Consider the following 43,411-nt stretch of genomic DNA (forward strand, 5'->3'; position numbering starts at 1 on the left):
TTTGAGAAACATTGTAAAATGCAGGCTCATCGCCTTAAAACCGATGTTGCGTAGCAATAAAAAAGCACCAGATTTTTCTGGTGCTAATAATTAAACTATTTTAGGACATTTTCAAAAACAGTTGACACAAGTATTTCATATTTATAGCCATAGCCATATGTGATTGTCAATATATGTTCTTAAAATATATTTCAATACAAGTTGCATTTTAAGGGGCATTTTTTATTTTGGAGCTAAAAATAGCAGATAAACATTACAAAGAATATTTATTAGCCAACTCACAGAGAAAAATATGCACAGAGAAGCTATTAATTTTTCCATATTTCTAACTTTAAAGAGTTTTAATGCTAAAAACATTAATAACACAATTATTGTTCCTACAACACCTATTCCTAAAAAAAAGTTTGAGAGTACATTTATTATATCAGACATAGACATACTATTTCTCCTATGAATTTTTAATTATAAGGTAATTAATGTAATCATTATTTAATAAAATATAATTAATTTTAAATAAAAATAACATATAAATAAATTATATAACATAGAATTATATTATGGTATATAATTTTTAAAATTGTGAAGTAAATAGTAAAAAAACAGGCTATGCTTAAGATAGATAATTAACATCTATAAGGGTAGCCTGTTTTTTATAACTGAAAATTTTCATAATTTTTAAAATATGTGATTAATTATAAGAGATATTTTAAATTTAAATAATATATTATCATATTATAGTTATATAGTTAATATATACATATTTAAGGATTATTTATCTTTATCGCCAATTCCTCTTGTAGGAACAGTAGAAGTTATAAATCCAACATAAATTGATACTATGGCAGGTGCAATTACATTTAGCTGACCTATGAAGCGAGTTTTATAAAAAATAAGAGCTGTAACACCTGTTATAATGACTGTACCTAAAAAGATATATATTATAAATTTTGCGAAGGAACTAAGAAACTTTTCATATATTCTATGTCTTGTAGGGCCACTTATTACTGATTTAAAAAGATAATAAGAAACAAATATAATAACTATATCTACAACTCCAGATATTAAAAAATTTTTCATCATTAAAACCTCCTAAAAATATTCAATGATAGTTTTACCCTATTTTAGGATTTTATCCGATGTATACCTTAACTAATGTTATAGTAGTATACTTTGTGAAAGGGATTTATAAAGAACGAAAGATTTCAGTTATTTGTTTTTTATAGAGTATAAAGTAAGGATTGTTGCTATCGTAGACATGAGATTTTTAGATGATAGTATCATAGTGTATTAAGATTAGAATTTATTGACAATAATTATTAAGGGAAGTATAATTAGAACGAATCTTAATAATGCAAATGATATGCATTATTATTCACGTTTATATGAGGAGGGCCTATGAAAGATATAATTGAAATAAGTGAAGTAAGTGTATATTATGACAAATTTTGTGCTTTAAATAATATAAATTTAAAAGTAAGTGAAAAGGAATTTTTAGCTATTTTAGGGCCAAATGGAGGAGGAAAGAGTACCTTATTAAAACTTATCTTAGGATTCAAGGATGCTAAAGTTGGAAAGATAAAAGTATTAAATGACAAGCCTAAAGATGCTAGAAAAAGTATAGGATATGTTCCTCAATCATCAAAATTTGATAAAGAATTTCCTATTAATGTTGAGGATGTAGTTTTAATGGGCAAATTAAATAATAAGGTTAGTCCTTTTTTAAAGTTTACTAATAAAGATAGAGAAGAAGCTTATGAGGTTATGAAAAAGCTTGGTATATACAGGTTAAAAGATAGGCAGATAGGACAGTTATCAGGAGGACAGCTTCAAAGGGTATTAATTGCTAGAGCACTTGTATTACAACCTAAAATTTTACTTTTAGATGAGCCTACAGCAAGTCTAGATGCTCAAGCTAAGCTTGATATATATAATTTGTTAAGAGAGCTTAATCAAAATATAACTATAGTATTAGTTACACATGATATAGAGATAATTTCTAATTATGCTACAAATATAGTTTGTATAAATAAGGAATTGTATTATTATGGTAAGGCTAAAAAAGGTATTGAAATTAATATGAATTTTTTTCAGAATCCTACGAATTTTATAGATCATATCAATACCGAACAATATTCTAATACATTATATGGAGGAATCTAATGATTAATGCATTTATACAATATGCCTTTATACGACATGCTGTATTTGGAATTATTCTTGCAAGCATAGTGTGTGGAATAATTGGTACGATTATAATAGAAAAAAAATTAGTAATGATGAGTGGTGGAATAGCTCATACTGCTTTTGGCGGGATAGGTATGGGGTATTTTTTAGGGATAGAACCTATCATAGGAGCACTTATTTTTTCTGTTTTATCCTCACTTGGAATTGCAAAAATAAATAGAGGAAGTAATACTAATTCAGATACACTAACAGCGATGTTTTGGTCCCTTGGAATGGCTCTCGGAATATTATTTATAGCTTTTACACCAGGGTATCCTCCTGATATGACATCTTATTTATTTGGAGATGTTTTAAAGGTTTCAAAGTTGGATATAAGAGTTATGATTGTGATTAATATATTAGTAGTGTCTACAATCACAATGTTTTTTAATTATTTCAAATTTTACTTATTTGATGAGGAATTTACCAGTATTTTAGGAATTAATACTATTTTTTTGGAGCATGTATTATATATTCTCATCGCTTGCACAATAGTGGTTTTAATAAGGGTTGTAGGAATAATATTAGTAATAGCATTACTTACTGTTCCACCAGCTATTGCAAAACAATTTACTTATGATCTAAAGAGAATTATGATTATATCTATAATTTTAGGGGCTGTATTTGGGTTAATAGGATTAGTATTTTCTTATTATTTTAATATAGCTTCAGGAGCATCTATAATTATTTTTGCTGTAGGAAGTTATATGATTATTTATCTTATAAATCATGTTTTGAAAAAATGTCATAGCTGAATAATATTACGATATAATGAATAAGGTTCAGAAAGAGGTTTCTTAAAATATATGTATGTATCTATTACACCTTCGGTATGCATAGACATGTTTGTGAAGAGTATGAAGAGTAAATTTTTAAAATTTACTAAAACTAAAAGCTAAAACCTTAACGAAAATAGATTTTTCGTTAAGGTTTTATTTTTTACCTAATTTAAGGATTTTCTAATCCAAGAAAGGAAATTACTATATTGTGGTTATTGACAACTCTAATGAAAGATAGGGTATCTTTTATTCTGCTAGGAACATTTCGCCTACTTTGTAGACATCTCCAGCACCTACAGTCATTAGTAAATCGCCTTCTTTTAATTCATTTTTTAAGAATGTAGTTATGTCTTGGAAACTGTGTAGGTTTTTACAGTCAACACCATTTTCTCTAATTTTATTTCCAAGCTTATCCGAACTTACTATGCCAGTATCTTTTTCTCTTGCTGCATATATATCTGCTAGAACTACTGTGTCTACATTAAAAAAAGATTGAGCAAAATCATCAAATAAACTTATTGTTCTAGAATAAGTATGAGGTTGAAACACGCAAAAAATTCTATTATGAGGAAAGTTCTTAGCAGCACTAAGAGCAGCTTTTATTTCAGTAGGATGATGAGCATAGTCATCAATTACTGTTACCCCATTTAATTTACCTTTAATTTCAAAACGTCTATGAGTGCCAAAAAAAGTAGAAAGACCATTTATAATAGAATCTTTATCTATATTCAATCCTAAAGCAGCACTTATGCTAGCTAGAGAGTTAAGTATATTATGTTCACCAGGAACATTTAAAGTTATCTCAAATAATTTTTCGTCTCTATTGTATACATCAAAAGAAGGAAGACCTTTTGAGTTATATGATATGTTTTTAGCACAAACATCTCCTGAGTTTATACCAAAGGTAATTATGTTGCAGTTAGCTTCTTTACATACTTTTTCAGCTCTAGCATCGTCTGAATTTATTACAAGATATCCATCTTTAGGAATAAGTTTTGCAAATTTAATAAAGGTATTTTCGATATCATTAATATCTTTATAAAAGTCTAAATGATCTGCTTCGATATTAAGGATTATTCCTACATATGGATAGAATTTTAAGAAAGAAGCTTTATATTCACATGCTTCTGTAATGAAATAATCACTATTTCCCACTCTAACATTGCCATCTATTATATCTAGATTTCCTCCAACAAGTATTGTAGGATCTAAATTTGCACTTAATGTTATATGAGAAACCATAGAAGTAGTTGTAGTTTTACCATGAGTACCTGATATTGCTATATTATATTTATGACCTTTCATTATTTTACCGAGGAATTCTGCCCTGTCGTAAAGAGGTATGTTTAATTGTTTAGCTTTAATTATTTCAGGATTATCCTCAGAAATAGCAGCAGTATATACAACTAAGTCAACATCTACAATGTTTTCACTGCTGTGGCCTATATATACTTTAGCACCTTCCTTTCTAAGTTTAAGGGTAAGATCTGATTCACTTCTATCAGAACCAGAAACTTTGTATCCATTACTTAATAATATTTCAGCAAGGCCGCTCATGCTTACGCCACCTATACCTATAAAATGTATTTTTTTGTGTGTATCTTTTAGAAAATTAAATGACATATAATCAACTCCTTAAAAAACAATACCTATTAAATCATTATATACAAAAATTTAAAAAAGCAATACATAATTATAGATAATAAATTTAAAATTTACGAAAATAACCCAAAATAAATTCCAAATCAAATATATTTAAAGAAAATATTTATTTTATATAATATATATGATAATTACAAAAATGAATTAATAATTTAAAATATAAACTTAGAGCTACGAATATAAATGTAAATAAGTATAAAATATTATTGATAATAAAATGATTTTGGAATAAAATATGAATAATAAGAAGAAATTTTAAAAGAAAATTCGTAAAATTAAGAATAGGAGATAGATATGCAAAAGTTTAATAGAAATCAAAGAATTACATCAATAACAAAGATATTAATAGAAAATCCTAACAAAATTATAAATTTAAATAGATTTACACAATTATTTAATGCTGCTAAATCTACTATAAGTGAGGATATAGTAGTTATTAGGGAAACTTTTAATAGACTTTCTTTTGGAAATATAGAGACTATACCAGGAGCTGCTGGCGGTATTAAATATACTTGTGGGATATCTAAAGAAAAAACTTTAGAATTTGCAGAAGAATTATGTATAATTTTACAAGATAAGCAAAGAATAGTACCAGGAGAGTTTATGTACATAAGTGATATAATGTTTAATCCACAAATAATACAAAAAGCTGCTGTAATATTAGCGTCTAAATTTAATAAAGATAATGTAGATTATGTTGTAACTGTAGAAACAAAGGGAATACCTTTGGCTTATGAAGTAGCTAAAATGTTAGGGGTTAATTTAGTTATTGTAAGAAGAGATAACAAAGTTACAGAAGGACCTACAGTAGCTATAAATTATGTTTCGGGGTCTAATAAAAGAATTCAAACAATGTCGCTTTCTAAGAGATCAATAAAAAAAGGAAGCAGATGTATTTTTATAGATGATTTTATGAAGGCAGGAGGCACTGCTCTTGGTATAATAAATTTATTAAAAGAATTTGAAAGTGAATTAATAGGGATCGGTGTATTAATTGATAATATAGGCACTGAAAAGAAGTTGGTTAGGGATTATATGTCTATTATTAAATTTAATGGAATAGATGAAGAAGATAATCCAATATTATATCCAGATAAAAGTTTTAAAAAATAAAATTTTCTAAAAATTTATTCTCATTTTAGAAGGAAAAAAATAAATCATGGAGAATAGTATATGTAAAGCATCTTTGGAGGTGGAATTCTATGCAAATTACTGATGTAAGAATTAGGAAAATTTCTGCGGAAGGGAAGATGAAAGCTATTGTATCTGTGACTTTTGATAATGAATTCGTTGTTCATGATATAAAAGTTATAGAAGGTCAAAATGGTCTTTTCATAGCAATGCCTAGTAGAAAAACTCCTGCTGGAGAGTTTAAAGATATAGCTCATCCAATCAATACTGATACTAGACAAAAAATTCAAAAGGCTATATTGGATGAATACGAAATCGTTAAAAATGAAACAGATACTGAGAATGGTGAAGAAATAGCGTTTGAAAGTGAAGAATAGAAAGGGGTATATACCCCTTTTTATTTATTTTTGTAAAAATATCATAAATTATATATTGTATAAACTGTATTATATGGTTGAAAAAATCTATTATATAAAATATAATATAATAGGCGTGAACATTAAAAGTTATCACGTATATCTTAAAAAGATAATTAATACCATGTAAAGAGGTGTTAGATTTGTACAAATGTTCTGTTATACTTGCTGCAGGAAAAGGTAAAAGAATGAAAACAAAGTTACCGAAGGTGTTACATAAAGTTTGTGGCAAAGAATTGGTTAATCATGTTATAGATACTTTAAAAAATTGCGACATAAAAGATATAAATGTAGTTATTGGAAACGGAGCTGAAGAAGTAAAAAGAGCTACAGAAAATAGAAACGTTTATTATTCATTACAGACAGAACAGTTAGGAACAGGGCATGCTCTCATTTGTTCTAAGGATTTTTTTAAGGACAAGAAGGGAATTTTAACTGTTTTTACTGGAGATGCTCCTCTTATAACAGAGGAAAGTGTTAAAAAACTTATGGAGTTTCATGTGAAAGGAAACTATAAAGCAACTATACTTACTTCTTTAGTAGAAGACGCTACTGGATATGGAAGAATAATAAGAAGTGATAGTGGAGAAGTAGAAAAGATAGTTGAACATAAAGATTGTAGTGAAGAAGAATTAAAGGTTAATGAAATAAATTCAGGAATGTACTGTTTTGACATAGAAGAACTTGTTGCTAATCTAGATAAGTTAAATAATAATAATTGTCAAGGAGAATATTATTTAACTGATGTTATAGAAATATTAAAGAATGAAAATCACAAAGTTGGAGCTATAGATATTAATGCTGATGAAATTAAGGGTGTTAACTCAAGAATTCAATTAGCTGAAGCCGAAGAAATAATGAGAAATAGGATAAATAAGAAGCACATGGAAAATGGTGTTACAATTATAGATCCTAAGACCACATACATAGGAAATGAAGTAGAAATAGGGGAAGATACAATAATATATCCTGGAAATGTAATTGAAGGGAAAACAATTATAAAGGGAGATTGTATTCTTTATCCTAATTCAAGAATAAAAGATAGTATAATTGAAGTTGGAGTTACAATTCAAAGTTCGGTTATATTAGAAAGCTGTATTGGAGAAAATACTACCGTTGGTCCATTTGCTTATGTTAGGCCAGAAAGCCAAATTGGTAAAAACGTAAGGATTGGAGATTTCGTTGAAATTAAAAAATCTAAGATAGACGATAACACAAAAGTATCTCACCTAACATATATAGGAGATGCAGAAGTGGGAAGTGGATGCAATTTTGGATGTGGAACTGTAGTTGTTAACTATGATGGCAAACATAAGAATAAGACTATAATAGGAGATAATTCTTTTATAGGATGCAATGTTAACTTAGTTTCACCAGTAGAGGTTGAAGATAATACTTATATAGCAGCTGGTTCAACCATAACTAAAAAAGTTCCTAGTGGAGCTTTAGCTGTTGCTAGAGCAAAGCAAGTTAATAAAGAAGGTTGGATGGAAAAAAGCGGACTAAAAAAGTAAAAAGTATAAAAAGTGATAAAATTTCAAGGAGGTTTACATATGATAACCCATGGTAAAAATATAAAGATATTTACAGGTAATGCAAATCCAACTTTAGCTAAAGATATTGCTGAAAACCTAGGTATTTATGTAGGAGATTCTCAAGTAGGAAAATTTAGCGATGGAGAGATAAGCGTAAATACTAATGAGACTGTTAGAGGAGCTGACGTTTTTGTTATTCAATCAACAAATGCACCAGTAAATGATAACTTGATGGAGCTATTAATAATGATAGATTCTTTCAAAAGAGCTTCTGCAGGTAGGATAACAGCAGTATTACCTTACTACGGATATGCAAGACAAGATAGAAAAGCAAAGGCTAGAGATCCAATTACAGCTAAACTTGTTGCGGACTTAATAACTACAGCTGGTGCTGATAGAGTACTTACTATGGATTTACATGCAGCGCAAATTCAAGGGTATTTTAATATACCAGTAGATAACTTAAGAGGAGCTCCAATACTTGCTAAATATTTTATAGAAGAAGGATTTAAAGATCAAAGTGATGTAGTTGTTGTATCACCAGACCTTGGTAGTGTTACTAGAGCTAGAGATTTTGCAGACAGATTAAATTGTCCTATAGCAATAATTGATAAGAGAAGACCAAAGGCTAACGTTTGTGAAGTAATGAACATCATTGGAGATATAAAAGATAAGAAGGTTATATTAATAGATGATATGATAGATACTGCAGGTACAATAACTAATGGTGCAAATGCGTTAATTGAAAGAGGAGCAAAAGAAGTTTATGCTTGCTGTTCACATGCTGTTTTATCAGGTCCTGCATTTGAAAGAATAGAAAGTAGTGCAATAAAGAAATTAGTTGTTTTAAATAGTATAGCATTACCAGAAGATAAAAAGTCAGATAAATACGAAGTTTTATCAGTAGCTCCTATATTTGCAGAAGCTATTAAGAGAATTTACGAAGATGTTTCTATAAGCAAGCTTTTCGTATAATAAAAAATGTTGTGATCCAATATTATTTTAGGTATTATGCAAAAGGTACTAGGGAAGCTAGACTTTCTTTCTGATATTAGAAAAGCTTTGAATTAAATAAAAGAATAAGACCATAATGAAAAATTAATTTTTCATTATGGTCTTTGTTGTTTCCTTAAGCTATTATGTCATAATATTATTAAATTGTAACTTTTATTTAAATTTATTGTTTTAAAGGTTTAAAATATTATCAAATATGATAGAGTATTATTAGATAATTGTGCATATGATAATATAACAAAAATACACTTATAAATAGTATATTAGTATTATAGATGAGAAAACTAATTTTGTGTAAGTTATATTTTAATATTGTATAAATTTAGGGGGTAAGGTTATGGATGGAATGTTAGGTAAAATATTGATCGTAGATGATGATGAGAATATATGCGAAGTAATAAAGATGTATTTAGAAAACTCAGGATATTCTACCAAGGTATGCTATGATGGAAAAGAGGCACAAGAAGCGTTTGTGCAGTATATGCCAGATTTGGTGCTACTTGATATTATGCTTCCACATGTAGATGGTATTGATGTTTTAAAATGGATAAGAAAAGAATATGAGACACCTGTAATAATGCTTACGGCTAAAGGGGAAACTTTTGATAAAGTTTTAGCATTAGAACTAGGAGCAGATGATTATATAGTAAAACCATTTGAGCCAAAAGAGTTAATAGCTAGGGTCAAAGCTGTGCTTAGAAGGTATAATGTTGAAAATGAAAATAAGGAGATACTTAAATTTTCAGATCTTGTTATCGATATAAATTCATATAGCGTTACTTATCAAGGCAATGAGATTAAAATGCCTCCTAAGGAGTTTGAATTAGTATATTATCTTGCAAATAATAAAAATAGGGTTTTTACAAGAGAACAGTTACTTTGTGAAGTATGGGGATATGATTATCCGGGAGATTCAAGGACAGTAGATGTGCATATTAAAAGATTAAGAGAAAAGTTGCAGGGTGGGGCTAATTGGCAGATAGAAACAGTCTGGGGTGTTGGATATAAGTTTGAGGTGAAGTAAATGAAGAAAAAAAGCTTATTTTCTAAAATGGTTGCCACTTATACCATTATCATTACTATAAGCTTTGTTATTTTAGCTGCTTTTTTGTCTTTCTGGTTTCAGGGATATTATTTCGAAGAGAGAGAAAAGCAGCTTTCTAGTGAGGCTCAATTAGTTGCAAACTCAGCAGTTCAGTATTTATATGGTGAGATATCTTTAAGTGAAATAAATGATGTTTTAATACATACTTCAAAATATACCTCTTCTGACATAATGCTTTCGGATAACTATGGGTACGTATATGCAGCATCGAGTCCAAAGCACAAGAAAATTATAGGTACTCAGTTGTTAACTGAGGATTTAAAAGAGTTAAGGATGGGAAAGGCAATTAAAAAAAAGGATATATTTAATAATATATTTAGCGTTCCTGTACATATTTATGAGGTTCCTGTATTTTATCGAGGTATATTTCAAGGAACGGTTTTTATTAGCACTAACATGAATGAAATAAAAGAACCTTTAAATAGGGTTTATGTGATAATTTGGATATCTGCTATTTTAGCCATAGTACTATCAAGTATTGTTATTTATTATTTTTCGCAAAAGATAATAGTAAGTCCTTTAGCTAAGATTAATAATGTAGCAGATAAGATTTCTAAAGGTGAAGTAGGTAAACGTGTAGATATAAACTCAAATGATGAGATAGGAGAGCTTGCAAATTCTTTTAATTCTATGGCGGATTCTTTAGAACAGGTAGAAGAGAATAGAAGGACATTTATTTCTAATGTTTCTCATGAACTTAGATCTCCAATAACGTCTATTAAAGGATTTATAGGAGGTATTCTAGATGGGATTATACCAAAGGAAAAAGAAAAATATTATTTATCAGTAACGTATGAAGAAATTCAAAGGTTAACAAGATTAATAAACGATCTTCTAGATTTATCTGCAATAGAAGCGGGAAAATTTACTTTAAATCTTCAAAAATACGATATTAATGAAATTGTTCGTCTTTCTATAATTAAGTTTGAAGCTATAATAAAATCAAAGAAATTAAATGTAAATATATGGTTGGATGATGATGATGTATTTGTTTTAGTTGATAGAGATAAGATTATCCAGGTGCTAACTAATCTTATTGATAACGCAATTAAATATGTCAGTGATGGTGGAAATATTGAGATAACAACTAAAGCAAAAGGACAAAAAGTTTTTGTATCGATATATAATGATGGAGCATCTATTCCACAAGATGAAGTTAATCAAATATGGGAAAGATTTTATAAGAGTGATAAATCTAGAACATCTAAGATTAGTACAGGACTTGGACTTTCAATTGTAAGGCGAATTATAGTTCAGCATGGAGAAGAAGTATGGGTAGAAAATGTTGATAAAAAGGGAGTGAAATTTATTTTCACTTTAAAAGTAGCTGAAAAATAATGTTATTAAAAATATTATAGTTTATTAACAAATATGTAAAAAAAATTTATTATAATTAGTTTAGCAGGAGGTGAGATATTTGTTTGGAAATAATGAAAATGTAAAAGATGTAGCATGGGAAAATGTTGAGAACAATAAAGGTGGAACAATAAACTTTAGAAGGAAAAAAAATAAGATGAGAATGGTTTTAAAAGCAGTCTCTGTTATATTAATAGCAGCTGTATCAGGTGCTGTTACATCTTTATATATTGTGAATAAAAGATATCCTCAAATGCCTGATGTTACTCAAACTAAAAATTTGAGTGATAAAAAAATTGCAGCAAGCGCTAACGAAGAACATACCAATAATGTAATTACAAAAGTAGCTGATTCAGTTGGACCTGCTGTTGTTGGAATAAGCGGTAACATTCAAAACTCACCTAAATCTGTAAATAAAAGCATGGGATCTGGTGTAATATTTGATGCAAATGGATATATAGTTACAAGCTACAACAATATCCAAGGAGCTGGTGAAATAAATGTTAAACTAGCTAATTATGGGAAAGAGCTAAAGGCTCAGATTGTAGGAGGAGATGTTACATCAGACTTAGCTGTAATAAAAATAAATGCTAAAAATTTACCTGTTATAAAATTCGGAGATTCTTCTAAAGTTAGAGTAGGAGATTTAGCTATTGCTATTGGAAATTCTGTGGATGAAGAGTTTACTGGCTATGTAACTGCAGGTATAATTAGCTCTCTAAATAGAAAGGTTAAGGGAGTTAACTCATACTATAGAATTCTTCAAACAGATGCTGATATAAATCCAGCTAATAGTGGTGGAGCATTATGCAATGAACAGGGAGAAGTTATAGGGATTAATAGTATAAAAATAGGGAAAAATAGGTCTAAAGAGATAGAAGGAGTAGGGTTTGCAGTACCTTCTAATGAAGCGAAGGAAATTTTAAATCAGATAGTTAAGTATGGAAGTTGTGTAAAACCTAGTATTGGAATACGTGGTAAACATGTGGTTTTAGACAATAAAAGCAATGTAAAAGGAATATATGTTCAAGAAGTGGCAAAGAAAAGCGGAGCAGAAGTTGCTGGTATAAGACCTACAGATATATTGTTAGAGATAGATAATCAAAAATTAAATGAATATAAAGATTTTACCCAAATTATAGAGAAACACAAAATAGGTGACAGTATTAAGTGTAAAGTTTGGAGAAGTGGCAATACTATGGATGTAAATGTAGTTATAGGAGACGATGCTAAGGAGAGATAGTTTAAATAAAAGAAACTAAACTCATGAGTTTTTGTCATGGGTTTAGTTTTATGTGCTTCTTTATTTAATTTTATTTTTAATGTATTATATAAAAGTGGTTAATGTTAATTGTGTGGAGGTAGACAAGATGTTTTTGGTGGTAGGACTTGGAAACCCTGGTAAAGAATATGAAAAGACTAGACATAATATAGGGTTTGACATGATAGATTTTATATCAGAAAAGTATAAGATTGAAGTGAATAGGAAAAAATTTAAAGGTATGTATGGAGATGGAAAGATAGTTAGTGAAAAGGTTATTTTACTTAAACCTGAAACATATATGAATTTAAGTGGAGAGTCTGTTAGAGAGGTAGCAGATTTTTATAAGATTCCCAATGAAAATATTATAATTTTATATGATGATATAAGTTTAGATGTAGGTAAAATTAGAATAAGACCAAAAGGAAGTGCTGGAGGACATAATGGAATAAAAAACATTATCGCTAATCTTAATAGCGATATTTTTCCAAGAATCAAAATAGGAGTAGGACAGCCTTCCTATGATGACTTAGTTTCTCATGTTTTAGGAAAATTTTGTAAGGAAGATAGAGAAAAAGTTGAGAAAATTTTTCATATAATTGCAAAAGCGATTGAAACTATTATTGAAAGTGGAGTTGCTGAATCTATGAATAAGTTTAATGGGGTTAAAGTAGAGTAATATGAGAGGTGTATACATATGAGACTAAAAGGGCTGATGCAGCCTTTATACGAGAGTAGTTCATTTAAAAGGATAATAGATAAGCTTGATGAAAATAAAGTTCCAATAGAAGTTTTAGGAGTTTCTGATTCAGCAAGAAGTTATTTTATAAATGGGTTATATGAAAATGAGAAAAAGTCCATTTTTATTTTTACCAATAGTGACGTGGACGCAAAGAATTTATATGAAGATATTTCTTTTTATACGCCTAATGTGTATTATTTTCCTATTAAAGAAGTAGTTTTCTATAACATATATGCTATTTCTGGTGATCTTAGGTGGGAAAGACTTAAAGTTATAAGAGAAATGCTAAAAAAAGATAGAAAGATAATTGTTACCTCAATGGAAGCTTTAGCATCAAATTATATTCCACCTGAAATGTATTTAAAATATACATTTAATTTTTCGGTGGGAGATAGTATTAATTTAGAGGCGTTGAGCGAGAAATTAGTTCTAAGTGGGTATGAAAGGGTTAGTATTGTAGAAGGCAAGGGAGAATTTTCTATAAGAGGTGGAATACTAGACATTTACTCTCCAATAGAAGCTATACCATATAGGATTGAGCTTTTTGGAGATGAAATAGATTCTATAAGAAGTTTTAATACTGATTCTCAAAGAAGTATAGAAAAGTTTGTAAATGTAGAAATTTTTCCTGCTAAAGAGATGGTATTTACTAAAGATAGTTTAGAAACGGGTTATAATGGAATTCAACAAGATTTAGAAAAAGCAAAAGCTATTCTTAAAGATAATCCGGAAAGTTTAGAAAGATTAGAAAGTACTACCTTGTCTAACCTAGAACTTTTGAAAGAAAATTGGAATTTTGAAAGTATAGATAGTTATTTGCCTTATTTTTATGATAAACCACATTCATTACTTCAGTATATGAAAGATGCATTAGTGGTGATTAATGATACTCAGAGATGTACAGGAAAACTTGAAAGTTTATATCTAGAGTTTGAAGAAGATTATAAAGAATTTCTTCAAAGGGGTAGTATAATTTCTAAACAGTTAGGATTACTTATAGATAAAAATAGGTTGTATGAAGAACTTTTAGCTAGAAAGATTCTTACTATAAATTTAATAGCTAAAGAGGAAAAAAAAGTTCAAGCGATTAGTCAAGAAAGCTTTTCTCAAGTAAGTTTAAGTGGCTATGGGGGTAAATTAGATCTTTTAATTGAGGATATTAAGGATAAAAAAACTAAGGGATATAAGACAGTCATATTAGCAGCAACAAGACCAAGGGGACAAAGATTGGTAGAAACCCTTCGAAATAGAGATATTGAGAGTGTATACAAAGATGTTATAGATGATATACAATATGGAGAAGTTGTAGTAACTTTTGGGAATCAAATTCAAGGCTTTGAATATCCTGAGTTCAAAATTTGCGTAATATCTGATAAAGAAGTATTTGGAAAATCTAAACAAAAGAGTAGTCGTGTTAATAAAAAAGGTGTTGGCAAGATAAAGAGTTTTACAGAGCTAAAACCTGGAGATTATGTTGTACATACTAATCATGGTATAGGTGTGTACAAAGGTATAAAACAACTAGAAGTTCAGGGACATAAGAAAGATTATTTAGAACTTAGTTATAATTCAGAAGATAAGTTATTTGTTCCTGTTGAGCAACTTGATTTAGTACAAAAATATATTGGAACTGAAGGAAAAGAGCCTAAGATAAATAAACTAGGTGGCAGTGAATGGGTAAAAGCTAAAAATAAAGTGAGAAAAGCAATAAATGAAGTAGCGGAGGATTTAGTTAAGCTATATGCTGTTAGATCTACATTAAAGGGACATAGATTTTCAAATGATACGGTATGGCAAAAACAATTTGAAGATGAGTTTCCATATCAAGAGACTCCTGATCAAATTACTGCGATTTCAGAGATAAAAAAAGATATGGAATCTATGAAAGTTATGGATAGATTGCTTTGTGGGGATGTTGGATATGGTAAAACAGAGGTTGCTATAAGAGCAGCTTTTAAAGTCGTAATGGATGGAAAGCAAGTAGCAATTTTGGTACCTACAACTATTCTAGCCGAACAACACTATAAGAATTTAGTTGAAAGGTTTTCAGACTTCCCTATAAAAATTGATATGGTAAGTAGATTTAGAACTCCAGCGGCACAAAAAGCTACTTTGAAGGAAGTAAAGGCAGGAAATATTGATATACTAATAGGTACTCATAGAATTCTTCAAAAAGATGTTCAGTTTAAAGATTTAGGGTTACTTGTAGTGGATGAAGAGCAACGTTTTGGAGTAACTCACAAGGAAAAGATAAAAAACATTAAAAAAAATGTAGATGTGTTAACTTTAACTGCCACCCCTATACCAAGGACGTTGCATATGTCTCTTACTGGTATAAGGGATATAAGTGTTATAGAAACACCACCTGAAGAAAGGTATCCTGTACAAACTTATGTAGTGGAATTTAATGATCAACTTATTTCTGATGCAATAATGAGGGAAGTAGATAGAGGAGGACAGGTTTACTTTGTATATAACAGGGTGGGATCAATAAAAGAGGCAGCTGCTTATATAAAAAAATTATTACCAGATATAAGAATAGGCATTGCTCATGGACAGATGCCTGAAAGAGAGCTAGAGAAAGTAATGCTTGATTTTATGAATAAAGAATATGATATGTTAGTTTGTACTACAATTATAGAAACAGGGCTTGATATACAAAATGCTAACACCATGATAATATATGATGCTGATAAGTTTGGGTTGTCTCAGTTATATCAACTTAGAGGAAGGGTTGGTAGAACCAATAGAATAGCTTATGCTTATTTAACATATAGAAAAGATAAAATGCTTACTGAAGTGGCTGAGAAAAGATTAAAAGCCATAAAAGATTTTACAGAATTGGGTTCAGGATTTAAAATAGCTATGAGAGATCTTGAAATAAGAGGCTCAGGTAATATTATTGGTTCCGCACAACATGGGCATATGGCTTCTGTTGGTTATGATTTATACTGTAGAATGCTTGAGGACACTATAAGGTTAGTTAAGGGAGAAATAGAAAATGAACCTTTTGAAACAGTAGTTGACATAAAGATAGATGCTTATATTCCAAAACAATACATTCAAGATGAAGTGCAGAAAATAGAAGTTTATAAGAAGATAGCTAGTATTGATTCAAAAGAAAGTATGATGGACATACAGGAAGAATTGGAAGATAGGTTCTCTGATATACCTTCGTCTCTTGAAAATCTTATTAACATAGCTTACCTAAAAAGTATGGCTAATAATGTTGGTATAGAAGAAATAAAAGAAAAAAGACAAGAAGTCTTAATTAAATTTGAAAGTAAGAAATGGATGACAGAAGCGTTGATTAAAGCAATAATGAAGAAATACAAAGGTAATATCATATTTAAATTTGGAGAGGACCCTGTTATAGGGTATAATTTAAAAAATGTAAAAAAAGAAGATTTGATTAATGAGCTCATAGAATTAGTTGAATATATCAAAGGTATAGTTGAAACAAAGTAGTTTTGTGATAAAATGGATTTATGGCAAAAAATACACGAAAAGAGAGGGATAATAAAGTGAAGAATATAAGAAAAATAGTTGCTTGTGCAGCCATATTGGTTTTTGCAGTATCAACAGTAGGATGTAAAATGATAGAAAAGACTCCAGAAGCTATAGCTAAAACTGTAGTTGCTAAAGTAGGTGATAAAAGCATAACAAGAGGAGAACTAGATAAAAATTACCAAACAGTGATGATGATTGAAGAGGCTAAGCAAAAATATGGAGAAAAATATTATGAAAATGATGAAGCAAAGGAACTATTAAAGCAACAAAAATCTCAAGTGTTAAACCAAATGGCAATGGAAGAAGCTGTACTACAAGAAGCTGAAAAAGCAAAAGCGGTACCTAAAGAAGAAGATTTGAACAAAGAGATTCAAAAGAAAATAGATGAATTTAAGAAGAGTCAAAATATTAAGGATGATAAAGCGTATGAAGAGTCATTGAAGCAAAATAAATTAACACCTGATGAGTTTAAGACTTTAATTAAAAAAAATATTATAATTGAAAAATACCATAATCAAATTGCAAAATCTATAAAAGTTGAAGATAAAGAAATGCAAGATTATTATAATAAATTAAAAGATAAGTATCCTGCTAAAGAAACTGAACCTACTAAAGTACATTTAGCACATATACTTGTTGAAACAGAAGAAAAAGCTAAAGAAGTTAAAGCAAAGTTAGATAAAGGTGAAGATTTTGCAAAGCTTGCCAAAGAGTATGGAACAGATGGTACTAAGGAAAATGGTGGAGATTTAGGTACTGTAGTAGTTCCAGAAGGAAAAATGGATGACGATTTCATGGCAGGTGCTATGAAACTTAAAGATGGTCAGATATCAGCTCCAGTTAAAACTCAATGGGGATATCATTTAATTAAAATGATAAAGAGAGAAGATAAACCTGCAAAAGCATTTGCTCAAGTAAAAGAACAAATAAGAAAAGACTTAACAGAAAAGAAAACAGAAGATGCATGGAATAAGAAATTAAAAGAAATAAAAGATAATGCAAAAATTAAAATATATGAAGATAAACTAGTTTAATTAAAAAATAGTTAAAAAGATGGTACTTGTCGTATCATCTTTTTTTTAGTATTAAAATTAAAGCTATACATTTGTGTATAAAATTTCATATTTCGATAGATACTAATATGGAAAAAAATATTTATTGTGATAAGGAGGTAAACTTGATGAAAGCAACAGGTATTGTTAGACGTATAGACGATTTAGGAAGAGTGGTAATACCTAAAGAAATTAGAAGAACTTTAAGGATTAGAGAGGGGGATCCTTTAGAAATATTTACTGATAGAGAAGGGGGTGTAATATTAAAAAAATATTCACCAATAGAAGAATTAAGCAATTTTTCAAAAGAATATGCTGAATCATTACAAACAACAATTGGACACATAGTACTTATTTGTGATAAAGATAATGTTTTATCTGTAAGTGGAACTTCTAAGAAAGAATATATGGATAAAAAAATAAGCCCGGAAGTTGAACAGATTATGGAAGAAAGAAAAGGAGCTAATCTTGGAGAAGGAGCAAATAAAATAATTCCTTTAATAGATGATGAAGAGGTAGAAGGAAAATACTCTGCACAGGTTATACATCCTATAATTGCCGAAGGAGATACAATAGGTGCTGTTATAATAGCTTCAAAAGAAGATAACGTTAAATTTGGAGAAGTTGAAGTTAAATTAGCAGAAACAGCAGCAGCATTTTTAGGAAAACAAATGGAATAATAAATGGCAGGAAGACTGCCATTTATTATTTAAGTAATAATATCTTCATTTTTAAAATATTTATATTTAAAGAGTAATAATGGAGGTATTATTTTGAAAAAACAATCACTATTAAGAGGAACATTTATCTTAGGTTTTGCAGGAATATTTTCTAGAGCATTAGGAATGTTTTTTAGAATTCCTTTAACAATTTTAATTGGGGATGAGGGGATAGGATATTATCAGATGGCATATCCACTATATATGCTTTTTATAGCAGGGGCATCGGGAGTGCCACTTGCTATGTCAAAAATGATATCTGAAAAAAACGCAAAAGGGGATGATGTGGGGGTAATCCAAATTCTAAAACAAGCACTTTTGCTAATGCTTATATTTGGAGTAACTATAAGTCTAATAATGTTTGCATTCTCTAATGTGTTTATTAAGTTTTTTAGATGGCACAAAAATTCATATTATTCTTTAATAGCTCTTGCTACTGCACCGGTTTTTATTGCTGTTATGAATGTATTTCGAGGTTTCTTCCAGGGACTTCAAAATATGACACCTACAGCTGTTTCTCAAATTTTAGAGCAAATTGCAAGAGTAGTTGTAGGAATTGGACTTGCTATAATGTTTCTTCCAAAAGGAATTCAATATGCTGCAGGAGGAGCTACATTAGGAGCAGCTGCAGGTGGAATTTTAGGAGCATTATATTTAATAAGTAAATATAAAAAAATAAGATTTAAGATGGGAATTAGTGATGTTAAATATAATCATGATATTATGGAAGATTTGATAAGACTTGCTGTTCCGATTTCTATAGGAGCTTGTGCAGGGACAATTATGAATGTAATAGATACAATTATTGTACCACAGAATCTTCTTAAAGCAGGATATACAGCAAGGGAATCGGCTATATTATATGGACAACTTACAGGCAAGGCTGCAGTTCTTGTAAATGTACCTTTGACACTATCAGCTGCATTATGTGCTGTAATTGTACCTATAATTTCTGAGGCTTATTTATTAAATGATAAGCATAAATTAAATAGAAATATTTTGTCTTCTATAAAAATATCTTTAGTAGTTGCATTACCTTCTTTGCTGGGATTATATTTTTTAGCATGGCCTATATTGAATCTTATATTTAGTGGACAGGTATCAGGACATGAAATATTAAAATATTCTTCACTATCAATCCCGTTTATTATATTGGCTCAGACAACAACTGTTATACTACAAGCAACTACATCAAAAAAACTTCCTGTTATTAATCTATTTATAGGATGTATAGTAAAAGTAATTGTAAGCAATATATTAATACCTATGCCTAATGTGAATATATATGGGGCCATTGCAGGTACTTTTTGTGCTTATGGTATAGCTACTATGTTAAATATTAGGCTTCTAAAAAAGAGTTTAAATATAAGGATGAATTTATACGAAAGTTTAATTAAACCTGCGTATGCTTCTATGATAATGATAGTGACAGTAGTTTTTATATACGTTAAAATATATAATTATACTTTAAATAATTCTATTTCTTGTTTAATAGCGGTACTTATAGGTATAATAATATATATGATTCTAGTTTTAGCATTTAAAGTAATGAATTTTAAAGAACTTGTAGGTAAAAGGGGTAGGAAATGATTACGAAAAGGAGAAAGTTTATATGATAAAGGTTGTTGGATTGGGGCCAGGAAGTGTAGAAGCGCTTACAATTGGGACTTTAGAGGCATTAAAGAATAGTAATAATGTGTATTTTAGAACAGATAAACATCCTAATATTGATCATTTGAAAAGAATCGGAATAGAGTTTAAATCTTATGATTATGTTTATGAAAAATCAAGCAACTTTGATGAGGTATATGAGTTTATTGCTAAAAATTTATTGGATAATTATAAAATGTGTGGTGAGCTTGTATATGCAGTGCCAGGAAATCCTTTTAAAGGAGAAAAGTCTGTTGAAATACTAGTAAAGCTTTGTGAAGAAGAAGGTATAGATGTAGATATTTTGCCGGCAGTTAGTTTTGTGGATGCTATGGTTGAAAGTTTAAAAGTAGACCCTTTTGATGGACTAAAGATAATAGATTCTTTTGATATTAAAAATCAAATTTTAGATAAAAGAGTTGGAATAATAGTAGCACAAGTTTATAATAGGTTTATAGCATCAGAGGTTAAGTTAGCTCTACTAGAATATTATAAAGATGAAACAGAAATATACTTTGTAAGAGCAGCAGGTATTAAAGAGGTTGAAAGTATTAGAAAAATAAAGATTTATGAACTTGATAGGCAAGAAGATATTGATCATCTAACCTCTCTATATATACCTAAAAATTCAGAAGCTACAAAAGATTTTTATGATTTATTGGATATAATGAATACTCTAAGAGGAGAAAATGGATGTCCATGGGATAAAGAACAAACTCATTCATCATTAAAAAAATGCTTAATAGAAGAATGTTATGAGGTCTTAGAGGCAATCGATGAAGAAGATGATGATAAAATAATAGAAGAACTAGGAGATGTACTTCTTCAGGTTGTATTTCATGCACAAATAGGAAAAGAAGATGGGTATTTTAATGTAAATGATGTCATACAAGGAATTTGTACTAAACTAATTCAAAGACATCCTCATGTGTTTGGAGAAATTATTGTTGGCAATTCTAGCGAAGTTTTGGTAAACTGGGATAAAATAAAGAAAATAGAAAAAGGGTTCGATAAATATACAGATGAGTTAAAACATGTACCTAAAAATTTGCCTGCTTTAATGAGAGCAGATAAGGTTCAAAAGAAAGCAGCTAAAGTTGGTTTCGATTGGAATGATGTTAAACCAGCAATGAATAAAGTAATTGAAGAATTAAATGAGATAAAACAGGTATATAAAACCCAAAACAAGGAAAAAATAACAGGTGAAATAGGAGATTTAATATTTAGTAGTGTAAATATAGCAAGATTGCTTGACATTGACCCTGAGCTTGCATTAAATTATACTATAGACAAATTTATTAATAGATTTGAATACATAGAAAAAAGTGCTTTAAAAGATGGGAAAAAATTAGAAGAAATGTCTTTGAATGAAATGGATAAATTGTGGGAAGAATCAAAGACAAAATAATTACTTAAGTTTTTAGTTAAAAGTTCTTATAAAAAAGGATTTTTAATTTAAATGAAGAATAAATTTTATATCATTATTTGATAATAATTTAAGGGAGGTAACAAAGGTGAATAAAGCAGAATTAATTGCAAGCATGGCAGAAAAAACTCAATTAACTAAAAAGGATGCAGAGGCAGCATTAAAGGCATTTATAGAAAGTGTTGAAGAAGCTTTAGGAAAAGGTGAAAAAGTTCAATTAATTGGATTTGGTACTTTTGAAACTCGTGAAAGAGCAGAAAGAAAAGGAAGAAACCCAAGAACTAAAGAAGAAATAGTTATACCAGCATCAACAGTTCCTGTATTTAAAGCTGGTAAAGAATTTAAAGACATAGTTAATAATAAATAACTTAAATGAAAAACCTGGGTGCAAATCTAGGTTTTTTATTTTTAGGAATATAAATAAATAGGAATTTGGAGGGTATTATGAGATTAGACAAGTATCTTAAAGTTTCAAGAATAATTAAAAGAAGAACTGTTGCAAAAGAAGCTTGTGAAAGTGGCAGAGTTTTTATTAATGATAAAGTAGCAAAACCAAGTACAGAAGTTAATGAAAATGATATAATAGAGGTTAAATTTGCTAATCGTTCATTAAAAGCAAAAATTATAAACATAGCTCATCATGTAGCTAAAGCTGATGCAAAAGAGATGTACGAAATAATATCTGGAGAACAAGATCAATAAATGGGACTTTTGCTACAAAAGAAGTTTAGAGATTCATTATAAAGATTATTTGTTATAATGATCCTCTCTTTTTATAGTGAATATTCATTAATATTTAGGCATATATATTTACATATAGGGAGGGGAGTTTATGGAGACAAAAAAAGAGAGTGGAAAAGGTAAAAAGAGTAATTTAACTCTTGAAAATAGAAAAAAAATGGTCTTATCAGGGGTATTAGAAGTAATATCTTTTGATGATAAATGTATAGCATTAGATACAACTCTTGGCACATTAACTGTTAGAGGACAAGAATTAAAAATGAATAAGCTAGATGTGCAAAATGGAGATATCATAATATTAGGTCAAATAAATTCCTGTGTATATACTACTACTGAAAGCAAAAAAGACAAAGAAAGTATAATTGCAAGGTTATTTAGGTAGAGTTATGATTATACCTATGAATGTACAAGTCAATATAATAATTAATAGTATACTTGCAGGAATATTGACGGGGGTATTGTTTGATATATATAGGATTATAAGAGGATTTGAAAATCCCAATGTAATTATAACTTTAATAGAAGATATATTATTTTGGATTTTAGCAGGTATATTAGTATTTATATTTCTACTTTACAATAGCTATATTTATATAGGACCATATTTGTTCTTATATATTGCACTAGGATTATATATATATTTAAAGCTTATAAGCAAATATTTTTTAAAAGCGCAATATAAACTTATATTGGTATCTTTGAAAACATGGAGAATTTTAAAGAATTTAATTCTTTACCCAATAGAGTTGGTAGTATATAAGATTATTCGTAAAAATAAATAAAAAATTGCTTGAATAAAACCTAAAACAAAACTAAAATATAGATATGAATTAAAAATAAACTTTTTGAGGTAATTTATTATGAGGAAAAAGTTTAAGTTTAAAAACATATTGATTTGTTGTATATTAATTTACATTGGCTACACATTAGTAAGTCAGCAAGTAACAATAAGAAATAAGAAAGTGCAATTGGAGAAACTTAATATTGAATTAAAAGAAGCAACAAAAGAAAATCAAAGCTTGTTAGATAAAACTAAAATGTCTAAGACTTACAGATATGTGGAGAAGCTAGCAAGGGAAAGGCTTGATTATATAAAACAAGGAGAAAATGCTGTTATGCAAAAAAAAGATTAGGCCTTGCTTATTTTTTACACTGCGATAAATAAATTAATTATATAAACATATTTAAGGAGGAAGTTTATTAACATGGCCTTACAGGTAGGAAGTATTTTAGAAGGGACAGTAGTAAATATCACTAAATTTGGAGCATTTATAGAAGTGGAGGGAAAGACAGGGTTAGTACACATATCTGAAGTTGCAGACACATATGTTAAAGATATAAGTCAGCATATTAAGGAAAAAGATAAGGTTAAGGTTAAAGTAATTTCTGTAGACGATAATGGAAGACTAAGTTTATCAATAAAACAAGCAATGATAAGGAAAAAGTCTTCAAAACCAGTAGAAATTGATTGGAGTAAAGAAAAGTCTAAAGTCAATAATGATAATTTTGAAGATGCAATTTCTAAGTTCCTAAAGGAAAGTGAAGAAAGATTTCAAGATTTAAAAAAACATCAAAATGTTAAAGGAAATAAATATTCTAAAAAAGGTTGATTAAATATATAAAAGGGCTATTTAAGGCCCTTTTTAAGTTTTTGAAAAAAGTTTAAAAAAACAGTTGACATCTATATGGCATTAATATATAATAGTCTATGTCGCTAAGGAAAACATCAAAGCGGCAAGCGAGAAGGCAAACAAGCCGGAGTGGCGAAATCGGCAGACGCACAGGACTTAAAATCCTGCGGAGCTAACACTCCGTACCGGTTCAAGTCCGGTCTCCGGCACCAATATCGCGGGATGGAGCAGTTGGTAGCTCGTCGGGCTCATAACCCGAAGGTCGTAGGTTCAAGTCCTGCTCCCGCAACCATTTAATGTGGCGGAATAGCTCAGCTGGCTAGAGCATTCGGTTCATACCCGAAGTGTCGTAGGTTCAAGTCCTATTTCCGCTACCATTGAAAAAATAAATAGTAATACGCCGGAGTGGCGAAATCGGCAGACGCACAGGACTTAAAATCCTGCGGAGCTAACACTCCGTACCGGTTCAAGTCCGGTCTCCGGCACCAAATATCGCGGGGTGGAGCAGTTGGTAGCTCGTCGGGCTCATAACCCGAAGGTCGCAGGTTCAAGTCCTGTCCCCGCAACCATTTATTTTTTGGAGCATGGCGGAATAGCTCAGCTGGCTAGAGCATTCGGTTCATACCCGAAGTGTCGTAGGTTCAAGTCCTATTTCCGCTACCAAAAGTCTACAAGGTAACTTGTAGACTTTTATTTTTTTGTTTTATCTCATACAAATTTCAAATTTGTGACACAAAAAAAAGAAAAAGTTCGTGAATGGTAAAATTATACAAAAACATAAAATTAAATGTCTTACGAAACATGAATGTTGGCTCCAATAAATTACATATTTTCCCAGTAAGTTTTGCTATAATAAGTACTATCATATAGAAAGAGTTTAGGGGGGAGCTGTAATGCAGTACGGAGCAGATATATTTCCTTACAAAAGGATAAGGAAAACTAATAAAGATAAAAAAAATTTAAAAAGTATTGAGCAGTATGGTATATTAAATAATTTTGCTTATTTTTTAATATGTTTATTAGTAAGTAGAGTAATTATGCTGAATTTAGAAAATTCAATGGCTCCTTTTGGAGTAGCATTTTTAATAGTTATTTCCCTATATAAAAAGGAGTTTTTTTTTATTTCTGTTTGTGGTACCATAGCTGGATACTTATCTATATATAATAAATTAAACAATTTACCTGGATATTTGATTATAGTTGGAACTATAGCTATTTCAGCCTATATGTTAGAAGAAAAGTCAAAGAACACAAAACTATTAGTTATATTTTGTACTATATTCATTGAGTTAATTGCAAGTGAATTTTGGATACGAAGTTTAACTTTTAAAGTTGCATTTTTATCTGCATTTCTTCAAATGATTTCCATTATCCCAGTATATTTTATTCTTGAACACTCTATAATATGCATAAATAAATTTAAGACAAAACATCTATTTAGTAGCGAAGAAGTTATAAGCATGTCCATTATATTTGCGTTAGTTATATCTGGAACATGGGGAATTACTATAGCCAAGATTTCTATAATGAATATTTTAGCTCTAGGATTTATATTAACACTTAGTTATATAAATGGAAGTACGGTGGGGGCTACAAGTGGAATTGCCATTGGAGCAATAACAGGAATGTGTTCTAATAATATACTTGTTTATGTAAGTGTTTATGGCTTGTGCGGATTTTTTTCAGGACTTTTTAAAGAAATAGGCAAATGGTTGACGGGAGTTACATATATAATAACATTCCTAATACTAATACTCTATTCTAATATAAAATCAGAATTTAATTTTATAGAGGTTATAATTGCTTCAGGTGCTTTTATTGCCATACCAAATGAAGTTTACAACAGGTTAAATTTAGAATTGGACTGGGAAAAAAAGCAAGAGTATTTGAATAAAAGTATAGCATCTAATATTAAAAGTTTAATTGTTGATAGGTTAGACAGTTTTTCCGAAGTTTTATATGGTATGTCAAATACTCTTGAGGAACTATCAGATAATGACAAATTATTAATGAAGAGTAAGAGTAGTGGATTAATTGAGAATCTTGCTGATAGAGTTTGTGGCAATTGTAGTATGAATACTACATGTTGGAAAAAAGAGATATATTGTACTTATGCTGCTTTTGGAGAACTTATACAGAATTGTCAAGAGCAAAGAAGAAAGATTATACCTAAAGAAATAGAAAGAAAATGTGTAAAGAGGACATTGCTTCTAAAAAACACTGAAGATATTGTTAATAATTATATGGTAAAGGAAATGTGGAGAGAAAGACAGAGTGAAGGTAGAAAAATTTTATCTGAACAAATAAACAGTATGGCTGATTCTTTTAAGGAGATAATGAAAGAGTTTAATTGTGATATTAAAATAAACACGGATATTGAGAAAAAGCTTAGAAAGGTTTTGGGAGATCAAAATATTAAATATGATGATATATTCTGTTTTGAAAATAAAAATAACAGATTGGTAATAAAGATGACTTTAAAAGCTTGTGGGGGTACTCAACTTTGTGTAAAGAAAATATTACCTTTTATAAACGAAGTTGTAGGTAAACTTATGTGTGTTAGCGATGAGGGATGTGTTATTAATCCAAAAACAAGTGAGTGTAATATTACTTTTGAAGAAACTCCTAAATATTATATCGCATCTTATGCCAACAAATTATGTAAAGAAGGAGAAAAATATAGTGGAGACAGTTATAGTTTTGGTAAGATTCTTCAGGGTAATTATATGTGTATTATAAGTGATGGAATGGGTTCGGGACCTGAAGCTGGAAGAGAAAGTAAGGCTGCTATTGATATGGTAGAAAAGTTTATTAATTCGGGAATAAGTAAAATTAAAGCCGTAGATGCAGTCAATACAATAATGACTTTAAGATTTCCTCAAGATGAAAAATTTTCAACATTAGACTTATGTGATGTGGATTTGTACTCGGGGGATGTGAATTTTATGAAGATAGGATCTGTTTGTAGTTTTATAAAATCTGGCACAAAAGTTGAAGTGATAAGGTCTAAGACTTTGCCAATAGGAGTTTTGGATAAAGTAGATGTGGATGTAGCAAACAAGAAAGTTAAAAATGGGGATTTTATTATTATGTTAAGTGATGGTGTTGTGGATTATGACATAGATAATACAGGTAATATTGATTGGGTAGTGGATTATTTACAAAAAAACAATACTAATAATCCTAAAGAATTGGTTGATGGACTGATTAATAAAGCTAAGGAATTAAGTGGAGGCAAAGTTAGAGATGACATGACTGCCATAGTTTCAAAAGTTTATAGTTTATATTAGAATAATATTATAATTTAATGAATAGTGACAGCATTACCTCTTTTGTTTAGGATAATGATAAGGATCACAATGAAAAAATAAGTTTTCATTGTGATCCTATCATTTTACTTAACCTAAAGATTTTCTCATACTAAAAGAAAATTTCCTCTGAGAAAACTTATAACTGTGAATTATTAATCTAAAAAATGTTACGTTATAATAGTTTTCTAAAGTGTATTTAAAATAAATTAATAATTTAAAATGACTTCTGTGATATAATAAAATAATGTTGCAAGGCTATAAAGCTGTATTTGGGAGTGTTAAAATTGATAGAAAAGATTATGAATACTATAAAACAAAATGCAATGTTTAAGGAAGGAGATAAGGTTATAGTAGGTGTTTCTGGAGGACCAGATTCTATTTGTCTTTTACATGTGTTATATACTTTAAAAGAAGAACTTAGAATTACACTTGCTGCAGCACATATTAATCATTGTTTAAGAGGAGAAGAAGCAGATAAAGACGAAGAGTATGTAAAGAGGTTTTGTAATGAACTAGGTATAGAATGTTTTGTAAAAAAAATAGATGTACATAAGTTATCTAAAGAAAAGAGTATTTCTTGTGAGATGGCTGGACGGGAAGTTAGATATAAATTTTTTGAAGAAATTTTAAATAACATAGAGGGTCAAAAAATAGCTATTGCTCATAATGCTAATGATCAAGCTGAAACTGTGCTAATGAGAATAATGAGGGGAACAGGGCTAGAGGGTTTAGTTGGAATTAAGGCTGTGCGAGATGAAATTTACGTAAGACCTATATTAAATGTGAGTAGAAATGAAATAGAAAGTTACTGTGAAGTTAATAAATTAAATCCTAGAATTGATAAAACTAATTTGGAAAATATATTTACTAGAAATAAAATTAGGCTTGAATTAGTTCCATATATTCAACAGAATTTTAATAAAGACATAATTGAGGCTTTAAATAGAATGGCAGATACTATAAGAGTAGATAATGATTATATAAACAAAGTTTCAACTGAGTTATATAGGAAATATTGTAAAAAACTAAAAAGTAAGGTTATAATATATAAAGAAGCTTTTCAAGAAAATGAAGCTATAGTGACTAGGATTATTAGAATGTCTTTAAATGAAATCAAGGGTGATTTACGGAACTTTGAAAAAGTTCATATTTATGATATTATAAATATTCAAAAAAATTCTACAGGCAAAGTTGCTATGCTTCCTAATAATATAGAAGTTATAAATAATTATGGAGATATAAGTCTATATATAAAAAAAGAAGTGAATTTAATTAATAATAGAGAATATACATTAGAAATCAATAAAAAAAATTATTTAGAGGATTTAGATTTAAATATTAGTTTAAAGGTCTATACTAATAAAAAATGTTTAGATTCAAAAAAAAATAATTTAATTAAGTATTTTGATTATGATAAAATAGATGGAGATATAAAATTAAGATATAGGAAGAATGGGGATAAGTTTACTCCACTGGGAATGAGGGGAAGTAAGAAATTAAAAGATTTATTTATGGATTTGAAGATTCCAAAAGATGAAAGAAATAATATTCCTCTTATTTGCTTTAAAGAAGAGATAGCATGGATAGTAGATTATAGAGTAAGTGATAAATTTAAGATAGATGAAAATACAAAAAATATTTTGCAAATAAAAATTGAGGGAGAGGAATAAAATAATGAAAAAGGATATTGAAAGGGTATTAATAAGTGAAGAACAAATTAATGCAAAAATTAATGAACTAGGAAAAGAAATTAGTGAAAAGTATGATGGTGAGGATCTTATACTTATAGGAGTACTTAAAGGATCAGTTCCTTTTATGGCTGAGCTTATGAAAAATATAACAATTCCGTGTAAAATGGATTTTATGGCTGTTTCAAGCTATGGTAATTCAACTGAAAGTTCGGGAGTAGTTAGAATACTTAAGGATTTAGACTTTGAGATAGAAGATAAGAATGTATTGATAGTTGAGGATATAGTGGATTCAGGAATAACCTTAAAGTATCTTATGAATTATCTTAAAGCTAAAAACCCTAAAAGTATAGAAATAGCATGTCTTTTAAATAAGCCAGAAAGAAGAGAAGTAGATATAGATGTTAAATACTTAGGATTTAATGTTCCAAATTATTTTTTAGTTGGATATGGCTTAGATTATGCTGAAAAGTATAGAAACTTACCTTACATAGGAATACTAAAGGAAGAAGTTTATAAAAAGTAAATATACCATTATTGTAAAGGAATGTGCTGTATGATAAAATCTAATGTAAAACTATTAGAAAACCTAAATAGATGGGGGGCCTTAAGGTGAAAAAAATTTCAAGTGCAACAGTATGGATAATTGGAATTATGTTTATTATACTTGCTGCGTTAGCGTTAGTAGAAACAAATAAAAGTGATAGTATAATTTCATATGACAAATTTCAAGAATATTGGGTAGGAAATAAGGTATCTAGAATTGAAGTTAAAGAAGACAGAAGAACAGTAATAGGAGAATTAAACGATAAAAATAAAACTCAATTTGAAGCGGTAATTCCAGAAAACTTATTAATAGAAACTGTAAAGGATAATCCACATAAAGTAGCTGTAAAATTTGATAGGCCAACATCTGTACCTATATGGGTAAATTGGCTACCAACAATAATATTAATATTAATGCTAATGGGATTTTGGTTTATGTTTATGCAGCAGTCTCAAGGAGGCGGTGGAAATAGAGGAGTAATGAATTTTGGTAAAAGTAGAGCTAAATTGGCTACTCCTGATAAACAGAGTGTAACATTTAAAGATGTAGCAGGTGCAGATGAAGAAAAAGCAGAACTTGAAGAAATAGTTGATTTTTTAAAACAACCAAAAAGGTATTTAGATATGGGAGCGAGAATTCCTAAAGGAGTGCTTTTAGTTGGTCCTCCAGGAACAGGTAAAACGCTTCTTGCTAAGGCAATTGCAGGTGAAGCAGGTGTTCCGTTTTTTAGTATATCTGGTTCGGATTTTGTAGAGATGTTTGTAGGTGTCGGTGCTTCAAGAGTAAGAGATTTGTTTGAGCAAGCTAAAAAAAATGACTCATGTATTGTATTTATTGATGAAATAGATGCAGTAGGTAGACAAAGAGGTGCTGGACTTGGTGGAGGTCATGATGAAAGGGAACAAACATTAAATCAGTTGTTAGTTGAAATGGATGGATTTGGAATCAATGAAGGTATCATCATGATAGCAGCTACAAATAGACCTGACATATTAGATAAGGCTCTTTTAAGACCAGGTAGATTTGATAGACAGATACTAGTAGGGGCTCCAGATGTAAAGGGTAGAGAAGAGATATTAAAAGTACACATTAAAAACAAACCTTTATCAGATGAGGTTAGACTTGATGTCTTAGCTAAGAGAACCCCTGGATTTGTTGGTGCAGATTTAGAGAATTTAATGAATGAAGCTGCATTACTTGCAGTTAGAAATAATAAAAAATTAATTGGAATGGAAGAATTAGAAGAAGCGATAACAAGAGTTATAGCAGGACCAGAGAAGAAAAGTAGGGTGGTGGCTGAAGAAGATAGAAAGCTTACAGCATACCATGAAGCAGGGCATGCTATTGTAATGAGATTTACTCCTCATTCTGATCCAGTTCATGAGATTAGTATAATACCTAGAGGAATGGCTGGAGGATATACTATGCATCTTCCGGAAAAAGACGCAGCATACACTTCTAGGTCCAAATTAAAAGATGAGATGGTAGGACTTTTAGGAGGAAGAGTTGCTGAACAAATGATAATTGGTGACATAAGTACAGGTGCATCTAATGATATACAAAGAGTTTCTTCTGTTGCTAGAAAAATGGTTATGGAATATGGAATGAGTAAAAAATTAGGTACTATAACTTTTGGTACTGGGCATGATGAAGTGTTCTTAGGAAGAGATCTAAATAAGTCAAAAAATTATAGTGAAGAGATTGCGTCTGAAATTGATAAAGAAGTAAAAAGATTAATAGATGAAGCTTATAAAAGAGCAGAAGATATATTAAGAGAACATTCAAAAGAACTCCATGATGTAGCACAAGTTCTTTTAGAGAAAGAAAAGATTGGCGCTGAAGAATTTAATGCTATAGTTGATGGTACATATAACAAAGAAAAAATAGTACTTGACAAAGATGAAGTGGTAATTGACAAAGACGAAGCGGTAATTGATAAAGATGAAGTAGTACTTGATAAAGATAAAGTAGTAATTGACAAAGACGAAATATAGGAAAATTAGCTATAAAAAGTATAGGGAGTATAATTCACCCTATACTTTTTGCTTGGTTTTAATTATAATTAAGAGTATTAGATACGAATGTTTTAGTTATTATTAAGTTTATTGTAAAGAATTAATATAAAAAATATAAAAATTGTGAAAGGGTGGTAGTATGGAATTTAATTTACAAGAAGGAACAAAAGGTATAATTGAGATGGTTGTAAATGAGAAAGATTCTGCCAAGAACATTGGGTCAGGACTTGCAGATGTATTTGCAACACCAGCTATGATTGCGCTAATGGAGAACACAGCTCAAACTAGTATAAAAGATAGTTTGCCAGAGGGACATTCTACAGTTGGAATAGAAATTTGTGTTAAACATATGAAAGCTACACCTATTGGAATGAAAGTTAAGTGTACATCTAATTTAAAAAAAGTAGATGGTAAAAAATTAACTTTTGAAGTAGAAGCTCATGATGAAGTTGGTAAAATAGGAGAAGGTACACATACTAGATATATAATAAATGACGAAGATTTTATGAAAAAAATTCAAAAATAGTTTTGAGTTGGGCATAATAATAGGAATATACTTATATATTCCTATTAATTTTTTAAAAAGAGGTGTTATTAATATGAAAAATGATATTGAAATTGCTCAAAGCGCAGAAATGAAGCCAATAACAGAAATAGCAGCACAGATAGGATTGCAAGAAGACGATATTGAGCTTTATGGCAAATATAAATGTAAAATATCTTTAGATGTTTTAAATAAAGATACAAAGAAAGAGGAGGGTAAGCTAATTCTTGTAACAGCTATAAACCCAACTCCAGCAGGAGAAGGAAAGTCAACAGTTACAGTTGGATTAGGGCAGGCTTTATGTAAATTAAACAAAAATGCTGTTATAGCCTTAAGAGAACCTTCACTTGGACCTGTATTTGGAATAAAAGGAGGGGCAGCTGGAGGAGGATATTCTCAAGTAGTACCTATGGAAGATATTAATTTACATTTTACTGGGGATATGCATGCGATTACAGCAGCAAATAATTTATTGGGAGCAGCAATAGATAATCACATACATCAAGGAAATAACTTAAAAATTGATGCAAGACGTATAGTGTTTAAAAGGGTTATGGATATGAATGACAGAGCTCTTCGTAATATAGTAGTGGGAATGGGTGGAAAGGTAAATGGATTTTTAAGAGAAGATGGATTTATGATAACTGTTGCCTCAGAGATAATGGCTATATTATGTTTGTCAAATAGTTTGATGGACTTAAAAGAGAGAATGGGAAATATTCTTGTGGCTTATAATTTAGATGGAGAGCCTGTATATTGTAAAGATTTAGGGGTTCAAGGTGCTATGGCACTTTTAATGAAGGATGCTATAAAGCCAAATTTAGTTCAGACGTTAGAAAATACTCCAGCAATAATTCATGGTGGACCTTTTGCTAACATAGCTCATGGATGTAATAGTATTCTTGCTACTAAGATGGCATTAAAACTTGGAGATTATGCTATAACTGAGGCTGGATTTGGCGCAGATTTAGGAGCTGAGAAGTTTTTAGATATAAAATGTAGATATGGTGGATTAAAACCTGATTGTGTAGTCATTGTTGCAACTATAAGAGCACTAAAACATCATGGTGGAGTATCAAAAGAAAAACTTAGTGTTCCAAGTGTAGAAGCATTATCTAAAGGTATAGAGAATTTAGAAAAACAAATAGAAAACATAAAGAAATATGGTGTAACTGTAGTGGTTGCTATAAATAAATTTATAACAGATAGTGAAGAAGAAATTGAATTTATAGAAAATTTCTGCAATAACTTAGGTGTAGAGGTTGCTCTTGCTGAAGTGTGGGAAAAAGGTGGTAGTGGTGGAATTCATCTTGCCGAAAAAGTTTTAAATGTTCTTGAAAGTCAAGAAAGCAAATTTAAATGTTTATATGATGAAAAGCTATGTATTAAAGAGAAAATGGATGTTATAAGTAAAGAGATTTATGGAGCTGATAAAGTTACATATACTAAAGCAGCAGAAAAACAGATTAAAGAAATTGAAGATTTGGGGCTAGATAAACTTCCTATTTGTGTTGCTAAAACACAATATTCACTTTCAGATAATCCACAGTTATTAGGAAAGCCTTCAGGATTTGATATGAATGTAAGGGAGGTAAGGGTTTCTAATGGAGCGGGCTTTATAGTTGTCTTAACAGGGGATGTTATGACTATGCCTGGCCTTCCGAAAATACCAGCTGCAAATAAAATGGATATATTAGAAGATGGCACTATAATAGGACTATTCTAAGTTCTGGATTATACTTTTTATAATATTTATAGCTTGATTTATAGAATTATACACAGTTAAGTTTTACTTGACAAATTATAACCAACTGTTAAAATTAAAATGGTATTAAGGTGGCAATATAAGTTGCTATGAGAGCAGTTGTATACTGCTCTTATAATTTTATTAAGGAGTGTGTCACAGTGATTTTTGTTTTAGATGCGGGGAACACAAATATTGTTTTAGGGATTTTTAAAGATAATGATCTTATTATGGAGTGCAGAATAGGAACGGATGCTAAAAGAACATCTGATGAGTATGGTATTCAAGTGCTTAAGTTATTTTCACATAATAATATAAATCCTTCTCATATAAAAGGAGTAATAATATCTTCAGTGGTTCCAAATATCATGTATTCCATTGAGCATATGATAAGAAAATATTTCAATATAGATCCTATAGTTGTAGGACCAGGAGTGAAGACTGGAATTAATATTAAATACGACAATCCTAAATTTGTTGGAGCAGATAGAATAGTAAATGCAGTTGCTGCACATGAAATATATAAGAGACCTTTAATTATAATAGACTTTGGTACAGCAACTACATTTTGTGCTGTAACTAAAAAAGGGGACTATCTAGGTGGAGTAATATGTCCAGGAATAAAGATTTCAGCTGATGCTTTGTTTGAAAAAGCGGCTAAACTTCCAAGAATAGAACTAGTAAAACCTAAAAAAGTTATATGTAAAAGCACTGTTACAAGTATGCAATCGGGTATAGTTTATGGATATATTGGGCAAGTTGATTATATAGTTTCCAAAATGAAAAGAGAGTTAATCGAATTAGGGGAAGAGGAACCTTTTGTTGTAGCAACAGGAGGCCTTGCAAAACTTATTGCTCAAGATTCGGAAACAATTGATGAAGTAAGTCCGTTTTTAACATTAGAAGGACTAAAAATTATATATGAAAAGAATAAAGAGTAGGTATATATATGAAAATAGGAAGTTTAACTTTTGATAATAATGTATTTTTAGCACCTATGGCCGGTGTAACAGACATATCTTATAGGGGTTTATGTAAAGAAATGGGATGTGGGCTTGTATATACAGAAATGATTAGTGCTAAAGCTCTTTATTATGATAGCGATAGAACAAAAGATATGCTTAGATTTAGCGAAGAAGAAAAACCTGTAGCTGTTCAACTATTTGGTAGTGAACCTGAGGTTATGGCTGAAGTATGCCAAATGTTCAATAAAGATGAAGGTGTTTGCTTAATTGATATAAATATGGGATGTCCTGCCCCAAAAATAGTTAAAAATGGAGAAGGATCAGCTCTTATGAAAAAACCTGAATTAGCTGCTGAGATAGTAAAGCATATGAAAAAGAAATTAACAAAACCTTTAACTGTTAAATTTAGAAAAGGATTTGATGAAAATAATATTAATGCTGTAGAGTTTGCTAAAAGGATGGAAGATGCTGGAGCAGATGCTATAACAGTTCATGGAAGAACTCGAGCTCAAATGTATGAGGGAAAAGCTGATTGGGATATAATAAGAAAAGTAAAAGAAAATGTTAAGATACCTGTTATAGGGAATGGGGATGTTTTTTCAGCACAAGATGCCTTCTATTTAAGAGAGGATACTAAATGCGATGGTATTATGGTAGCTAGGGGAGCTATGGGTAACCCATGGATTTTCAGGGAAATAAAGCAATCACTTAACAATGAAGAAGTTACATATCCTAACGAAAAAGAAAAGATAGATATGTGTATGAGACATTTAAAATTAGCTATTAAATATCATGGTGACACTAGGGCAGTGCGAGAAATGAGAAAGCATATTGCTTGGTACATAAAAGGAATAAAAAATTGTACAGATATAAAAAATAGGATAAACACTGAGAAATCAAGCGAAGAGGTAATTAAGATTTTATTAGAATATAAAAACCAATTTAATAGTAACCTTTAATTTGTATATTTACTCAGTAACTGTAATTTATTTAATGCATTTATAATAGAATTAATGTATAAACAATAATATGTAGGTAAATAATGAATAAGAATAGTGTGGTTATTTATGCAACTACTGAATTAGAAAAATCATATAGTGATAATAACCTTTGGGGTAAAATAAAGGATAAGATATATACTAGATATGAAGGCGAATATTTAATAAAAGATTTGGGGATCACTGTTTCTAAGGTGAAATTTCCTCCAAATTTTCATGAAAGTGCATTTCAAAGAAATGTATATGAGATAAATAAAAAGTTTGGAAGTAATAATTCTAGTTTGGCGTTGAAAACCATAAGAAAACTAGATTATTATTTTTATAGTGATTTTCAAAAAAAATTATTGGCCTATAGTGTAGTTAAAAGTATACAATTAATTTTAATGACACGTCAAAAAAGTATAAGTAATAGTTGTATATTAGTTTTTGATGGTGCAGATGAAATAAATAGATATATAGTTTTTGAATTAGCTAAGAAATCAAAATTTTTTATATTATTATCAAATAATGTAAGAAAAACAAGGGAATTATGTGATTATATAATATCCAATTTTGGCAGTTCACCTGTAGTTACTAACGATATAGATTTTGCGTTAAAAAGTGCTGATTTTATAATAACATCTAAACCATTAAATATTTCAAGTGAATCTCCTATATGGTATTTAGATAACACATATAGTCCTAAAAAATATGATAACTTAATAATTAATGATGTATCTTATTCTACACCATGGCAAGTTGAAGAATTAGATTTAACACCAGAATTATTAGGAGCTATTTTTGCTAATAATAAGATTGAAGATATAGAAGTATTTTTAGAGGAGAATAAAGTTTTTATTAAAAATGTAGGCTTTAAAAGTGCAAAATTATTGCCATAATATAACATGGAAAATTTTTGAAGAAACCATGTTGACATTAGATGTTTACTGATTTATAATTACTTAAATAGTTTGATGTAAATAATAAAGGTATTTCAAATAAATTATGGATTAAAGGGGAGTAGAAAATGAGTGAATCAAAACAATATATTATGACAAGTGAAGGTGTAAAGAAATTAGAAGACGAGTTAGAGTTTCTTAAAACTGTTAAAAGAAAAGAGATAACTGAAAAAATTAAAGTAGCCCTTTCTTATGGAGACTTAAGTGAGAACTCAGAATATGATGAAGCTAAAAATGAACAAGCTTTTGTTGAAGGAAGAATAATTCAACTCGAAAATATGCTAAGAAATGCAAATGTTGTTGATGAAAGTGAAATTTCATCAGAAACAGTAAGTGTTGGTTCTCATACTAAGGTGAAGGATTATGAATTTGATGAAGAAATAGAATTTCATATTGTAGGTTCTGCTGAAGCTGATCCTATGGAAAATAAAATTTCAAACGAGTCACCTGTAGGTAAAGCACTTATAGGCAAAAAGGTTGGAGATATTGTAGAAGTTCCAGTTCCAGATGGAGTTAGTAAATTTGAAATTTTAGAGATTAGAGTATAAACTATAGAGTGGTAGATTAAAGATCAAAATTGGAGGGATGCACTAATGGCAGAAAAGCAGTTGACTAAAGAAGAAATAAAACAAATGAAAATGCAAGCTAAGCAAGAAGCTGAAATGAATGCCTTACTTAAAGAAAGAAGACAAAAATTAGAAGATTTACAAACAGCAGGTAAAGACCCTTTTGATGTATATAAAGTAGAGAGAACTCATACTTCTGAGGAAGTTAGAAACAATTATGATGAACTAGAAGGAAAAGATGTAACTATAGCTGGTAGACTTATGTCTAAGAGGGTACATGGAAAAGCTGGATTTTCTGATATTCATGATAGATATGGAAAAATGCAGTTATACATAAAGATAGACAATGTAGGGGAAGAAAAGTTAAAACAATACAAAACTTTTGATATTGGTGACTTTGTATCAATTACGGGTACTGTATTTAAGACCAAGACAGAAGAAGTTACTATACAAATTAAGGACTTTGAGCTTTTAACTAAATCTTTAAAACCACTTCCAGAAAAGTTTCATGGATTAAAAGATCCTGATTTAAGATACAGACAAAGATATGTAGATTTAGTAATGAATCAAGAAGCAAAAGCAACACTTCTTAAAAGGACAGCTATCATAAAAGCTATGAGAGAATTTTTGGACAATAGGGATTTTATAGAAGTCGAAACACCTTCATTATCACCTATAGCTGGTGGTGCTGCTGCTAAACCATTTGTAACACACCATAATGCATTAGACGTTGATATGTATTTAAGAATAGCACCAGAGTTATATCTAAAAAGACTTATAGTAGGTGGATTTGAAAAGGTATATGAAATAGGCAAAAACTTCAGAAATGAAGGCATAGACGTAAGACATAATCCAGAGTTTACTTCTATAGAATTATATGAAGCATATTCTGACTATAATGATATGATGGAAATTACTGAAAACATGGTAGCTTATATTTGTGAAAAGGTTAATGGAACAACTAAAGTTGTATATGAAGGTACAGAAATAGATTTTGCTCCACCATGGAGAAGATTAACTATGGTAGATGCAGTTAAAGAATATGCTGGAGTTGACTTTAATGCAATCAGTAGCCATGAAGAAGCTAGACAAATATGTAAAGAAAAAGGTGTAGAATTAAAGAAAGAACTTAAGGACTGTACAAAAGGAGATATCTTAGTAGCTTTCTTTGAGGAATATGCAGAAGAGAAATTAATGGAGCCTACTTTTATATGTGATTATCCAGTAGAAAATTCACCTCTTACTAAGAAGAAGAGAGGAAATGCGGAATTAACTGAGAGATTTGAAGGGTTCGTATATGGTAGAGAACTTTGTAATGCATATTCAGAATTAAATGATCCTATAGTTCAAAAGGAAAGATTCCTTCAGCAATTAAAAGAAAGAGAACTTGGCGATGATGAGGCATACATGATGGATGATGATTTCATAAATGCTTTGGAAATAGGAATGCCTCCAACAGGTGGAATGGGAATGGGAATTGATAGGCTTGTAATGTTCCTAACTGACTCTCATTCAATAAGGGATGTAATACTATTCCCAACAATGAAACCAACTAAATAACATAATAGAATAATGATGCAAGTGCTTTTATTTTCATAAAAGTGCTTGCAATTTTTATGAAATGTGCTATAATAACTATTGTATTCAATGTTCCGCGGTAGCTCAATGGTGGAGCACTCGGCTGTTAACCGATAGGTTGGAGGTTCGAGTCCTCTCCGCGGAGCCATTTTTATTTTTTGGATTATATTTTAGTAAAATAATTTTTCAATATACTTGACAATTAGATTTTATTTGATAGAATAATTTTTAAGAATAATTTAATAAAAAATACATGATGATAAAGAAGAGTAAGAATAACTTTTTTATAGAGAGGTCGTGGTAGGTGCAAACGGCTGAAAGGTTATTATGAATGGAGCTTTGGAGTGTAATTAGTATTGAGGAGGGCTATTGCCAAAAAGGGTGGAACCGCGGAAATATAAATTTCGTCCCTTTAGGTAGTGAGGTCTTTTTTTTATACATTTTTATCTGGTGTCTAACCAGCCTAATACTCCCATCTTTTTTTAAATGAGAATAAAGGACAATTAGATCCTGAATAACGATTTTTCCTAAAGGATAACGACTTCTAAGGTTTTACTCCTTAGAACTCTGTTAATACATTTCAGATGGAGTAAAAGTTTCACTTAAAACCAAGAAACCCATTTATAGAAAATACTAATGTTACAGGAGGTAATAATAATGGCTTTTGAAAAGACAATGGATAAGGTAGTTTCATTATGTAAAGGTAGAGGATTTATATTTCAAGGTTCAGAAATATATGGAGGACTTGCGAATTCATGGGATTATGGTCCTCTAGGAGTTGAATTTAAAAATAATGTTAAAAAAGCTTGGTGGAGAAAGTTTATACAAGAAAGTCCATATAATGTAGGAATTGATGCTAGCATACTGATGAACAAAGAAGTATGGGTTGCTTCTGGACACGTAGGTGGATTTTCAGATCCATTAATGGATTGTAAAGAATGTAAAGCTAGATTTAGAGCAGATAAAATAGTAGAAGAACATATGGCTACTCAAGGAATTGACAATGTAAGTGCTGATGGATGGACTAGTGAAGAGTTAATGAAGTATATAAATGATAATAATATAGTTTGTCCTAAATGTGGAAAGAAAAATTATACAAATATAAGAAGATTTAATCTTATGTTTAAGACTTTCCAAGGAGTTACAGAAGATTCTTCTTCAGAAATATATTTAAGACCAGAAACTGCTCAAGGTATTTTTGTAAACTTTAAAAATGTGCAAAGAACTTCAAGAAAGAAAGTTCCATTTGGTATAGGACAAATAGGTAAATCATTCAGAAATGAGATTACTCCAGGTAATTTTACTTTCAGAACTAGAGAATTTGAACAAATGGAATTAGAATTTTTCTGTGAGCCAGGAACAGATTTAGAGTGGTTCCATTACTGGAAAGATTATTGTTGGAAGTTCTTATTGGGTTTAGGTATGACAGAAAAGAACTTAAGATTTAGAGATCATGAAGCGGAAGAGTTATCATTCTATAGTAAGGCGACATCAGATGTTGAATTCCTATTCCCATTTGGATGGGGTGAATTATGGGGAATTGCTGATAGAACGGATTATGATTTAAAACAACATATTGAACATTCAGGAGAAGATATGTCATATCTTGACCCAACTACAAATAAGAGATATGTACCATATGTTATAGAGCCATCTTTAGGAGCTGATAGAGTGGCTTTAGCATTTTTAGTAGATGCTTACGATGAAGAAGAACTTGAAAATGGAGATAAGAGAACAGTACTTCGCCTACATCCAGCATTAGCTCCATTTAAAGCAGCTATATTACCTTTATCTAAAAAACTTTCAGATAAAGCTTTAGAAGTTTATTCACAGTTAAGTAAGAAATTTAATATAGACTATGATGAATCTGGAAGTATAGGTAAGAGATATAGAAGAGAAGATGAAATAGGAACTCCATACTGTATAACTATTGATTTTGATACATTAGAAGATAATACTGTTACAATAAGAGATAGGGATACTATGGATCAGGTGAGAATGAATATAAATGAGTTAGAAAAATTCATTGCAAGTAAAGTAGAGTTTTAAATTTATAAACAATTATAAGACGAATGCTAATAGCAAATTTTCTTTGCTATTAGCATTCGTTTTGTTTTATATTTATATATAATAAGACGTATAGAGAAAAACTCTATAATTAAATTATGCTTTACTATAAGAATCATTTAATAAATCAATCAAAAAAAACACCGGGAACTCCGGTGTTTAAATAAGGTTTATAATGGGGATATGTTATGCGTCTAATTAAATTTGGGGAATTAATTATCGATTTTTCACGACACTTTGATAGTATATCAAAATAAATCATAATAATCAATAGTTAAATCAAAATCTTTATTTTCAAACAATTTGGAATAATGATTATATGTAAAAAACATTAAATATATTAAGTTTAGGTAGAAAGTGATATAATTAAATAGAAGTAAAGACAATAATAAAGGGTACTTGGAGGTTTCTCTAATGAAAAATGATTTTAGGGATTTTAAAAAGTTTATAAAAAATAAAAAAGTTGCTGTAGTTGGTATAGGGATAAGTAACATTCCTTTAATAAATTTTCTTTATGAATTAGAAGCTAAAGTAACAGCGTTTGATAAAAAAGATGAAAAAAGCCTTGGAAAAGTAGGAGAAGATTTTAAGAAAAAAGGTATAAATTTAGAGCTAGGAGAAAACTATCTAGATAATCTAGTTGGATTTGATGTTATATTTAAGACTCCATCTATGAGAATAGATAACCCTGCGCTTGTTAAAGCTAAACAAAATGGAACGTATATAACATCTGAAATGGAGGAGTTTGTAAAATATTGTCCTGGAAAAGTTTTTGGTGTTACTGGAAGTGATGGAAAAACAACAACTACTACGTTGGTTCATAATATGTTGAAGATTGAAGGATATAAAACTTGGGTAGGAGGAAATATCGGTAATCCCTTGTTTTCTAAAATAGAAGAAATGAATGTTGAAGATAAAGTAGTTTTGGAATTATCTAGTTTTCAACTAATGACAATGAATGTTCATATTGATTGTGCATTGATAACAAATATAACGCCTAATCATCTAGACATGCACAAGGGAATGGATGAGTATGTGGAAGCTAAAAAAAATATTTTTAAAGTTCAATCGAAAGAGGATTTATTGGTTTTAAATAGAGATAATCGACTTACTAACTCTATGGTGAGTGAAGCAAAAGGAAGATATATGCAGTTTAGCATAAAGGAGAAAATACAAGATGGTGCTTATTTTGAAGACGATAAGCTTATATTAAGAGGCGTAGAAGTTTGTAAATTACAGGATATAAAATTAATGGGAATGCATAATGTTGAAAATTTATTAGCAGCTTTTTGTACAGTTTCTGATGATGTAAGTATAGAAAGCATGAAAAAAGTTGCAACTACTTTTACCGGAGTAGAGCATAGATGTGAATTTGTGAGAGAAATAGATGGTGTTAGATATTACAATGATTCCATAGCTTCAAGTCCAACAAGAACACTGGCAGGATTAAATGCGTTTAGTCAACCAGTAATATTAATAGCAGGAGGATATGATAAAAAAATACCTTTTGACCCTCTTGCTGAACAGGGATATAGTAAGATAAAAGCTTTAGTATTAGTAGGTATTACTAAAGAAAAAATAAAAGCAGCTTTTGACAAAGTTATTGAGGAGAAATCAATAAAATTACCTATAGTCTTGACAGAAGATTTTGAAGAGGCTGTGTATAAAGCCAAAGAATTAGCTCAAAAAGGAGATATAGTGACTTTGTCTCCTGCATGTGCCAGTTTTGATTTATTTCCTAACTTTGAGGTGAGGGGAAATAAATTTAAAGAAATAGTAAATGAACTATAGAATAATATTATGAAGTAATGAGTAACGGCATAGGAATAGGATTTTCTAAATATATGTAGTTACCTATTAAACCTTCATTACATGAAGAAGTACTAAAGGCGTAATTGTTACTTCAAAGTTTAACTAAATAAGTACTAACTCCATTGAGATACCGATCGCAAAGTTTATTGGCTTTTTGTGTAGATCAGCAGTAAAGCCCTTAATGAAAAATTAGCTTTTCATTAAGGGCTTATTATTTTATTTAACTTATAGATTTTCTAACAAAATAAAGAAAATTCTCATTTCCTGGCATCTAGTATATAGCATCTGACTCTCATAATAATGTTTCGTAGTCTACTCTTCCTTGTGTGTCAATACAAGAAATATGGAGAAAAAACGAGAAATAAATAGAAATAAGAATATAAGAATTAATAATAAACTTTCATCAGTTTTATGAATTAAGGAATTGTGATAAGATAATCCATGTCGTCGCAAGAGAGTAGCGACAAGACAACAAAATTAAAATGAAAATTTTAAAAAAGTTGTTGACAAGAAAGAAACAAATTGATATACTAAATAAGCTGCTTGAGTGCAGTGAAAGAAATGGTCTTTGAAAATTAAACAGAAGTTGATATAAAGTCAGTCAATTGAATTGAGTAAAGATTAAACTTTTAAATTGAGAGTTTGATCCTGGCTCAGGACGAACGCTGGCGGCGTGCCTAACACA

General features: G+C 29.7%; 36 protein-coding genes, 7 tRNA genes and 1 other annotated feature. Of the genes, 41 read left to right on the forward strand and 2 right to left on the reverse strand.

Annotated elements, in window-relative coordinates; translation table 11 throughout:
• Positions 1-768 precede the first annotated feature (768 nt).
• On the reverse strand, positions 769-1,077 hold the full coding sequence (locus tag OW729_RS16990) for a hypothetical protein (RefSeq protein WP_268062753.1): 309 nt from the start codon (positions 1,075-1,077) through the stop codon (positions 769-771).
• A gap of 318 nt (positions 1,078-1,395) precedes the next feature.
• Between OW729_RS16990 and OW729_RS16995 the strand changes: the two genes are divergently transcribed.
• Both OW729_RS16995 and OW729_RS17000 read left to right on the forward strand, forming a co-directional pair.
• Complete coding sequence (locus tag OW729_RS16995) at positions 1,396-2,160, forward strand: metal ABC transporter ATP-binding protein (protein WP_268062754.1); 765 nt, start codon at positions 1,396-1,398, stop codon at positions 2,158-2,160.
• Positions 2,160-2,978 carry a metal ABC transporter permease gene (locus tag OW729_RS17000; protein ID WP_268062755.1) on the forward strand — a complete coding sequence of 273 codons (819 nt, stop codon included), beginning with the start codon at positions 2,160-2,162 and terminating at the stop codon, positions 2,976-2,978. The genes OW729_RS16995 and OW729_RS17000 overlap by 1 nt, the downstream gene beginning before the upstream one ends.
• Before the next feature lie 270 nt (positions 2,979-3,248).
• Here the strand turns inward: OW729_RS17000 and murC are convergent, their stop codons facing one another.
• Positions 3,249-4,625 (reverse strand): UDP-N-acetylmuramate--L-alanine ligase, encoded by a 1,377-nt coding sequence (gene murC / locus OW729_RS17005; protein ID WP_268062756.1) that lies wholly within the window; start codon positions 4,623-4,625, stop codon positions 3,249-3,251.
• Between the two features lie 333 nt (positions 4,626-4,958).
• Between murC and purR the strand changes: the two genes are divergently transcribed.
• From purR to murD, 39 genes are all read left to right on the forward strand, one after another.
• A complete protein-coding gene (gene purR / locus OW729_RS17010) occupies positions 4,959-5,777 on the forward strand; it encodes a pur operon repressor (protein WP_268062757.1) in 819 nt (272 codons plus the stop codon).
• Positions 5,778-5,866: 89 nt separating this feature from the next.
• Positions 5,867-6,172, forward strand: coding sequence for a septation regulator SpoVG (gene spoVG, locus OW729_RS17015; protein WP_268062758.1), 306 nt, complete (start codon positions 5,867-5,869; stop codon positions 6,170-6,172).
• 182 nt (positions 6,173-6,354) lie between these two features.
• A complete protein-coding gene (glmU, locus tag OW729_RS17020) occupies positions 6,355-7,725 on the forward strand; it encodes a bifunctional UDP-N-acetylglucosamine diphosphorylase/glucosamine-1-phosphate N-acetyltransferase GlmU (RefSeq protein ID WP_268062759.1) in 1,371 nt (456 codons plus the stop codon).
• A gap of 39 nt (positions 7,726-7,764) precedes the next feature.
• Positions 7,765-8,721, forward strand: a complete 957-nt coding sequence (locus OW729_RS17025; protein WP_268062760.1) for a ribose-phosphate diphosphokinase — start codon at positions 7,765-7,767, stop codon at positions 8,719-8,721.
• 376 nt (positions 8,722-9,097) lie between these two features.
• Positions 9,098-9,784 (forward strand): response regulator transcription factor, encoded by a 687-nt coding sequence (locus tag OW729_RS17030; RefSeq protein ID WP_268062761.1) that lies wholly within the window; start codon positions 9,098-9,100, stop codon positions 9,782-9,784.
• Positions 9,785-11,203 carry a sensor histidine kinase gene (locus OW729_RS17035; RefSeq protein WP_268062762.1) on the forward strand — a complete coding sequence of 473 codons (1,419 nt, stop codon included), beginning with the start codon at positions 9,785-9,787 and terminating at the stop codon, positions 11,201-11,203.
• 79 nt (positions 11,204-11,282) lie between these two features.
• On the forward strand, positions 11,283-12,464 hold the full coding sequence (locus OW729_RS17040) for a S1C family serine protease (RefSeq protein ID WP_268062763.1): 1,182 nt from the start codon (positions 11,283-11,285) through the stop codon (positions 12,462-12,464).
• Between the two features lie 127 nt (positions 12,465-12,591).
• Positions 12,592-13,161 (forward strand): aminoacyl-tRNA hydrolase, encoded by a 570-nt coding sequence (gene pth, locus OW729_RS17045; RefSeq protein ID WP_268062764.1) that lies wholly within the window; start codon positions 12,592-12,594, stop codon positions 13,159-13,161.
• 18 nt (positions 13,162-13,179) lie between these two features.
• Positions 13,180-16,692, forward strand: coding sequence for a transcription-repair coupling factor (gene mfd / locus OW729_RS17050; protein WP_268062765.1), 3,513 nt, complete (start codon positions 13,180-13,182; stop codon positions 16,690-16,692).
• 56 nt (positions 16,693-16,748) lie between these two features.
• The gene (locus OW729_RS17055; protein ID WP_268062766.1) at positions 16,749-17,768 is read left to right on the forward strand and encodes a peptidylprolyl isomerase; all 1,020 of its coding nucleotides are present in this window, start codon (positions 16,749-16,751) and stop codon (positions 17,766-17,768) included.
• A 146-nt stretch (positions 17,769-17,914) separates the two neighbouring features.
• Positions 17,915-18,466, forward strand: coding sequence for a stage V sporulation protein T (spoVT, locus tag OW729_RS17060; protein WP_268062767.1), 552 nt, complete (start codon positions 17,915-17,917; stop codon positions 18,464-18,466).
• Between the two features lie 93 nt (positions 18,467-18,559).
• Complete coding sequence (locus OW729_RS17065; protein ID WP_268062768.1) at positions 18,560-20,095, forward strand: putative polysaccharide biosynthesis protein; 1,536 nt, start codon at positions 18,560-18,562, stop codon at positions 20,093-20,095.
• 22 nt (positions 20,096-20,117) lie between these two features.
• Positions 20,118-21,563 carry a bifunctional methyltransferase/pyrophosphohydrolase YabN gene (gene yabN, locus OW729_RS17070; protein WP_268062769.1) on the forward strand — a complete coding sequence of 482 codons (1,446 nt, stop codon included), beginning with the start codon at positions 20,118-20,120 and terminating at the stop codon, positions 21,561-21,563.
• Positions 21,564-21,669: 106 nt separating this feature from the next.
• The gene (locus tag OW729_RS17075; protein WP_268062770.1) at positions 21,670-21,948 is read left to right on the forward strand and encodes an HU family DNA-binding protein; all 279 of its coding nucleotides are present in this window, start codon (positions 21,670-21,672) and stop codon (positions 21,946-21,948) included.
• Between the two features lie 77 nt (positions 21,949-22,025).
• The gene (locus OW729_RS17080) at positions 22,026-22,283 is read left to right on the forward strand and encodes an RNA-binding S4 domain-containing protein (RefSeq protein WP_268062771.1); all 258 of its coding nucleotides are present in this window, start codon (positions 22,026-22,028) and stop codon (positions 22,281-22,283) included.
• 130 nt (positions 22,284-22,413) lie between these two features.
• The gene (gene yabP, locus OW729_RS17085) at positions 22,414-22,704 is read left to right on the forward strand and encodes a sporulation protein YabP (protein WP_268062772.1); all 291 of its coding nucleotides are present in this window, start codon (positions 22,414-22,416) and stop codon (positions 22,702-22,704) included.
• Positions 22,685-23,104, forward strand: a complete 420-nt coding sequence (yabQ, locus tag OW729_RS17090) for a spore cortex biosynthesis protein YabQ (RefSeq protein WP_268062773.1) — start codon at positions 22,685-22,687, stop codon at positions 23,102-23,104. Before yabP ends, yabQ begins: the two co-directional genes overlap by 20 nt.
• A gap of 78 nt (positions 23,105-23,182) precedes the next feature.
• Positions 23,183-23,455, forward strand: a complete 273-nt coding sequence (locus OW729_RS17095; RefSeq protein WP_268062774.1) for an FtsB family cell division protein — start codon at positions 23,183-23,185, stop codon at positions 23,453-23,455.
• A 72-nt stretch (positions 23,456-23,527) separates the two neighbouring features.
• Positions 23,528-23,932 (forward strand): S1 domain-containing RNA-binding protein, encoded by a 405-nt coding sequence (locus OW729_RS17100; RefSeq protein WP_268062775.1) that lies wholly within the window; start codon positions 23,528-23,530, stop codon positions 23,930-23,932.
• Between the two features lie 144 nt (positions 23,933-24,076).
• A tRNA-Leu gene (locus tag OW729_RS17105) sits at positions 24,077-24,165 on the forward strand.
• 4 nt (positions 24,166-24,169) lie between these two features.
• Positions 24,170-24,245 (forward strand) — tRNA-Met (locus OW729_RS17110).
• A gap of 8 nt (positions 24,246-24,253) precedes the next feature.
• A tRNA-Met gene (locus OW729_RS17115) sits at positions 24,254-24,330 on the forward strand.
• 22 nt (positions 24,331-24,352) lie between these two features.
• Positions 24,353-24,441 (forward strand) — tRNA-Leu (locus tag OW729_RS17120).
• 5 nt (positions 24,442-24,446) lie between these two features.
• Positions 24,447-24,522 (forward strand) — tRNA-Met (locus tag OW729_RS17125).
• Between the two features lie 17 nt (positions 24,523-24,539).
• Positions 24,540-24,616, forward strand: a tRNA-Met gene (locus OW729_RS17130).
• A 230-nt stretch (positions 24,617-24,846) separates the two neighbouring features.
• The gene (spoIIE, locus tag OW729_RS17135; protein WP_268062776.1) at positions 24,847-27,243 is read left to right on the forward strand and encodes a stage II sporulation protein E; all 2,397 of its coding nucleotides are present in this window, start codon (positions 24,847-24,849) and stop codon (positions 27,241-27,243) included.
• Between the two features lie 305 nt (positions 27,244-27,548).
• The gene (gene tilS, locus OW729_RS17140; protein WP_268062777.1) at positions 27,549-28,934 is read left to right on the forward strand and encodes a tRNA lysidine(34) synthetase TilS; all 1,386 of its coding nucleotides are present in this window, start codon (positions 27,549-27,551) and stop codon (positions 28,932-28,934) included.
• Positions 28,935-28,938: 4 nt separating this feature from the next.
• Positions 28,939-29,478: a hypoxanthine phosphoribosyltransferase gene (hpt, locus tag OW729_RS17145; RefSeq protein WP_268062778.1), complete on the forward strand. Its 540-nt coding sequence runs from the start codon at positions 28,939-28,941 to the stop codon at positions 29,476-29,478.
• 86 nt (positions 29,479-29,564) lie between these two features.
• Positions 29,565-31,493 (forward strand): ATP-dependent zinc metalloprotease FtsH, encoded by a 1,929-nt coding sequence (ftsH, locus tag OW729_RS17150; RefSeq protein ID WP_268062779.1) that lies wholly within the window; start codon positions 29,565-29,567, stop codon positions 31,491-31,493.
• Positions 31,494-31,653: 160 nt separating this feature from the next.
• A complete protein-coding gene (locus OW729_RS17155; protein WP_268062780.1) occupies positions 31,654-32,040 on the forward strand; it encodes a thioesterase family protein in 387 nt (128 codons plus the stop codon).
• A 73-nt stretch (positions 32,041-32,113) separates the two neighbouring features.
• Complete coding sequence (locus OW729_RS17160; RefSeq protein WP_268062781.1) at positions 32,114-33,784, forward strand: formate--tetrahydrofolate ligase; 1,671 nt, start codon at positions 32,114-32,116, stop codon at positions 33,782-33,784.
• 179 nt (positions 33,785-33,963) lie between these two features.
• Positions 33,964-34,743, forward strand: a complete 780-nt coding sequence (locus OW729_RS17165; protein WP_268062782.1) for a type III pantothenate kinase — start codon at positions 33,964-33,966, stop codon at positions 34,741-34,743.
• An 8-nt stretch (positions 34,744-34,751) separates the two neighbouring features.
• On the forward strand, positions 34,752-35,726 hold the full coding sequence (gene dusB, locus OW729_RS17170; RefSeq protein WP_268062783.1) for a tRNA dihydrouridine synthase DusB: 975 nt from the start codon (positions 34,752-34,754) through the stop codon (positions 35,724-35,726).
• An 83-nt stretch (positions 35,727-35,809) separates the two neighbouring features.
• Positions 35,810-36,643 carry a hypothetical protein gene (locus OW729_RS17175; protein WP_268062784.1) on the forward strand — a complete coding sequence of 278 codons (834 nt, stop codon included), beginning with the start codon at positions 35,810-35,812 and terminating at the stop codon, positions 36,641-36,643.
• Between the two features lie 128 nt (positions 36,644-36,771).
• Positions 36,772-37,251 (forward strand): transcription elongation factor GreA, encoded by a 480-nt coding sequence (gene greA / locus OW729_RS17180; protein ID WP_268062785.1) that lies wholly within the window; start codon positions 36,772-36,774, stop codon positions 37,249-37,251.
• Positions 37,252-37,296: 45 nt separating this feature from the next.
• Positions 37,297-38,829 carry a lysine--tRNA ligase gene (gene lysS / locus OW729_RS17185; protein ID WP_268062786.1) on the forward strand — a complete coding sequence of 511 codons (1,533 nt, stop codon included), beginning with the start codon at positions 37,297-37,299 and terminating at the stop codon, positions 38,827-38,829.
• Positions 38,830-38,920: 91 nt separating this feature from the next.
• A tRNA-Asn gene (locus OW729_RS17190) sits at positions 38,921-38,995 on the forward strand.
• A gap of 99 nt (positions 38,996-39,094) precedes the next feature.
• Positions 39,095-39,262 (forward strand) — a binding site (T-box leader).
• A 242-nt stretch (positions 39,263-39,504) separates the two neighbouring features.
• The gene (locus tag OW729_RS17195) at positions 39,505-40,896 is read left to right on the forward strand and encodes a glycine--tRNA ligase (RefSeq protein ID WP_268062787.1); all 1,392 of its coding nucleotides are present in this window, start codon (positions 39,505-39,507) and stop codon (positions 40,894-40,896) included.
• A gap of 432 nt (positions 40,897-41,328) precedes the next feature.
• Positions 41,329-42,705 carry a UDP-N-acetylmuramoyl-L-alanine--D-glutamate ligase gene (gene murD, locus OW729_RS17200; RefSeq protein WP_268062788.1) on the forward strand — a complete coding sequence of 459 codons (1,377 nt, stop codon included), beginning with the start codon at positions 41,329-41,331 and terminating at the stop codon, positions 42,703-42,705.
• The last annotated feature ends 706 nt before the right edge of the window (positions 42,706-43,411 follow it).

The organism is Clostridium brassicae, from assembly GCF_026738875.1.
Taxonomy (GTDB): domain Bacteria; phylum Bacillota; class Clostridia; order Clostridiales; family Clostridiaceae; genus Clostridium_H; species Clostridium_H brassicae.

What these genes read in the sequence shown, in the direction of transcription:
- lysS (WP_268062786.1), top strand. Translation starts at nt 37,297, where the DNA reads ATGGCAGAAAAGCAGTTGACTAAAGAAGAAATAAAACAAATGAAAATG.
- OW729_RS17100 (WP_268062775.1), top strand. Translation starts at nt 23,528, where the DNA reads ATGGCCTTACAGGTAGGAAGTATTTTAGAAGGGACAGTAGTAAATATC.
- OW729_RS17080 (WP_268062771.1), top strand. Translation starts at nt 22,026, where the DNA reads ATGAGATTAGACAAGTATCTTAAAGTTTCAAGAATAATTAAAAGAAGA.
- yabP (WP_268062772.1), top strand. Translation starts at nt 22,414, where the DNA reads ATGGAGACAAAAAAAGAGAGTGGAAAAGGTAAAAAGAGTAATTTAACT.
- OW729_RS17160 (WP_268062781.1), top strand. Translation starts at nt 32,114, where the DNA reads ATGAAAAATGATATTGAAATTGCTCAAAGCGCAGAAATGAAGCCAATA.
- spoIIE (WP_268062776.1), top strand. Translation starts at nt 24,847, where the DNA reads ATGCAGTACGGAGCAGATATATTTCCTTACAAAAGGATAAGGAAAACT.
- hpt (WP_268062778.1), top strand. Translation starts at nt 28,939, where the DNA reads ATGAAAAAGGATATTGAAAGGGTATTAATAAGTGAAGAACAAATTAAT.
- greA (WP_268062785.1), top strand. Translation starts at nt 36,772, where the DNA reads ATGAGTGAATCAAAACAATATATTATGACAAGTGAAGGTGTAAAGAAA.
- spoVG (WP_268062758.1), top strand. Translation starts at nt 5,867, where the DNA reads ATGCAAATTACTGATGTAAGAATTAGGAAAATTTCTGCGGAAGGGAAG.
- OW729_RS17175 (WP_268062784.1), top strand. Translation starts at nt 35,810, where the DNA reads ATGAATAAGAATAGTGTGGTTATTTATGCAACTACTGAATTAGAAAAA.
- OW729_RS17035 (WP_268062762.1), top strand. Translation starts at nt 9,785, where the DNA reads ATGAAGAAAAAAAGCTTATTTTCTAAAATGGTTGCCACTTATACCATT.
- OW729_RS17095 (WP_268062774.1), top strand. Translation starts at nt 23,183, where the DNA reads ATGAGGAAAAAGTTTAAGTTTAAAAACATATTGATTTGTTGTATATTA.
- OW729_RS17025 (WP_268062760.1), top strand. Translation starts at nt 7,765, where the DNA reads ATGATAACCCATGGTAAAAATATAAAGATATTTACAGGTAATGCAAAT.
- dusB (WP_268062783.1), top strand. Translation starts at nt 34,752, where the DNA reads ATGAAAATAGGAAGTTTAACTTTTGATAATAATGTATTTTTAGCACCT.
- yabN (WP_268062769.1), top strand. Translation starts at nt 20,118, where the DNA reads ATGATAAAGGTTGTTGGATTGGGGCCAGGAAGTGTAGAAGCGCTTACA.
- pth (WP_268062764.1), top strand. Translation starts at nt 12,592, where the DNA reads ATGTTTTTGGTGGTAGGACTTGGAAACCCTGGTAAAGAATATGAAAAG.
- murC (WP_268062756.1), bottom strand. Translation starts at nt 4,625, where the DNA reads ATGTCATTTAATTTTCTAAAAGATACACACAAAAAAATACATTTTATA.
- murD (WP_268062788.1), top strand. Translation starts at nt 41,329, where the DNA reads ATGAAAAATGATTTTAGGGATTTTAAAAAGTTTATAAAAAATAAAAAA.
- OW729_RS17195 (WP_268062787.1), top strand. Translation starts at nt 39,505, where the DNA reads ATGGCTTTTGAAAAGACAATGGATAAGGTAGTTTCATTATGTAAAGGT.
- OW729_RS16990 (WP_268062753.1), bottom strand. Translation starts at nt 1,077, where the DNA reads ATGAAAAATTTTTTAATATCTGGAGTTGTAGATATAGTTATTATATTT.
- spoVT (WP_268062767.1), top strand. Translation starts at nt 17,915, where the DNA reads ATGAAAGCAACAGGTATTGTTAGACGTATAGACGATTTAGGAAGAGTG.
- OW729_RS17030 (WP_268062761.1), top strand. Translation starts at nt 9,098, where the DNA reads ATGGATGGAATGTTAGGTAAAATATTGATCGTAGATGATGATGAGAAT.
- OW729_RS16995 (WP_268062754.1), top strand. Translation starts at nt 1,396, where the DNA reads ATGAAAGATATAATTGAAATAAGTGAAGTAAGTGTATATTATGACAAA.
- purR (WP_268062757.1), top strand. Translation starts at nt 4,959, where the DNA reads ATGCAAAAGTTTAATAGAAATCAAAGAATTACATCAATAACAAAGATA.
- OW729_RS17000 (WP_268062755.1), top strand. Translation starts at nt 2,160, where the DNA reads ATGATTAATGCATTTATACAATATGCCTTTATACGACATGCTGTATTT.
- mfd (WP_268062765.1), top strand. Translation starts at nt 13,180, where the DNA reads ATGAGACTAAAAGGGCTGATGCAGCCTTTATACGAGAGTAGTTCATTT.
- OW729_RS17155 (WP_268062780.1), top strand. Translation starts at nt 31,654, where the DNA reads ATGGAATTTAATTTACAAGAAGGAACAAAAGGTATAATTGAGATGGTT.